This is a genomic window from Gordoniibacillus kamchatkensis (genome assembly GCF_000829455.1).
Lineage (GTDB): Bacteria > Bacillota > Bacilli > Paenibacillales > NBRC-103111 > Gordoniibacillus > Gordoniibacillus kamchatkensis.
In genome coordinates, this window is record NZ_JXAK01000034.1 from 1 (window position 1) to 57,671 (window position 57,671).

Sequence of the window (57,671 nt, forward strand, 5' to 3'; positions counted from 1 at the left end):
TCGCCGTATACGGTGTGCCATCTATTGTAACCGTTACAGTTCCACTTGATAGAGAAGATTTCCCCGTCATAGTAGTAGCAGAAGTAGCCGAACCATACTGCTTGCTGGCCCCACCATTAATCACAACTGTTGGTGCTACAGCATTTAGTTGTGTTGCCGCACCTGAAACACCAGGAGCTAGATCCATTCCATCCTTATTGATGACAGATAAATTTGCAGCTTTTGAAGTTCCAAAATACAATTGGACAGGTGTACTTGCAGTTATGGCAGGAGCCATTTGAGTTATACGACTAATTGGCACCTGAAAATCCAAAAAGTATTGTCCATTTTCAGCGGGTGTAATTCTCGTACCCGGAACAGTATTTCCGCCGGGAGTTGTTGTCATATAAATTGGTTGTGCATTTGTTCCGTTTGCATTAGCAATATAAACATAGTCGACAGAAGGTGATTTTCCGTCAACACCTATCGTGGCTTGTTTAACACCATTGACCGCTAACTGAACTTCCCAAACAGAAGAAAGAAATCCGCCCTTAGAGTCATACGGATTCCCTTTCAATCTTAATCTCACAAAAAAGTTAGTAGAATCGGAAGCTACATACATAGAAGGCAAATTACCCGTTCCTTCATCTACTCCGCTTGCAACATCAACTTCGATTGGACTGATACCCGGTTCACCGGCAGGGTCGAAAATATAATTCCCATTACTGTCTGTGTAAGGTGTAAATACAGCTGGCCAAGCTGCAGGGTTGTCACCAAGTGTCGTAATACTTGCCCAAGCAGTTTGAACAGGAATAACTAATGTTAAAAATAATAAGGCGGTCATCACGGACCCAAACATTTTTTTGTAATTATATTTTAAATATTCCAACTCTTTTCCTCATTTCTAATGAATGTAAAAATCCGTTGATAGATGCAATTGTTCGTCATCGTTATCTCACATGAACTTCCCCCATACAGTACTGTTTACTCAAGACACACATAGGACTATATTAGGTCTCTTTGTATTAAATACATTAAATTGGCACCTAATATGGAGCTATCATTTTAATCCCTCTAAAAAGGTAAACGAAAGGCGATGTTCTCGTTTGTAAAACAGCGACACCACCATCATTTGGTAAAATTAACCCATGTTCCGATTTGAGCACCTAAATACTATGATCAAGAGCTAGCCTGCTCCCACCCCCCCCCCCCGGGCAATGCGATCTATCGTTTTCTTGATGCGCTTCACCGTTAGTGGCTTCACGATATAGTCCAGTACCCCCATATCAAACGCCTCGATGACATAGTCGGCGTTTGATGCTAAGAAAGCAATGGAGACGTCAGGTCTGGAAGTTTGGATGACGCTTGCCAGTTGTAGCCCGTGAATGCCGGTAATATTCATGTCTATTTCCAGCAGCACAAGATCGACGGATGCTATAAGTAACTGCTCCAGAAACTCCTGGGGATTCGTAAAAAGGCTGCAAATCCACACGGTTTCCAACGCTCGCAGCACATTTTCCGCGTGTCGCAGGGCGAGGGGATCTCCCCCTACGACCATTACATGAACCACGGCTTCCCGCCCCCTATAACGCCTTGTTGATCGCCTCGACAACCCCGTTAGATGCCTCGCCTGCGATCTAGTGCCCCATCCCGAGGATAATGTCTTTGAGCATCACCCTCATAAACACAGCATCGTCAACGAGCATGGTTATCGTTTCTTGCAGTTGACGAGACAGTTTGCTTATGAATCAGTTACTTGCCTCATGCTGATTCTGCATCTGAACCTTTGGCGTTCGTTTTCTTACCACCGCATGGGTAATAAGAAGTGGAAGAAAACAATGGACTACCCCCCATCTTCATGTGGTTAGGTAGGATAGCCCATTGATGATTCGTTGATCTATTACTTCGTCCCTATTCGTTTCTCTGTATGATCTTGAATGATTTAGTCATGATCGATTGACGCTTCTTCAATATCTCCATACGCCCAATAACTCAAACCAACATCTGACCATGTCGGAGTCACCCGGGTCAATGGGCTACGGTTCGTCAGACGATTCATCATCGTGATGACTTCGGCACGGGTTGTGTTTGCTTTTGGCCGGAACGTTCCATCCGCATAACCTTTCAAGATCCCGGCCTCCGTTGCCGAATTGATGGCATCGCGCGCCCAGCTGTCGAAAATATCGGAGAAAGCGTCTTTTCCTCTGCCTTGCAAGTGCTTCAGTCTGGCCACGATACCCGCCATTTCTTCTCTGGTAATCGGCTGATTCGGCCGGAATGTTCCGTCTGGGTAGCCGTTCATGATTCCAGCTTTCGTCACAGCTGCGATTTCTTCCGCGCCCCAGTCCTCATTCGATACATCCGAATAGGTCATCACGTCCAGCCCGGATTTCGAAAGGTGATAGAGCCGGAACAACATGGCAGCCACTTCCTCGCGGGTTACCTCTCTTTCCGGTCTGAACGTGCGATCCGAATAGCCTTCAATGTACTTCTCATGATGACCTGTTTGCGGAACAGAGGACATGTTAGCCACAGCTGTCGTAATCGACTGACTAACGGACTGCTTGGTTTCTTTTCCGCCCACGACAGCAGATATTGTAAAGGTATGGCTGCTTCCCGGCGTAAGCCCCGTTACTTGGTAACTTGTACCCGTCACATTGGAAGCGATGAACTGTCCGTTATCGTAAATGTTGTACGATGCGGCTCCGGACATCGCATCCCAACTCAGCGTGACGCTTGTAGACGTAATGTCGCTTGTTTTAAGTCCCGTAGGCATATTGCCACTTGAGACCACGTTGCTAGATCCGGAAGATGATTGCTGGTTCTGCTGTTGCAAGGTAAAGCTGAACGATACCATAGTTTGCCCTACATGAATGATTCCATTTTGAATATAGCTGTCCGAACCGTTCGTTGCAGAGACATTGGTTTGAGTAGCAAGCGTACTGAAAGAGTCATACCCCGATTTCGTTGCTACAATATAGTAGTCTGCATTCGGGAATACCATCCACGCGTATTCCCCTGCCGAATTCGTGACTTGCGGGTTACGGTTTTGATTCGGCGCAAAGCTGGACAACTCCGGCAGGCTTACGAGCGTATTCGGCGTATGGCCATTTTGCTTGTTCAGTTCCGTATCCGCCCAGTACAGGCTCATCGTTACTCCGTTAATGGGCTGGCCTGTTGCGGCATCGGTGACGACCCCGTAAGGGTCGATCAGCGAATAGACAACGCCCATCTCCCCGTTTTGATCCACATTCACCGTTACCGACGGTCCAGCTAATGTCGTACCGTCCGGTGCTTTAATCTGATACGTTATTTGATACTGTCCTTGCGGCACGTTATTCACATCAAAGTTGCCGTTCGCATCAATCGTGATTTGTGAATTATAGTTATTCCCGTTCGTTCCTTGTACAATTGCGCTGACGTTTCCGGTTCCAAACATGCTGCCTATCGTTGGTTGCGAGTTCGAATTGTTGAAAGCAGGGCTCGAAATCAGCAATTGTCCGCTGATTTTATTTGCAGAAGCAAAAGTTTGGCCAGTTCCATTTAAAGTTCCTACTTGTGCGGTTTGCGTTCGATTCAGCATTACCGTTTGATTGCCGATCAGCACAGGAGTTTGGATATTCACGGTATAGTCCCAATTGCCGCGCGGTACGAAAATCTGATACGTACCATCCGCCCCTGTCGTTACCTGTTGAGAAAAATCCACGATTCCATCCCCGTTAAAGTCGGCCGACACCGCCACGATCGCTCCTGCAATCGGTTTGCCTGTCACTTTGTCGATCGTGACACCCTGAACCGAGGCTGGCATATAATGAACCGATATGCTTTTCTGTGCCATTAGTCCTTTCGAATCGACGGCTGAGGCTGTGATCGTATTATGGACGGGGGTAACCCCTGAAATCAAAGGTACAATAAACGTCATTGTAGCGGTACCGGTCTCATCCGTAACGGCTGTTTGAGTAGAAATGCCGAATCCTTGGAATGTAATCGTTTTGCCCTTCACTGGACTTCCATTATTTATACTGACGACACTGGCTTTTAACGTAATTTGTGACTTCCCGTCTCCTACAACGGAATCTGGAGATGCTTCGAGGCTCAGAGAAATATCAGGAGTGCCGCTTTGCACCAAGAAGGTTGCCGACGCCGATTTTCCGCCGTAGGAAGCCGTGATCATGGCGGTTCCATTAGCTTTGCCCGTAACGACACCATAAACTACCGTTGCCACTGTTGGGTTCGATGTATTGAAACTAGTTTTATAAGTCACGTCTACAACACTCTGATCCGAATAGACCGCTTTTATAACCACAGTTTGCGTGGTACCAACTTGAAGCACTCCGTTGCTCGGGTCAGCTAACAAATCGACGATTGATTCTGCCGTGGTCGTGATGTCGCTGCCAGTCAGCGTGATCAGCTTGAACGACACGACCTTGTTGTTACTGTCCACTTCGTACACGCCGATGTACTTGTTAGTGGTTGCGTCCACTCCGACGATGTCCGAGCCCGACGAATACGGGTCCGTTACCCCTGCCCCTGTCGGCACCGGGTCTCCCGCGTTCGGCGTCGGAATGATGCCGGAGGATACCTTCGTTACGAGGCGGTTGCCCGGCCCCGCCGTTGCCGTCACCTTCGTCGTCGACGGGCCTGTTCCCGGCGACGGCGTCACCGTCAGCGTCGGCGCGGCTGTCGTGATGTCGCTGCCAGTCAGCGTGATCAGCTTGAACGACACGACCTTATTGTTGCTGTCCACTTCGTACACGCCGATGTACTTGTTGGTGATTGCGTCCACTCCGGTGATGTCCGAGCCCGACGTATACGGGTCCGTTACCCCTGCCCCTGTCGGCACCGGGTCTCCCGCGTTCGGCGTCGGAATGATGCCGGAGGACACCTTCGTTACGAGGCGGTTGCCCGGCCCCGCCGTTGCCGTCACCTTCGTCGTCGACGGGCCTGTTCCTAGCGACGTCGTCACCGTCAGCGTCGGTACCGGAGTTGATACATTGACGGATGCTGAAGGTGCCGATTGCAAATTATTGTTAACCGCCGTGACCGTATAAGTGTGGGTTGTGCCTTCAGCCAAGCCCGTCACATTATAAGTCGTACCGGTCACAGTCGTAAGCGGCGTTCCGTTGTCATACACCTTATACGACGATATGCCCGCCACCGGATTCCATGTTAACGTAGCCCCTGTACTTGTCGCATTGCTTGTCCCCAAATTGGTGGGAGTTGGCGGAATTGCCAAGGCACTATAGGCTCCTCCCACAGCAATAGCAGTCACGTTTCCGGGAGACGCATTGGGTGTCAAGCCCATATCTAACAAGACCTGTGCTTGACCGTTGGAGTCCGAATTAATGACTGCCGGGACAGGAGTGATCGGGTTTCCGTTCAGATCTTCAATCGTTCCGCTGTCCGTTTTAAACGTAAGCGGCGCGCCGGCAACCGGGTTGCCGTTCGCATCCTTTGCCGTCGCTGTCAATTGTGTTTTTCCCGGCTGCCCATAAGCGGCCGTAGTCACCGTAACAGAAGCAGGTGCTTGCTGGTACGTGTAATTGTTATTAGCCGTATCGATCGGGTCCAGATTATTGTTAAAGTACCATTGCAAAATATCGTGATTTTCCCAAGCCTTTCCCGTAGCCGACGTAAATCCGGCATAAATCCCGACGCTTCCATTGAAAATCGAATCCAAATCGACATTGGGGGTTACCAATGCCGCTGTCGCAGGACGGGTCGTTGTATTACTGATATAGACGGACATCGTTTTTGCGCTGCCGTCATAATCAATCCAAGCATAGTGGACAGTTCCGTCCTTCATGTCATAAGAGGTTTTAGAGATTGCAGTATACCGTGACGGGTTTGTATTATCTACATCGCCGTTTAGTGCCAATCCGATGTAGTTATCGCTGGGATCATGCAAATTCCCAAGCGTGGGGCCGTTTTGAAAAGTATCGAATTTAACCGCTATGCTCGGTTGAACTCCCCCAATCCCGATCCCACTTCCGGAACCTCCTGCTTGACTCGAAGCCGTTTGAATCGCAAAGGTAATTCCATCTGCTCCTGGTGCAAACACGCTAGAGTTGCTGGTGCCTTTACCGGTAAATTGAAATCCAAAAAACGTACTGAAGGAATAGTGATTTCCATTGTTATATATCATGTTTTTGTTAAAAACACTTCCGGCCTGACTTCCAATAGCGGGCGTAAGCCGAAGAACCGACCCGTTAACAAAGCTGTTTCCGTTGATTTGAAGCAAGCTGTTTAGGCTGGAATTGCTAAAATTATCATACTTGAACGTCACCCACTTAGTCATCGTCGCCGCTTGCGCGGTTCCGGCAAAGAAACCAGGGAAAATTAAACTGAAAATCAAAAGTAACGGCATTACATACGAGATCAGTTTTTTGGCTCTTCTCTCCATTTAATCCTTCTACCTCTCTTCCATCATCGAATAACTTCATAATTGCTTTCAGCATCGGTCTTATCCTTGGAAGGATGAAGTCTAGTTCGTACTAATTTGGGTTCGGCAATTTTGTCGAAACCCATCGTATTTCCCCGACTTAATCAGGACTTTATAACCATATCACATCGCTCTGAGCAAATTCTGAGCAACAAAAAAGCGGCTCACGCCTTCGACTCATCGTCGGCGCTGCCGCTGCATAACCTGGAAAATAATCTTACCGTAGAATCTAACGGAGCAATCCCCAGTTCGTCTTGCAATAGCTTCGAAAATTGTTCGTAATGCCGAACCATGGGCAGCCGGTCGCCCAGTTTCGCGTACACCTTCAGCATCGTTTCGTTAATCTCGTCGAGGAATGGGTTTTTCTGAAGGGCATTGCGCAAGCAGTGTGCCGCCGCATGGAACTCTTTGTTGGATAAATAGTAGTCCGCCATCCGTCTCATTAACTCGATATAAGAACACTTGAACTTTTCTTGCGCTTCGTGCGCCCAAACAAATCCGTCTTCCTCCATATAATCGCCTGTATAAAGGTTTGCTATCTTCTCGAATTCACTGATGAAGCCTGCGGTAACCAGCATCCCCTCACTTGTGATTCGCTCGAATTCAGCGGCATCGCACTGTCCACTCCGAATCTCCAAACGATAACAGTTGTTTTTGAACTCCAGCGTGTGCTTGCCACCGGTACTCGCCAACTTTTTCCTAATGCTATAGACACAGGTGTGCAAAAATGCGGTAACTTGATCCACATTTGCATTCGGCCAAATATCCTTTAGAATCTTCTCTTTCGCTACGAACGTATTCCTACTTTTTTAGGAAAGCAACCTCCGCCCGAAGCCGCTCATTCTCATACTCCAACTTCTTCACGGCGAGTTTGTGTTGCTCGGATTCGTTCAACTCTTCTGCCGCTTTCTCGCGTCCCCGACCGTCCTGCAATGCATCCTGCCCGCTATCCTCATACTTTTTGACCCACTGGTACACTTTGTTATAGGACACCTTAAACTGCTTTGCTGTCTTTCCGTAGTTGCGCTCAGCTAACTTCTCTATAGTCACTAATTTTTTCTATAGCTGTATATGTGTCCGGTTTTGACAAAGAAATACTCCCCTCCAAGTAGCCGGTTTATTTTTTAAACCTGTCTACTTAAAGGGGAGCATATCAATAATACTGCTCGGGAGCAGCCCTTTCAACTGGATTACTTGGAATTTCCGCTATCGATCAGCTTGGCCTTCTCCAGCATCCGCTGCACGATGGCCGCCGTCTCCGCTCTCGTGATTTCGCTCGTCGGGTTCAGTCCCGTATCGGAGCCTTGCACCAATCCGTTCTTCACAGTCGCAGCGACCGCTTGCTTCGCCCACACGTTTACCGTTGCGCCATCTGTAAACGTGGAGAGTACGGAGTCCACTTCTGCGCTGCTGACGTTTGCATTCAGTCCTGCCAGCTTCATCGCCCGCGCGATCATCACCATTGCTTCTTCGCGGGTGATCGTCTTGTTCGGGCCGAACGTTCCGTCTTCGTAGCCTTCGATGATACCGTACTCCTTTGCTTTTGCCACCGCGCCGACGTACCAGTCGTCGGACTTAACATCGCCGAACGAAGAGGCTTTCCAGTTGTCAGCCAGTCCCAGCGCCCGAACGATGATCGCCGCGAACTCGGCGCGGGTGATCGCTGCATCGGGATTGTAATGCGTCGCATCTTCGCCGTTAACTACCATCCGCGACGCCATGTCGTTCACAGCGTCCTTAGACCAATGCCCATCCACGTCCTTAAACGTCATCGGATGCCAGATCAAGGTGTACGTGCTGTTCGTCAGACTGCTTACGACAGCGTAATACTTCCCGTCGCGAGCAGTGATATAGGTTGGCACATGACGGGTCGATCCGTCTGCGTCCAGCACAATGGCAGTCGTGATCTTGCTCGGGTCTACGCCGTCCGGCAGCGGAATTTCGCGCTCCACGAACGAGCTGAACTTGTCTACGTCCACCGTCTTGCCGCTGTAGGTAGCGGTCACCGTGAAATCGATCGGGGGTACAACGACGCTGAATTTGCCTTTTTCAGCCGTACTCTCCGCAAGTTTAGCCGTTTCGGCATTGCTTTTCGCAATGTCCACATGAACGACGATATCCGCAAGGTTCACTTGCCCGCCAAGCTGCGCCCCCACGCGATCGATGAAAAGCTGTGCCGCAGGCAGCTTGTAGTTCCCGTTAGGCGCTTGTACTTCCAATACGGCCTGTTTGTTCTCCATCACTTTAACCGCATCCCCTGTCAGTACCGCCGATACTTTATCCGCGCTCACTGTCGATGCTGGAATGATGATAGCCGGCTTGTCCCCCGCCGTCGCAAGCTGCGCCTGCAGTTTTGCCGCGTCTACTGTCGCCGTCAGCACGGTCTGTCCGTTCTCCTGTGTTGTGGCTCCTGTCGCTATCTGATTTTGCGGCTTGCCATCCACAATCACCTGAAAGCCGGTTTGCGACCCTTGGTAGCCGCTGGACGGGGTACTAGGCGAACCGGGAGAAGGATTGGATGAGCCAGCTGAAGAATCTGTCGACGTTGTCGACGCTCTTTCCACCGTAATCGTATACGTCTTCGTCGTGCCGTCTTGTGCTGTCACAACTACCGTAATCGTGTTGTTGCCCACGCTCAGGTTGGTCGGGGCGCTTGCTTGACCACTCGTTATTGCCGTTCCGTTCGCCGTCACCGTCGCAGCCGGATCGTATACCACCGCCGTCACCGTCACGCTGCTCACACTATTCGCGACAATCGCGGTGTAGCTCGTGGTTGCGCTGGCGAAGGCTGGCGACAACGTTCCTTGACTTAGTGCCAGGTCACTCAGGTTCGCGTTACTGCTCAATGACGCCCACTGCGCGTACAGCGTCACGTTCGCCGTTCCCATCGTGATGTTCGCGCTTGCCGCGTAGCTTGTTCCGCCTCCGTTCGCCGCCGTGTTCCAGCCCGCGAACGTGTAGCCGGTTTTCACTAGGTTTCCCGTATTGCCAAATACGGCGACTGTTACTCCTTGCGCATACGCGTTGCCGTCGGTCGGTGCACTGCCGGACGTAGCGCCGTTGCCGTTATACGTTACGGTGTACGTCGGGTTCGCCGTCCACTGCGCGTATAGCGTCACGTTGGCTGTTCCCATCGCGAACGTGGCATTCGCCGCGTAGCTTGTCCCGCCTCCGTTCGCCGCCGTGTTCCAGCCAGCGAACGTGTACCCCGTCTTCACCAGATTCCCCGTATTGCCTAGCAACCGTCACCGTCGAGCCCTGCGCATACGCGTTGCTGTCCGTCGGCACGCTGCCGGACGTAGCGCCGTTGCCGTTATACGTTACAGTCAGGTTAGCGTTTTGCAATATCGTTCCACCTCCCCCCACCGCCACATACGTTCCGTTGCCGTAGGTGACGCCACGAAGATACCACGTGGTGCCCGACGTACGGCTCGTCCAGCTCGCTCCGTCACTGGAGGTCAATATCGTTCCACTCAACCCCACCGCCACATACATGCCGTTGACGTAGTTGACGCCATAAAGAGTATTACCCGTGGGCAACGGACTACGGATACTCCAATTGTCAAGAGAAGCCGAACTAGCCACCGTGCCTACCGTAACAGTGGTCGTCTTCGTATCCGTTGTAGTCGTATCCGTCCAAGCGCTGCCATTCCAAGTCTGCTTCTTGAAAGTAGCCGTTACCGTGTAGCCGCTCGCATTCGCGGTCGCAGGCGTATAAGTAGACATATAGCTGCCTCCGCTTACGCTGAACGTGCCTGATTGGCCGCTCTCCGTCGATGTCCAATTTGTCGGGATGTACCTTTCATCTCCATACACTATTCCCGTTACCGACTGCCGGTCTCCCATTGCCGTCAGCGTGACGGAACCGCCTGTTGTGACGTTGCTTGGACTGGCGGTGACACTGTTGTTCGCCGCATTGGCTGTCGTTGCCGATAACCCAGCCAAAGCCATGTTATTCCCCAACATAAGCTCCATCATGAAAACAAATACGAGCAAGAAACTTAATACCGTTCGGCTGATTACTCTCTTGTCCGATGAGCGTTGATGTTTCATATGTATCTCCCCTACTTTGTGTTGTACTGCATGCATGAATCTTAAAACTCTTGTGATCGTCTCTGTCCAGATGCTCCAACTGCCCAAACATACTGTTGCCGTAGTTACACCAGTTAGTGTTATGGAGATGCCGGAGATTGGGCTGCTCCACGTCGTTACAGAAGAAACTGCGAAGCGTTATCCTCATCGTCTAAGCAACAAAAACCCGCAGCGAAATCAACATACTTAAGAATTGCCTTTGTTACACAACATTCCGTTTCCTCCTTCACTTTCCATTTGGCATGTGAACAATTCGACATAATCCTCCACCATCTTACAACAAGGCACCTTAAAGACATTAAGTCTTTCTACCTCTCTTCCATCATCAAACAACTCCATAATTCCTTTCAGCAACGGTCTTATCTTAGGAATGATAAAGCCTAGTTCGTACGAATTTGGGTTCGCGAAAACAATGTCCATTTCTGACTTTCCACTCCCTTAATGTCGAAACCCATCAAATTCCCTCGACTTAATCAGGACTTTATAACCATATCACATCGCTCTGAGCAAATTCTGAGCAACAAAAAAGCGGCTCACGCCTTTGACTTATCGTCGGCGCTGCCGCTGCATAACCTGGAAAATAATCTTACCGTAGAATCTAAAGGGGCAATCCCCAGCTCGTCTTGCAATAGCTTCGAAAATTGTTCGTAATGCCGTACCATGGACAGCCGGTCGCCCAGTTTCGCATACACGTTCAGCATCGTTTCGTTAATGTCGTCGAGGAATGGGTTTTTCTTAAGAACGTTTCGCAAGCAGTGTGCCGCCGCATGGAACTCTTTGATCGATAAATAGTAGTCCGCCATCAGTCTCATTAACTCGATATAAGAACCCTTGAACTTTTCTTGCGCTTCGTGCGCCCAAACAAATCCGTCTTCCTCCATATAATCGCCTGTATAAAGGTTTGCTATCTTCTCCAATTCACTGATGAAGCCTGCGGTAACCAGCATCCCCTCACTTGTGATTCGCTCGAATTCAGCGGCATCGCACTGTCCACTCCGAATCTCCAAACGATAACAGTTGTTTTTAAACTCCAGCGTGTGCTTGCCACTGGTACTTACCAACTTTTTCCTAATGCTATAGACACAGGTGTGCAAAAATGCGGTAACTTGATCCACATTCGCATTCGGCCAAATATCCTCTAGAATCTTCTCTTTCGCTACGAACGTATTCCTATGATGGACGAGATAAGCCATCAGTTCGCGTTCCTTAGACGTCCTCCACTTCACCGGGGACAATGATTCCGCATCGTGTCTCCATTCAAAACGGCCAAAACAGAGAAACTCGGCCTTGCCTGCTTGCGCCGCATTTATGAATTCACCCTGCTTAACAGATCTACGTTTCGATACGATTCGTTCAACCGTCTTGCTCAGACGTCCTATCGTAGTCGGTTTCAGCACATAATCGACGGCACTCAGTTCAAAGGCTTCGATTGCGTACTGATTGTAAGCCGTCACAAAACCACATCGATTCCCGGGTCAATCGCCATAATATGTTCGGCCGCTTCGATACCGTTCAAGCCAGGCATTTCAATATCCAAAAACACAACATCCATGCGCTCCTGCATTAACATATTTACCGCTTCATACGGTTTCGTAAACGTCCCGACAATCTCGATGTGCCCGATCGTTATCAACAACTTTTCAAGCAGATCCAGCGCCGGTTGCTCATCGTCGATTAATATTGCACGCAGCATAGGCTCACCTCATTGAACTGAATTTGGAATGCGAATCATAACTTTCGTACCTTGTCCGGACGCGCTATCGATCTTAAGACCCGTTCCGTAGAGTGTCCTTAAGCGCCCTTCGATATTGGCGAGTCCGACTCCTCTCGTACCGGTTCTTCCTTTCGACAAAGACGCTTTCGTTTCATCGGAAATTCCCGGTCCATTATCCGATACGACAACAACAAGACAGTCTTGGTCCGCTTTCACGGAAATTCGCACGACTCCTCCTCCTGGCCGCTTCATCACTCCGTGCCGGATTGCATTTTCCACGATCGGCTGAATAATGAGTGGAGGAATACGGCAGCGAATGTCCTCATCGACGTCATAGGTCACTTGCAGTTGCTGACCAAAGCGGGCTTTTTCGATGAACAGATAAGACTCTACGAGCTCCATCTCTTTGTGGATCGAAACGAGTTGTTCCCGGTTTTGGAAATCGAAGCTGCTTCTCAAGTACCGGCTCAATTCGACAAGCAAATCCTGAGCTTTGCTTACGTCCGTATGGCTTACCGAAATCACCGTATTGAGCGTGTTAAACAGGAAGTGGGGCTTGATTTGGGCCTGCAAAAAAGCCATCTCGATATGGATCAAATCGCTTACCGATTTTTTCAATTTGAGCAGCGTCCGGACGCGAACCTTTAATTCGTCCGCCTCGATCGGTTTGCCGAGAAAGTCGTTCACTCCCGAGTCAAACGCTGTCACAATGTCCTCCGGACGATTTCTAGCAGTTAACAGCAATACCGGGAGTTCCGACAACGAGTATCGTCTGCGAATATTCCGGCACACTTCGTAGCCGGACATTCCGGGCATCATCAGATCGATAATCGCCAAATCGATACGCCGGTTCAGCTCAATCTCGCGCATCGCATCCATCCCGCTGGAAACGGCAATGACCGTATACTTCTCCACCGACAAAAGATTGAGCAGCACCTGCCGGTTGGCAGCATCGTCATCTGCAATCAGGATCGTAAAGATGCCTTCCCCTTCCAATCGCACCTTATTCGAAGAAGTCATTTGGGTGGCAGCCATCTCCTGCAAAGCGTTCGTCAATTTCATTCCCGAGTCGGTCAGTTGCTCTTCTTCTCGATTTGCGGACGGCACTGTAAACGTAAACACCGCCCCTTTTCCCTGTTCCGATTCCACCCAAATGCTCCCTCCGTGCAATTCCACCAATCGCTTGGTGACGCTGAGTCCGAGCCCCATTCCGCCGTACTCCATGGCAACCGCCTTCCCAGCCTGCTCGAACGACTCGAAGATGACTTCCAGCTTGTCTTGCGGAATGCCGATGCCGGTATCCGAAACGGAAATCGCCAGCCAGCCATTCTCCTCCCTCGCCGATACGGCAATCTGGCCTGAAGCCGTAAACTTAAGCGCATTGCCGACCAGGTTGTTCATAATTTGCGCGAGCCTGTCTTCATCAACATAAACAAAGAGACGATCGTTCAGGAGATCAACGAATTGCACCGGTTTGTCCCCTGCCATATGGCGGAACATCTCGAATATAAGGCGAACGATCGGTTGTAAAGCTACTGTTTTCCGCTTCAAAACAAGCTCTCCGTTCTTCAATTTGGAGAAATCAAGCAGATCGCCGAGCAAATTGGCCATCCTCTTGCCGGTATCTTTGATCATGGCTACATTCATCTTCTGATTCGGCGACATTGGACCTGCGGCGCCTTCAAGCAGCGACCCAGCAATATTGATGATGGCGTGAAGCGGCGTTTTCATTTCGTGGGATGTATTGGCAAGAAACTCATCCTTCAATCGGTCCATAAATCGCAGCTGATCTGAAAGAGTCTCCACTTTCTTGAACGTATTCACAAACCGTTTGGACAAAAACAACCCTTGAGCAACGGCAAAACATATCCACGCGGCAGTCTGAATGGACAAGACAGACAAAATCCCCAAGATGTCCAACGCGGAAGCGACTTCAAGAATGAGCAGCGAAAATGCGCCGATCAGCATCAACGACGAACCTTCCCTCCGGCGCATCATGCCGGCAGACATCACATATGCGACGTACAGGATCTCGAAAAATGCCAGTACCAATCCCACGCTGTTGAGTGTACTTAAGACCGGTGCGGGTGTAAGCAAAATAAGCAGCAATCTCGCTGCGAGAGTCGAACCGAACCCTTTCATGACGACTTTCTTAAATAAACCCGGAAAAGATTGCATTGCGTATAGCAGGAGAAATAATTCGGAAGCTCCACCGGAGATGGTTTGTATTTTCAAAAACAGTTCAAAAGGAATTTCCGGCGCAAGCATCGCCGCAACTTTCTCGCCGTGCGTCGCCAAATATACGCAGACCGCTAAACAACACAGACCGAAATAGAGCCAGGAACGTTCTCGTCCTCTCATCAAGAAAAGTACAATGAAATAAGCGCCGATTAACAAAAAGCAGGACGCGGCTAATAAATCTTGCACCACCGCAAACTCCCGCATGGACAGTATGTCTTCCTGATACCCTAAATAAATAGGATGGGTGATGCCTCCCTGAAAGTATTGAAAATTAGCAACTTGAACGATGATGTCAGCACTGTTGCCGTCTATCTGCAAAAAACGAACGTAAGGTGTATTGACGGAAAGCGTCTCCTGCATGTTCGTCCCTGGAATGCCGCTGGAACCGATCTCCCTGCCGTTTACAAATAGTTTGTGGGCTGTTTTAATGTTTATCTGCCTGATTCCGTAGATCTGCCCAGAGGTACCCTGCAATTTAACATGCATCCGGAATGTCGCATATCCATACGGAGACCCGCTCAAGCCCCCGACCGCATACTTCTCCCATCTGTCTGGCACGTGAACGAACCCCGTCATCTCCGGCAGTTTACCTTTATGTATTTGCGGGTCGAAATCGTCCGGAGTGAGCAACTGATTTCGATAATATTCCCATTCCCCGTCCAGGCGGATGGGCCCGTTATTGGCAAAGTTCCATCGGGTTAAATCCAATACCCCGTTTACCGCTTCAGGACTTCCCTCAACTGTTCGGCTTGCCAAAAATCTGCACATCGCAACAACAATAAGTATGAAACAAAGAATGGTCAATGCCGCCAATAATTTTTTGCGCATTTGTCTTCCCCTTATATCAGCAGCTGATTCAAAACTAATATTTTGACAATAATCCTTAAAATCCTACAGTATAAATATAAATCATATAAGGCCATCATGCAGCAAAATCATAGACTACTATGCGGAAGGGTCTTGGCTTCCCATGAGGCGGATAGGGTCATTGTGCTTTTGATTTCCAAGATAATTCCGTTTTACTTAGAAGGTTATGGGCACATTTTTTCATCAGACGAATCAACAATCAGAGGTTAGAAATATTTATGGATTGTAAGCAGAAAATTAGCCCTCTGCATATTTTTTGATTGATGAAATTACTGGCTTCTCATTAATAGCTACAAGTGTTGTCGCTTTATCAGCAAAATCCTTGATCGATGCCCCCAAGAGAAAACACTCATCATCAGCAATAATGTATCTATCGTGAAAGTCCTTTGCGTTGCTCATGGCAAAGTTAGGTCGTTGCGCTTTCAGTTTTTCTGCTAATATAGGAGCATCGCCTTTCAATTTTCCGAAGGAGGTCAATAACTTTATTTTTACGTTTGGATCAACAAGCTCATTCAACATAATGAAGACTGAGCAACTTTGAAACCATAAATCGGTCTCAAAGTTCCTAGATGTTTTTCTTGTTTCGAAACTTTTCTCCAAACAGATAATGCCCCTTTTACTAATACGGGCTTTATGAGCCCCCCAAACGATGTTCTTTCCCATAAATGGACGTACCCCCACCCTCCCCTTCTGTGGCAACTTTCCTTTCCGCGCCCCGTTCGCGGCTAATACCAAAAATTTCGCCTCACTTGTGGTACGGTTCAGCTTAACGGGTCTATCGGCGAAAAATGCGAAAAGGAGCATGCCGCGGCAGCTCCTTTGTTGCTTGGCTTAAGGCGCTTGCGCCGGTTTCGTTGAAATACTCTCCTAAAGTCAGGCCTTTGTTAATTCAGCAAGGCGAGTATTGACATCACCCTTATAGATACCTCCGTGTAGTGAATTATGGCGACTGTCTGAACCTGATAAACGTATCCAGGGGTTTAGTCTGAGTACATTGAAAGCTTACGCCCTTCAGTTCAAGATGCTGGTAAGAGAGCTAGGAACCTGTCTATTTCTGAGGTTACTTTGAACTTGTTGAAGGAATACTTGGCAAAGCAGTCCGATCGCTTGAAACCCAGCAGCCTGGCACATCGCTTACGTTTTGTTCGTCCCCTGTTCCGCTTTGCCTTTGAAGAAACATACTTATCGTGACCCCCAGTCGAACTGGGGGTTTCTTATACAATAAGGTCTGATTAGCCTTTTCAGGTTAACCGGACCTTTGCTATATCATTTCAATTTCATTCTAACAGCTACAGTCTGATTAAAAAGTTCTCCGCTAATCGGATACAAAAATTTAGCCGTCATTTATGATACGGTTCTCCGCGCTGTCTATAACGGCAAGTTATAGGGCCACCCTATGTCGGATGGCCCTTCTTTGATCTTGCTTTGCCCAACTATCCTGCCCAAATCTCGTCCAGACTAGCCTTTTGGCCCACATGATGTCAGGTATGCATGCCAGCCACCTTAAACCATTCACGTAGCATATCAAGGAGTCGACTTGCTCTTGCTTGTGGTAGGATTTACCGAATGCATCCATTCCCCCAAATAGGTAGATCCCAGAATCATCAAACCACCAATCAGCTGCGTCATAGCTAAGGTCTCTCCCAGCAAGAGGACACTGAACACGATACCAAACACCGGCTCCAAATAGCCGTAAGAGGCAATCTCGATGGATGACACACGGTGATAAGTTGAGAAATACAGGTTATAGGCCAGGCCTGTATGGACCACTCCAAGAATGCATGTCAACAGGATCCCCGTTCCATCCGCAGCCAGAACCTGTCTCCATTCCCCTTCAGCCAGCACGAACGGCAATAGCACCATACTAGCCGCACCCATTTGGAGGAATGTAGCGAGAGCATGATCCACTTGATTGGCCGCTTTGCGATTGATGATCACGATGGCCGCGTACAACATGCCGGACACACCACTGAGAATCATGCCCCACATTCCCTGAGACGAAAACCCGGCAGGGCCGAACCCCCCCGTACCTACAACCAGGCATAATCCGATAAACGAGATTCCAACGATGCCCACCCGCAGTCGGGTCAGTCGTTCTTTAAGGACGAGGGGGGCCACCAGCATGACATACACCGGGCACATGTTATAGATGATGACCGCTGTAGAGATATTCGTATTTTGAAACCCGTAGAAGAGGGCGGCCCAAGCTAATCCGATCAGTGCGCCAGAAACCAGATAGGGCTTTGTTTGGGGGAACGAGATCCGTTGGCCTGCCGGCCTCCTTCCTATAAATACCAACAATACCGGCAGGGCGATCACCGCCCTTAAGAAAGCCAGCACAAAAGGGGATAGCTCAATATGCCGCGTAAAAACCCCAATGCTTCCCCATACGACCATGACAAGCGTCAGTTTCAACCGATCCATTCAAAAACCCCTTATTTCCAGAATACTCCCATCGTATCCGAACCATAAGAGGCCGTATTGTATGAAATTGACGAAACATGCCCTTTCTATAGGCTTTGCAGATAACCCTTGGGTGTGACGCCGTTCATCTTCTTGAATTCCCTTATAAAATGGGCCTGGTCATAAAATCCGACCCGCTCCATGATCTCGAATGGTTCAACTCCTTCAGCAAGCAGCTTTTTGGAGGTAGCGACTTTTAACTGCAGTTGGAACGCCCTTGGTGTGGTATGAAATCTCCGTTTAAACTGGCGGATGATGGTAAACCGGCTGAGACCGAAGGTATCCTCCAGCGTCTCCAGCGTCCAATTCTCTTGAAACCGATTAACCAGCCAATTCCGTATTTCCATGATCCGCTCCGCTTGATGGCCTTCATCGCTTGGATGGGTGTCCCCCGTTAAGGGCTCCCCAAGCTCCACCAACAGTTCAATCAATCGACTTTCCAGAATTTCTTTATCCTCTTCCGTTTCCAGCAGCCGAATGAAGTCTGTTACTTGCCGAAGGGGATCGCCGTATAGCTTCATGACTTGATCAAATCTCACGCTGCTCTCGTAATAGCGGGGTTCAATATAGAGCATCACAAACTGCCACTGCCGAATGTCTGTCGGGGAGCAGCAATGACTCGTAAGCGGCGGAATGACAATCCCGTCGCCTTTCCTAAAAGGAATGGTTTCTCTCTCAAAATCCACATGCGTGGAGCCTTCCTCAATATAGCCGATGGACAATTCGTTGTGCACGTGCAGCTTGTAGCTTTGATAGGTTTGCCGGCACCGTTTGATTTCCACACCATCCAAGATACTTTTATGGTAAGTCAGTGTGGAAGAGCTGACGTTCGGATTCATGAACTCTATCCCCCTTCAAAAGCACGTCATTCAGGAACAAGGCAAAATCCTCCATATCGAATTAAGCGGCGTTACGGTACAAAACTTGCCGTTACTTATGATAAGGTTCTCCGCGCTGTCTGTAACGGCAAGTTTTAAATGTCCCTCACTTTATCTGTTCACCTTTTTGTAATGAAATTACATGCTCCCCCACTATTATCATTTGTTCAAGAACCGGTTTCAAACTTTTACCAAACTCCGTCAACGAATATTCAACCTTCGGTGGTATTGTATGAAATACCGTCCGTTGTACAACGCCGCATTTTTCCAGCTCCCGCAGTTGCATTGTAAGTACATGCCTGGATACACCAGAAATTCGCCGTTGGAGTTCACCAAAACGCATGGTTTGCTGAAGGAGTTCATAAATGATCTTGGGCTTCCACCTTTCGCTTATTATTTGAAGGCCCACTTCTACTGGACATCCAAAAGTTCCGTCTTGAAAAGGCATATTTACCTCCACATGGTCAGGTTATTATGACTATGTCATCATTATGTGCGTACTTACAATGTCGTGTAGATTCGAATAAACTTACAAGTGACTTAAATAAAGGGGCGATTCCTGACAACTCCAATTCGAAGCAATTCAGTTAGAAATCCCGAAGATATGAATACCGCTTTTGCCGATGCCTTCAACTCCGGCGATATTAACAACCTGCTTTCGCTTTACGAACCTGACGGCATTCTTATTAATCTAAACGGCAGCAAAGATAAAGGAATCGCAAGTATTCAAAAAAACTCTTGAGGAACTACTACAATTACGTGGCAACATGGTATCCAAAAACATTTACTGCATCCCTTTTGAAAATATCGCTTTGCTGCGTGCTCATTTCATCCTTCAAGCGGTAGGTTCGGATGGTAAGCCGATTCATCTGGAGGGTCATACTTCGGAAATTATCAGAAAACAATCCGACGGAAGATGGCTGTACATCGTGGATCACCCATTTGGTGCGGATTTGCTAGATAGAGTAAGTCTCGTTTGAAACTTGCCGTTACTTATGATACGGTTCAGCGTATCATCTTCAAGGTGAAATTTTCAGGGTACCCGATAAGGCGTCCTTAGCTTCTATGTGAACGAAATGCCTTAATCCGTTACAGGGTGAGATGCCCATGGTTCCTCCAAAAATTACAAAAGGACGATCGTACACCCAAGCTAAAGTTACTCAGAACGGGACTGCTTAACTTTTTCAAAATCCACAGTCGTTAACCCTATTATTTCATTAGGGTCAAACCAGTGCTCTGTATAAACACGAAATATAGACCCATTGATAAGTACTTGTTCGTTTGTTGCTTCTTCTGGCGACACTTCCGCAATGACCGAGGTAGACGCATCGCGTCTTCTGGAGGCATAATACTTCGCATTGCGAACAGTGTCTTGAACAACTAATGCGTAAAAGAAGTTATGACGGCGATCAACTATCAGACGAGATTGGTCAATTCTAATGCCCAATTCCACTTGAATCTGGGGTATCTCTATAATTGCTGAACCACATTCTACTTTTACTGTAGGTTGTACGTTTATCACTACGGGTAGCGCTAAGTATCTTGTACAATCTTCGCCATTATTTAAGGTAAAGCTATTTTGAGCAAAGAACTCCTCCATTGCTTGTTGTGTACCCTTATCGATTAAGTCCTCAATTGTATCCCCTTGAGTACCATCATCTTTTATTGTTATTGTTGAACTTCGAGCTGTTCTTGGTCCCATCTCAATATTGAGATTTAGTGATGAAGAAGGATCAGTCCCCTCCAAAAAGTAGACTGTTGCATCAGGGAATGTGCATCTAGAAGCAGTCCTCGAAAGAACTTGCAAAAAAAAGTCAACGACTGGTCCAGGCCTCCCCCACTCACTTTCATCGGGTTCCCGGACAATAAATATATCAATTCCGAACTGGGAAGCTACCGTCTCAGCCCCAGACTGATAACCTTTGAGAGTAAAAAACACCGCCTTCGATGCGTTTAGGTCTTGCATCTGTGTAATCATCGCATCAATGTGAGTACGCTTAATCTTTGACTTCCAATATTTACACTCGACTATGATTTGTTGAGTGTATAGTCCTTCTGTGTGGGTAATTAAAACATCTATTTGTCTAGGTGCACCTGAGCGGCCGATCAAGGTAACATTGTGTTGAACTAGAACGTTTCCGGTATTATGCAAATCAGCAACTAATCTCTCAAAGCCACCCCAATCCTGAACCAAGTCTGTAAGTTTCAAATTACCGAGCCTCCTAGTATAATAAATCTAACATTAATGAAGCATCTTAGGTGAATCCAAAACAAATTCCCCTTGTTTATGAAATACTGCCTCTCCCCTATGGGGCACATTAGTTATTCTGACTCAGCTTTTGGTATGCGATATCAAAGTAGCTTCGATTTTTCCACAGCCTTATATCTCCTACAATAATGAATCGATACATCGCCCGCGTAGCAGCGACGTTCAAGATATTCGGCTTGCCCGAGGCCCATTTGGCCGCTCCCTCTGCTGAAGAGTCCAAGCCTAAGCAAAAAATAACTGTTTCTGCCTGCTTCCCTTGAAATGTATGCACCGTCCCGATCGCAGAGTTGACCCACCTCGCATATTCCCGCTGGCTGACATGGCCGCGTAGCCTTCCAGCGGACTTCATCAGCTCCCTCCGTAGCTCCTTAACAACTTCGGTGAACGGGGAAATGATATAGAGACTCGGTACTCCATTTGCAAGTTCCATCGCTTCGAAGGCCTTGTTCACAAGTTCCTTGATCACCTCGCCTTGCTCAGGAATCCAATGCTTCAGAGGTGTACGCCCCCTCACATCGATCCACCGACTATCACCGAGAGAGAACTCGTCATGCTTCGGCTGATCCGTGGCATACACCATCTTGCCGGAGTAAGCGATCTCGTTGGCGATGGTAAACATCGGATCGAGACACCTTCTATGCACATAAAGCGGACAGCCTATCCAGGTCGGTCCCTCGTTCGTATCGATCTCTGTCCCAATCGGATTCGCAAGATCCGCCATAAACTGGACAGAACACGTTTGACTTGCGATGCGATCCGGAATGTCGTAATGCTTCCGAAAATGCTGGAGCATCGTCTCGGGTATAGTAAGCACCGGTTCAATCTGCAGTGGGTCACCAACAATAATCGCTCTTTTTGCTCGCCATAATCCTCCCACAACCGCTTGTCCCGCTTCATCCACGATGAGCCAACCGATGTCTTCTTGCTTTACTCCCTTCATCATTGTCGCAAAGGAGGCAAAGGTAGTCGATATCACAGGAACGACTAAAAATAACGTGTTCCACAGGGCAGGCAGATACGGCTCCACCTTCGAGTAGGACAATTGCCCCTTCAAATAATCCATAAATAAGGTGAGATTATTACGGATTTGCTTTTGTGCACTCAAAACAAACGCCCGCTGCACCGTTAGCGCGTGAAGGAACAACTGGGTTCGTGCATCTGCCAACTCCTCGAAGATCCATGGCGATCCTTTTTGAAGTGAACTCCAGTCGTAAGTTCCTTCCATGCCCCAATACTCATCGGTGGGCATGTTCTGACGGAACTTCTCAGGAATTTCCGGTATCTTCTTTTCGAGATCGGTAAGCTTCTTTTCTGTATCCTGTTGCAGCAGGCGTTGTCGACCAAGAGATTGTGATAATTCCTTCCCCTCTCGTTTTGTCGCCAAGAGCAGTTCTTCCGCTGCAACCTTTTCCTTTAAAAAGTCCTGCAGCTGTTGTTGATATTGCAGCAGATCATTCTTATGCAACTTGATCTTCTTTCTCCACCACATCCATTTTTGCCACCAGCCATACTTTTGTTTTTCAAGAGTATATACTTCACGTAAGGAAACAATATACGACTCCAGCCGTTCTACTTCAGATTGACTTGCGGCTGCCTCCGTTTGGTTCTGATCAATCCGCGCTTCCAGCGACTTGATCGAAGTTTGAAGGGATTCCAGCTTTCGTTGTTTATCCAAATATGTATTAAGATCCCAGTGCCACTTCTCCATTTGTGCGATTAACTCGTTGACTCTGGCTTTCGCTTGATGATATTTCTCTACCGCTTGACTCCACTGCTCTTTAGGTGGGGCATTCTGAAGCAATTGCTTCATCCCAACTGCTTGAAGCCCTGGATAACTGGTTCTCCATCGCCAAACCAGAATCGCTCTACGAATCGAGCTCTGTTCGAGCGATTACCCATAATGGCGGAGATCATTCCCCATATTTCAGGATCATCCATGACAAATTGAGCGATTTCTTGAAAATATCGCGCATTTTCGTCATCTACATAGCCCTTAATGGCCCCCATCCCTGGGAGCTCCCCAGTAACGTTTTGTACAGCCCCATTATTGGAGGAGGCAATGACAATCCCATCACGCCCAAGAGCTTCGTCAAGCTCGTAAAAGTGATATCGATAGTACGTACCGTCCTCTTTCTTCCTTTGTTCGTCGTCTATAGGTGTGTATTTCCGAAAAGCATGTGCTGGCTCCAGATACGAAACGAGCTTATCGGCACGTTCCGTGATAATTTCAGCGATCACATCCCTTAGCAACGTCGTCTTCCCTGTTCCCGGAGGTCCATTTACTGAGAAGATATCCTCCTGATCAGCCAACCGTTCATGAATCAGATGGACTGACGTCTGTTGCATCAAATTCAAGGACAAACTCTTTTCCATGGGCCACCGACCGGATTCCAGGCGTCTGATCTCGTGAAAATTTTTCAGCTGAACAGGGTTTTTACCCACATCCACACGGTTGCGCGACTTATTATAGCTCAGATACTCCTCAAGTGCCTTTCCGACCTTGCCCTCACTGACAGCTTCGATCACCTTCTCCAAATCTCGGAGATAGAAGCTGTTCAAGATTTCTTCGGCATCAGTCACCTGTACTTGCTCCTGAACTTGTTCGACCGTTTCGTTATCAATCTTTGCCGTGGAAATTCTGGCTTCTTCAACAGAATCAGGTGATGCTGCTTCTTGAGCATCATCTCTGACCTTCTTTTTTTCGTAAAAGTAAACTGAAGCAATGGCGAACATGCCTGTTCTGCGACCTCGCTGCCCTTCTTCATGGAAGAAGGTAGCCATCGGGACCGTTCCACGAGCACCTGCAATACTTGCTGCAGTTGATCAAAGTTGCACGTTTCCTGAAAAATCTGCTCGATTCGTTTCGTTACGTCACGGCAATAGTGTTCGAATTCGTTAATTCATTCGGTGGAGAACACTTCCCCTGTCATCAGCTTTCCCATGGCCCAAGGCATCGTAGAAAGCTTGAACGAACCGGGCTTGTATAAACCGCTGGGAGTAAAGATGCATTCAGCAAAACAGCTTAGCACCGCGCTAAGGTTTGGCGACTCCTCTTTCCCTGGCCCCAAATATTCATCAATCGCTCGATTCGCCTCGGAAACATAAAAAACGCCTATACAAAGCTTGTGAAAGTTAACCTCCTCATCCAGAGCCAGCTTCAAACCTCCAGATACCCACGGAAGCGTCTCTTCGCTCGTAACCGGTTTTCCAGTACTATCTTTGTCAATCTCATGGGGAGTAAAACTCTCTACCTTATGCCAGTAGCTCACTAAGTTGATTCGATCTTTCAAACAGCTCATAGAGTAATATCCCTCACGGAAGTGTAATTTTTGGGGCAACCTCTTTTTAAAATTATACACGAGTGGATAGAAAGATAGAAAGCCATACTAAGCTACACTAGGTTAGGGGGGCCATCATTTTTCGAATGTCAAAGTTAACGATCATATATTATGGCTTTGAAAATACGGGACGGCATCACTCCCACCCTTCCCCGCCGAGGCAACTTTCCGCGCCCCGAACGCAGTTAAGGCCAAAAATTTCGCCTCATTTGTGATACAGTTTCAATGTATTGCGTCTCGGTAATACGTTTTGGAGAAGGTTGAAGTGCGGTTTGTTTTTTTTAATTCAGGCACCCATATATTTGTGAGTTTTTTTATGCACTGACTAGTTCTTCATGACCAGTCTGCTTTCATGGTATAATCTGGGTAAATAGTAATGGTTCGAAAGGAGAATAAGTCTTGAACAACATAATTTTTATTGGTGGTGTACATGGAGTAGGGAAAACCACTATTTGTAACGAATTAGTAAGTACTCATCAAATTCCCGCTTACTCCGCAAGCAGAATTATCTCTGAATTAAAAAATCAAAACTTCCCACAAGATAAGTTAATTCCAGACATCGATATTAATCAAGCACTTCTTATAGAAGGTCTTAAAGATGTTAAAGCAAGAGAAAAAGCCTTCATATTGGATGGCCATTTCTGTTTAATAAATGAGAAACGTACCGTTTCAAAAATTCCCGAAACAGTATTTCAGCAAATAAAGCCAATTGCCTGCATTGTTGTTTCAGATGCTGTAAATAACATTGTAGAACGTCTAAAGATGCGAGATAGTATCCATTATGAACCAGCGTTCATCGAGAACTTCCAAGATGAAGAAATAAATCATGCTGTATTCCTAGCCAATAATCTAAACATTCCTTATTATATCTACAACCAAAGCTTGAACTCAGCAGCTCATCTGCATAAATTTATCACCGGGCTAGGAGTGTTAAAATGAAAGTCTTACTCGATACTAATATCGTTATTCATCGTGAAACGAGCAATGTAATGAAAAATGATATTGGAGTTCTTTTCAGATGGCTCGACAAGCTAGGATATACGAAATGTGTCCATCCTATAACCATTGAAGAAATTAAAAGATATAAAGACAAACAAACCGTTAGCTCCATGATAATCAAACTTGATAGCTATCACGTCCTTAAGACTGAAGCTCCTATGACTTCAATAGTAAGTAGCATTTCTAAACAATATGATAAAAATCCGAACGACATCAATGATACCAAGTTATTAAATGAACTAGCAGCTGAACGAGTTGATATTTTAATAACCGAGGATCGAAAAATAGCTTTAAAAGCAGCACGGCTAAACCTCTCTGACAAAGTATTTACGATCGATTCTTTCTTGGAAAAAGTAATAAGTGAACACCCAGATCTGGTCAATTATAAGGTTCTTTCAGTTACAAAAGAGTACATGGGAAATATTAATCTTAATGATACATTCTTCAACAGTTTGAAAGAAGACTACCCTGGCTTTGAAAAATGGTTTAACAAAAAAGCCGATGAAATAGCTTATATTTGTAAAATGGATGATAGTCTGGCTGCCTTTTTATATTTGAAAATTGAAGGTGAAAATGAAAACTATTCAAATATTTCACCTCCGTTCTCTAAAAAGAAACGCCTAAAGATTGGAACATTCAAAGTCACCTTGAACGGTTACAAACTTGGGGAACGCTTCCTTAAAATAATTTTCGACAACGCGATAAGATTCCGTGTCGATGAAATCTACGTCACCATATTTGATAAAAGCATTGAACAAATAAGACTCATTAATCTACTTACAGATTTTGGATTTGTTAATCATGGCACTAAGGATGGTACAGAATTAGTATACACTCGGGATTTCCAGCCAGTCTTTGATGACTTGAATCCAAAATATACATTCCCATATGTCGATGCGAATAAAGAAATATTTATCACACCAATATATCCGGAGTACCATACTAATCTATTTCCTGATTCCATTTTACGTACGGAATCACCGGAAGATTATATCGAAAATGAACCATTCAGGAATGCGATAAGTAAGGTTTTCATTTCAAGATCGATCGAAAGGAATCTCAATAAGGGTGATATTATTGTCTTTTATCGAACTGGTGGGTACTATGAGAGTGTTGTTACAACCTTAGGCATCGTTGAAAGCGTCGTTACTGACATTAAAGACCCCCAACATTTTATAGACCTGTGCAAAAAAAGAAGTGTATTTAATGATACAGAACTCCTCGAGTTTTGGCACTATAAAAAGAGCAGACCTTTTATTATCAATTTCCTTTATTCATACTCTTTTCCTAAGCGAGTAAATATGAAAAGACTGATTGAATTAGGAGTAATTCAAAGCGTTCATACCGCGCCAAGGGGATTTGTGAGAATCACATATCAAAACTTTAAAGACATCTTAAGGGAGGCACATATTGATGAACGTATTATTATCAATTAAACCGGAATTTGTGAATAAAATTTTTTCAGGTCAAAAAAAGTATGAATATCGTAAGACCATTTTTAAACGGAAGGACATTAATATAGTCGTAGTCTATGCAACTGCTCCTATTAGTCGAGTTGTTGGTGAGTTTGAAATTGAATCCATTCTTTTTGATGACGTAAATTCATTATGGGAAGAAACCAAGACTCATTCGGGAATTGATGAACAGTTTTTCTTTGAATATTTTACCGAGAAAGAAAAAGGGTATGCCATTAAGATTAAAAATTATGAGAGGTATTCAAAGTCAAGAAAACTAGGCGATGTTTATCACTCAGTGCCGCCTCAATCTTTTGCATACATCGAATAATTTAATAAATTTACAATCAGATATACAAAGGGGTCTAGGCTCCTTTCCATGTTCTTCGTTCTTCTCCTCCGTCTCTCTTTTGGTTAGGGTCGCTCTTTCTATCTCTGCCATAGCTATGATAAAAGGCGTCGAAACGATCCAAAATCTTTAAGGTGAAAGTTCATCCATGCTTGAACAGGAGCCGTAAGCTTTGAAATTGTCCGCGATAGTCCGCAAAAGCCCGCCTGCACTGCGATACTCCCCCTAGGGTGGCCTCACCCCCACCCTCCCCTTCTGTGGCAACTTTCCGCGCCCCGTTCGCGGCTAATACCAAAAATTTCGCCTCACTTGTGGTACGGTTCCCCCCGGTTAATCTTGAACGCCCGGTACACCTGCTCCACCAGCACGAGCCGCGCGAGCTGGTGCGGCAGCGTGAGCCGCCCGAGCGAGAGACGCTGGTCGGCGCGGCGCAGCACCGGTTCGCTCAGGCCGAGCGAACCGCCAATGACAAAGGCCACCTGGCTCCGCCCGTAGGTGGCCAGCTGATCGAGCGAGCGCGCGAGCTGCTCGCTCGTCCATAGCTCGCCGTCGATGGCCAGGGCCACGACGTACGCGTCCGGGCGCAGCGCGGCGAGCAGGCGCTCGCCTTCGCGCTGCTTGACCTGCTCCGCTTCGGCAGCACTCATTGTCTCCGGTGCCTTTTCGTCGGGCACCTCCGTAATCGTCAGACGCGCGTAAGGCGCCAGCCGTTTGGCGTATTCCTCAATTCCCTGAACAAGGTACTTCTCTTTCAATTTCCCGACAGCCGCAATCTGAATTTGCATGTCCCACATGGGCCCCCTAACCGACGCTATCTTCAACACACTCAAAAAAGACCGCCCAAGCCCGCTCCCCAACCGGTAGCGGCACCCGAACGGTCTCTCCCCTGCAACCATCAACGCCTCACAAGATCAGAAAACGCGGCGGCGCCGAGCAAAACTGGCAGCACGCCGGCGGTTCCCACTCCCGGAACCGAACCTCGAGCAAGTCGACCAGATCCGGCGCGTCCTCATACTCGTCAACGAACTCGTCGATGGCAATCTCCACATGTTCCTTACAAACAACAAACATCAGCCGCAAAATCCCCTATTCCGTCTAAGCTGTATTCCTTACCGTCGCAATATACAAAATACTATACCATACAACCAAAACTGCCATCCTATGCCGCATAATCAAAACAATACAGGCAAGCCCCGGCTAGCTTCGGCGAACTGGTTAATGGACACACAACCACCCGCCGCGCCACCCAGCCGGAACCCGTCACTTGTCCGGATCAGGCGTCTCGACCAGCGTTGCGGTCGCGGTAGCCTTTTTGCCGACGCGGAAGTAGGTTATGCCTATCTTATCCCCGATCGCCTTGTGATCGTATAAATATTTCCGCAGATCCATCACGCTGCCGATCGGCTTGCCGTCAAGCTCCACGATCACGTCCTGGCTCTTCAGCCCGGCATCCTTCGCCGGCCCCGACGCGTCAAGCACGATAACTCCATTCTTGACGTCTGCGGGCAGCTTTAATACATCGGTGCCTTTGAATGAAGCCAAATCGACGAGGCGAACGCCAAGCTGAGGTCTTTTCACCTTGTGATACTTGATCAAGCTGTCGATGACCGGCTCTGCCGAGTTGATCGGAATCGCGAAACCGAGTCCCTCGACGCCGATGTCGGCGATTTTCATCGTATTAATGCCGATGACTTTGCCGTCCATATTGACGAGCGCGCCGCCGCTGTTGCCCTGGTTGATGGCCGCGTCCGTCTGAATGACGTCCATCTGCCAGTCGTAGTCGCCGTCGCCGCTTAGCGATACCGGGATCGTCCGCTTCGGCGAGCTGACGATGCCGCGCGTCACCGTCGGCGAAGAACCGAGCCCCAGCGGGTTGCCCAGGGCGATGACCGTCTCGCCCGCTTGCAGCGCGTCCGAGTTGCCGAACTCTGCCGTCATTTTCACGCCGGCACCGTCCATCTCAAGCACCGCGAGGTCCGTGATGTAGTCTTTGCCGATAAGTGTCCCGGTCCGCTTCTCGCCCGTCGACAGGACGATCTCGAACGACGTCGCCCATCCACCACGTGATTATTCGTGAGAATACGCGCCTTGTCCCCGTTCTTCTGAAAAATGACGCCCGAGCCGATGCCGATGCCGCTCCGGTCGGACTTGTCATCTTTGCGCGAGCTGACGACGCTGACGATCGTCGGCCGCACTTTCTCCGCCGCCTTGATGACCGAGTCGCCTGCCGTCTGCAGCACGTCTCCGGCTTTGGCCGCGGAGCCGCTGCCCATGGCGGCTACGGCTTTTTTCGATCCGCCGCCGTGTCCGAACGCCCAGAACAAGAGCAGTACCACGAGCGCCCCGACGACCGCCGACGACACCGCCAGCGCCATCGGCCGCGATTCGAGCCTCCGCCACCCGTCCGTGAAGCCCATGCCAGTCCTCCGGCCGAATCCGTCGCCCAGCCGGCCGACGCTTCCGCGGCGGAACTTCCGGGAACCTTGCTCGCCGTACGCCTTACGGCTCACCTTTGTCGAATAAAAATCGTCCTCAAACAAGCTCATACGCCGGTTCCCTCCCCGCCCCGTCTCGCCAGGCAGCAAAAAAATCCTATGTCACAGGAATGTTTTCACGTCCTGCAGCCTACAATAATAGCAAAGCTATAAAACTATTATCGCACAAAAAAGGAGATTCTCCAATGAATAACCGTATCCAATCCAGCTTCGAGGACGTGAAGCTGATCGCAAGGCTCGCCGACCTGAAGGACGATCACTACCAGACGTCCCTGCTCCTCAGTGCGATCACCGAACTACTCATCGAAAAAGGCATTCTCAGCAAAGACGAGATTCGCGAGAAGGCTTCCCGGCTGGACTCGTTATTTCTGCATCAGGAAATATAGGCGATGGAGGCCAGATCTGCATCGGACGATGAACCCCGGCCCGGCATCGCCGCTACTCGCAACGGCATCCGGTCAATCCGAATCGAGATCGTCCCAATCCGTGGCGCGGTCGAAGTATGTATCGTGCAGAGCGATTTTGCGCTCCTGCAGCGAAATTCCCCGTTCCTCTAGTACATTATTCAGCGTGAGCCTGGCCAAATCCATCAAGTTGTGATCGCGGCTCAAATGCGCCATGTAGACGCGCTTCAGCTTGCCGTCGATCAGATCGGCCAGCGCTTCCGCCGCGGACTCGTTGGACAAGTGGCCGAGATCGCCCAAAATGCGGCGCTTGATGCTCCACGGGTAATGCCCCATGCGCAGCATTTCAACGTCATGGTTCGTCTCCAGCACGATCGCATCGCAATCCATAAGCTGATCCTTCACTTTGCTGCTCATGTAGCCGAGATCCGTAGCCAGCCCGAGCTTGCGCTTCTCGTGGTAGAAGCAATACCCGACCGGCTCCGCCGCGTCGTGCGAAATGCCGTACGACTCGACCCGCAGCGAGGCAAACTCGACCGTCCCGCCGGTTTCCATCACCTTGCGGTTATGGCCTGCGATATCGCCGATCTGCTTGTCGAGCGCTTCCCACGTCTTCTCGTTGGCGTACACCGGCAAATCGAACTTCCGCGCGATCGCGCCAAGCCCCTTAATGTGATCGGCGTGCTCGTGCGTCACGAACACCGCCTCCAGCTCAGAGCCGGCGATGCCCCGCTCGCTTAGGAGCTGCTCGATTTTTTTGGCGCTGAGGCCGGCATCCACGAGCACCTTCGTCTCGCCGCAATCGACGACCATCGAGTTGCCCGTAGAGCCGCTTGCCAATACGCTGAACCTTAGTCCCATGTTTCCCTGCTCCCATTCCTTCTACTTATTGCCTGTCTGATCTTTCTTCGCCGCGTTCGCTGCGTCTGTCGCGCCCTGCTCCCCTTGAGGGCCTTCTACCGCGCCGTTGAAGCCGTGAATATAATACACGCCGCCTCCCGCGATCGTCACCCGCCACGTCGGCACCATATATTGCGGCTGCGAGTTAAACAGCTGGCCGTGATAGCCGAGCTGAATGTTCGTAATCGTCGCTCCGTCCAACGGATGATTTTCGACAAGCGAGCGGAGCGCCGTATAGGCCGGAAGCACGCGCTGCTCTTTCTGGTCCCCGCCCGAGCCGTTGTCCATCTCGGCGTACGCCTGGCGGTACGCGACGATTTCCCCGCCTTCCTCGTACAGCTCGAGGCGCACGTCGAACATCGGATACGTCGCGTTGTACAGCTGATTGAACACGTACACGCCGTCCGAGCTGGCGACCTGGTCGTACTGATACTCGCCCATGCGCCGGATTTCCGAGCGCGCCGAAATGTCCCGGTACTGGCTGCGGCTAAGCAGCGGGTTCAGCTTAAAATGGGTTTGCAGCCGCACCTTGCTATCCGTCGTCAGCGCTTCGTCGAATTTGACTGTAATGCCTTTCAGCTTCGGCGTTTCGGTCGGAATCGAATCCGGAAACTGGATGTTATGCTGCCGCAGCAGCCGCTTCGTATCTTCCACCATCCCCGTCGTATCAGCCGCCAGCTGGAGCTGGCTCGACTTGCTGGTCCACAGCTGGTAGCCGAGAACGACGTTCAGCAGCAGGAATGCGGCTATGAGAATCGTTTTGGCGCGGCTCCAATCCATCGTCTCTCTACCTCCTGTTCCATTGTCCGGCGGCCGTCTACCTTTATATCCATCTTGTGGAAACGGCTTTCGCCGTCTTTATGGACAAGATTCATTTTCCGTAGCTGAGTCAGCCGAGTATAGTCGAAGCTTATATATTCTGACTCATGAACATGAACGCCCCTGCAGCGCCTTCTCGGCGTTACGGCAAAATTTCCATACTTCCGTCTCGCAGCTCCACTACCCACACCGGGCGCAGCACGAGCGTCTTCTCTTTGACGACGGGATCGTACGCCGGGAACATCGTCGCGATGCTGGACCGTTTCGGATACTCCTTCAGCCGGTTGTCCAGCGCTTCTCCGCCCTCCAGACTGGTTGCCTTCGTATCGGTCGGTCGCGACCCCATAATGATGGTCGAACGCTCATAATGCGATACTGTACCTTTTTGAATCGCCAGCTTGATGCTGCCGAAGCTCTCCGCACGCCTTCCGACGATAGGATAGCGGTCGTAATATTGCCGAAAGTCGAACGTCTGCCCGGCGGTTCCGGTTCCCCGCGTCTCGGTCTGATTAAAGATAAACTTCCCGTTCCATCCCCCATGCTGGTTAATGAACTGAATCGCTGCCAGCAAGTTGTCGCGAATATCGTTCTTCGTGTCGGTCGCCGCCACCGGATCGGAATAGTTCATCCAGCGCAGGTCGCTGCTCAGCTGAAGTCCCCGCTTGCCATCCGTATAAATGACGGAGCCGTCCGTTTCCTTCAAGTTGCGGGTTACGCCCGGATCCACGAACAAGCTCTGCTTCAGCTGCTCTGCCGTAAACTCCGTATAGTTGAACGTATACGCCGTCATCGAGAGCGGCTGATTCGGCAAATAAAAGTCTCCGTTCGCCGAATGGTAGGCCGGATAATCGGCGCTGCTCAAATACTCTTCCAAGTCTTTGGCCGTGAAGTCAGCCTTGATCGCTTCGTACACGGTGTTTACGTTATCCGTGAAAAAGTACGTCTTCACTTCCTGCTTGTCCGGCTTGACCATGATCCAGATGCGCGTGATCACATCCGTGTCGCTGGGCACGTCTCCCTTGAACTGCAGCAGCTTCTGCAGTACGACGAACGGTATGCCGTGTCCGAATCGAAGCTCGATGCCTTGCTGCTTGCTGCGGGCATCGTCCCAATTGACGCCGGCGGTGTACAGATTCGTTTTGCGGAACCCTTCGAAATAGCGCTGCTTCACCTTCTCGAGAATCGTCGGGTAGAACAGATCGCCGGGATACAAAACGCTATGCTGCTGGTTGCCGAAATGCAGCACAAGCGTTTCCGGAAACAGCAAATCCTCGAGCTCGAGCTGCGTCCCTGTCAGCTTCTCGGTCGGCACATAGCCGTTCTGATTAATCGGATCGAGCTTCGGATTGCTGTAAGACAGAAGATACGTCTGGAGCAAGCTGGTGACGACGAGCACGGAAAGCAGCAGCGTTTTCAGCTTGTCCATCATACTGCGTCATGCTCCTCTCCCTGCATCGGCAGTGTGAACGTGACGATCGTCCCTTTGCCGAGCTCTGAGTCCAAAGTAATCGTGCCGCCGTGCGCCTTGATTATTTCCCGGGCAATCGACAGCCCGAGCCCCGTGCCGCCCATATTGCGCGATCTGGCTTTGTCGACCCGGTAAAAACGCTCGAATATGCGCGCCAAGTCTTTCTTCGGAATGCCGATGCCCGTATCGCTGACGGTCACTTCCAGCGAAGGCCCGTCGGTTTTGCTCACGTCGATCCGGATCGCGCCGTTGTCCGGCGTATATTTGATCGCGTTGGAGACGAGGTTGTCGAGCACTTGGTCGATTTTGTCGCGGTCGAGCATGACGTATTCGATGCCGGGACTTATCTCGATCGCGATCTCGATCTGTTTTTGCTGCAGCTGGAACGAGAACCGGTCGGCCACTTCCTCCAGCATATCGGGTACGCTCGTCCATTCCTTGGCAATCATCGCTTGCTTGGAATCGAGCCGTGACAAATGCAGCAAATCCGTCACGAGCCGAATCATCCGCTCCGTCTCGCTGCGCGTTACGCCGATGAACCGGTGCGCGAGCTGCGGATCGTCGACGGCGCCGTCTTCCAGCGCCTCGAGGTAGCTGCGGATCGTCGTCAGCGGCGTTCTTAGCTCGTGCGATACGTTCGCGACGAACTCGCGCCGGGACCTCTCGAGCTTCTCTTGCTCGGTGACGTCCTGCAGCACCGCAATCGTGCCGGACAAGCCGTCCCCGCGATAGTGAGGCGAGGTGAACGTCACCCGGACGTGCAGCGGCTCTTCCTCGCCCCGCTCCAGCTCCAGCATAGCCAGGCCCGAGCCGCGCTCCTGATAGCGCTCCGTCTCATCCTCAGGGATGCCGAGCAAGGCGAACAAGCTTTGCCCGACCGCACTCTGCTCCGCGATCCCCAAAATTTGCTCCGCCGGCCGGTTCATCAAAATAATTTGGCCCTTCTCGTTCGCTGCGATGACCCCGTCGTTCATGTTGGCGAGAATCGAAGCGAGCTTCTCCTTCTCTTCCTCATGCAGCGACAGCGCCTCGCGCAGCCGCTTCATCATCATATTGAACGTATGGCTCAGTTGGCCGATTTCGTCGTGCGACCGTACGGCGAGCTGCCGCGAAAAGTTCCCTTCGGCGATTGCGGTCGCCTGCTTCGTAATCTCTTTGATCGGACTCGTGATCGTGCCGGACAGCACGACGCCGAGCATCGCCGTCAGCCCAAGCGCAATGAGCGTTCCGGAGATCAGAATGCCGTTGATGCGGTTCATCGTGTCGTACATATTTTGCATCGAGGCGATGACGTAGACGGCACCGACGACTTTGCCGCCGCTGCTGACCGGCTTGGCCAGCACCATTTTGCGTTGGTTGTCCGTATCGGTAAACATGCGCTGGTTGTCCCTGATGCCCTGCAGCGCATGAATGACTTCCATCTGCGTGTTTTTCTGGCCGACGAGCGACTGATGGTTCGGCTGCGACGTCGTCAGCACGATGCCGTTGGCGTCGATAATTTGCACCTCGGAATTGCTGAGCGCGAACAGGTTGAGCACCTCGTTCAAGTCGCTGTTCGCCTTTTTGCCGTCGCCCGAGGCGGTTTTCGAATCCGGCGTCGCCGTCAAATTGCCCGCCACGAAGCCGGCGAGAAGACTCGCTTGCTTGTCGGCCGAGTCGATAAAATCGGTCTTGAAGTAGTTCTCCAGCGTCTTCACGAAGTAAACGCCAATAAGCTGCATCGCAATAAGGATCAATAGGACGTAAATGATAATGAGCTTCGCCTGAATCGATTGGAACAAGCGAATGCGCTTCATGTCACCATCCCCCGGCTTTGGCACCCGGACTGCGCATCATGTAGCCGAGACCCCTTCGCGTCGTGATGTACTCGGGCTTGCTCGGATCGTCCTCCAGCTTCTCCCGCAGCCGCCGGATCGTCACGTCCACCGTCCGCACGTCGCCGAAATACTCGAAGCCCCATACCGCCTGCAGCAAATGCTCGCGGGTCATCACCTTGCCGGCGTTTTTGGCGAGGTAGTGGATGAGCTCGAATTCGCGATGCGTCAGATCGAGCTGCTGCCCGTCTTTATACACCATGTACATGTCCGTGTCGATGAACAGGCCGCCGAGCCGCATGCCTTGCGGCTGCCCTTCCGGCTCCTGCTTGTCCGCCGCCGCATGCGACTGCCGCCTTAGCTGCGCCTTTACCCGGGCCAGCAGCTCACGCGCGCCGAACGGTTTCGTGACGTAATCGTCTGCCCCCATTTCGAGGCCAAGCACCTTGTCGATTTCGGAATCTTTGGCCGTCAGCATAATGATCGGAATGTTCGACTTCGCCCGGACTTCCCGGCATACGTCCATCCCGTCCTTCACCGGCAGCATCCAATCGAGCAGAATGAGATCGGGCTGTTCGGAGAAAGCGAGCTCTACCGCGCTGCCGCCGTCATAAGCGCAGACGACCTGGTAGCCCTCCTTCTCCAGGTTGAATTTCAATATATCCGCAATCGGTTGCTCGTCGTCCACAACGAGAATTTTACCGTGCATCGTCTTCATCCTCCTGACCGCGCGAACGCCGCGCTTCGGCCTTGCACACGCTTCCTTCCCTCCATTGTACCGCATCCTGGCCCCTTCCTCAAAGGAAAAGCTTCTCTCCGCTGCAGTGGAAAAAGGGGCTTTCCGGCATGCCGCCGGAAAGCCCCCTTTTGCATCGATCGTTTACATGTATAAATATTTCAGCGGATTCTCGAGACCGCCGTTCTTATGGATTTCGAAATGCAGATGGACGCCGGTCGCATCGCCGGTAGCTCCCATCGTGCCGATCTTCTCGCCTTTCTCGACGATCTTGCCCGCGCTTGTGGAGATGACGCTCAAATGTCCGTACAGCGTTTCGAAGCCGTTCTGATGATTGATAATAATATAATTGCCGTAATCGTCCTTGTAGCCTGTCTCCACGACTTTGCCGTTGTCGGCGGCGAGAATGCTCTTGTTGCCGGTAATGTCGATGCCTTTGTGCAGCTTGCCCCAACGCATCCCGAACGTGCTCGAAACGGATGGGCTCAGCACCGGCCATGCAAACTTGCCGGAGCCTTCGCCGAGAATGACCTTGGTGCCCTTCTTCGCTTTGGCGGTGACGGGCGGTTCGATCATTTCCTGGCTCTGCACTTCCTCGGATACCATCTGGCCGTCGACCTTCGTGACATGAAGCGTGATCTTCTTCAGTCCGTTTTTGCCTGCCGAGATCGGCTGGATGACGCCCGCCCGGAGCGTATCGTCCTTGACGTACTCGGTATCGAACGGCACTTCCTGGTTCTCGACGACCGTCTCTTCCGTCCTGACGGACAGCGGCGGCTTCAGTACCGTGAGGTCGAGCTTGTCGCCGACTTTGATCATATCGTCGTTAATCCACGGGTTCTTCTGGTAAATGAACTGCTTCGAAATCCCGAACTTCTTGGCAATGCATGATACGCAGTCGCCCTTCTGTACGACGTAGGTCGTCGGCTGCGTGTCGCCCGTCTGCAGCTTCTTCAGCACGTCATCCGGGCTCATGACATCGGTCGGGTTGATTTTCACTTCGTTCAAGTCTACGTTTTGCACGAACTCGATTTTATCCAGCTTGCCGCTCGGCTGCTGCGCCGCATCGGCCGACATCACCGCCACCGGCGCTTCGTCCTTCCCTTTCGGTATGAACGGAGCCTTGATTTTGTCGAGAATGGCGTTCGCCGTCTCCTCGTCCTTCACGAGACCGAATACTTTCCCGTCGATCCGCAGCTCGACGCCGAAAGCTTGAGACTGAAGCTCGCGGTCGAGGCCGGCCAGCACGGCGGCGTTGTCCGCCGGCTTCTTGAAAGCCCTTTCAACCTGGAAGGCGACCCCGTCTGCCGCTAGTTCCATATGTACGTTTGGAAACTTCTGCTTCAGTTCGGCTTTCTTCTGATTGATGTAATCATTCACTATGTTCTTGTTGTCGACTATTCCTATATCCGCTCCGTCTACCAGCACGTGATAGACTTCGACCATATTCGCTTCTACATAACGGTGCCCGACCACGACCATTACGGCAGTGAGTCCGAGCACGCTTACCGTCTGAACGATAGGCCATTTGTGCTCACGAAGCAGTCCCCATGGGCTCTTCGCTTGCTTCTGGCTCGTCTGTGAGCCGGTCAAGCTTGCTGTCTGAACCGCGTCGTCCGTCTCCTGCGCTTTGCCGCGCCGCGAGAGAACGCTGCGAATCCAGCGAATTCCCCTGAAATCTGTCATGTTCTTCTCCTAATCGTTGTTTCCGGCGATTTGCGCGCTCTGCAGCATAAAAACGCCTGATTTAGTGACAATAACCAGCGTACACGCCTCACTAATTACTGTACCACAACGAAACTCCTCGTTTCAACAAAATCCTACATCTCTGCTAAGAGATTGTGAGGTTCTTGTGAACTGGCGGCGAACGGCGAAGAAGCATGAAGCGGGGCGTTTCCGAGCGCCCCGCTTAATATTTTTGAATAATATCCAGGATCTGCTTGTAATCATCCTTCGGCAAATTTTTTTGCAAAATATCGTCGATCTGCTTCATCTCGTCGGCCGTAATGCCGTCCTCGACCAGCGCCGATATGCGCTGCAGCTGCTCGGGCGGGAGCTTGCTGGCGAGCAGCGAGAACAACTTCATTTTGTCCTCGCTCGACATGGCGGCCTTCTTCTTCGCCAAATCGTCCGCGGATACGACGAGGCCGGCGAGCCCTTTGCCCGTTTGACCCGAGTCGGAACCTGCCGTCGTGCCGGAAGCTGCTGCCCCCGTTCCGCTGCGCGTATCTCCGCCTTGGCTCAGCCGCCCCGACACGGCCACGGCGTCCTCCGGCACTTTTTCCTCCGTCTGCGGAGCTTGCCGCCCTGCGTCCCGCCGCTGCCGCCAGAGCGCGTATCGGCTCCGTTCGTGCTCGTCGCGCTGTCCGGCGAAGCGGGCTGCGCCAGGGCGGGCGCCGTTTTGCCCGATGCGGCTTCCTTGCCGGGTCTTGGTTTGATCATATGCCAATCCTCGCCCAGTCTTGCAAGAACATCGGAAAATTGAATCTTTTTCCCTACATTCGACAGCTGAAACTGCTGCAGCATGCTCTCCACATACATATTAACGACAAACCAGGCACTGAACAGCGACAAGCCTGCCGTGACGGCAACACGGAGGCCCCAGCGCGCGAGCCATAAGAGCAATTTCATGAGCGCTACTCCTCTTCTCTCGGTTAAGAAGAAACGGTCCAGGCCGGCCGCTCCAGACGGCCTTCCGTTTCTCGCACGGAAGAAGCCAAGTATAGAGCGCAAGCGATATACTTCCTGATGGATCAAGACAGATGTCGACCAGTTTCTTCCATCCAGTATTGACATAAATCGAGAGATTTAACGCGTGCCGCGCAAAAAAAGGTCCCTTGCCCCACAACGGGCAAAGGACCTTCAGCAAAACAAGATTACGAGTAAATCGGCCTTACGAGATTCGTCTGCTCGCGGTTGCGGCCGACGGAGAAAATCGAAATCGGGATGCCGGTAAGCTGCGACACCCGCTCCACGTAATGGCGGGCATTTTCCGGCAAATCGCTCAGCGAGCGGGCACCGGAAATGTCTTCGTGCCAGCCGGGAAGCTCCTCGTAGACGGCTTCGCATTCCGACAGCATGTTGAGGCTGGCCGGATAATGCTCGATCGTCTCGCCGCGGTACATATATTTGGTGCAAATTTTGACCGTATCGAGGCCGGTCAGGACGTCGAGCGAGTTGAGCGACAGCCCCGTGATACCGCTGACGCGGCGTGCGTGGCGCACGACGACGCTGTCGAACCAGCCGACGCGGCGCGGACGTCCGGTAACGGTGCCGTACTCGTGGCCGGTCTCGCGGATTGCGGTCGCCGATTTCGTTATGCAGCTCGGTCGGGAACGGGCCGTCGCCGACGCGCGTCGTATACGCCTTCGCTACGCCGATAACGTGGTGAATTTTCGTCGGACCGACGCCCGAGCCGATGCAGACTCCGCCCGCTGTCGGATTCGACGATGTGACGAAAGGATACGTACCTTGGTCGATGTCGAGCATGACGCCTTGCGCCCCTTCGAACAGGACGCGGCGGCCTTCGTCGATCGCGTCGTTCAGCACGACCGATGTGTCGGTCACATACGGGCGCAGCTTCTCGGCATAGCGAGGTATTCGCTCAAAATCGGCTCCACATCGAGTCCTCTGCCGCCGTATACTTGCTCGATCAGCTGGTTTTTGTCGGCAACGAGGCGGCGCAGCTTGCGCTCGAATTCCCCCGCGTCCATCAGGTCGGCGATCCGGATGCCGCTGCGCGCCGCTTTATCCATATAGCACGGGCCGATGCCTTTGCGGGTCGTGCCGATTTTGCCGTCGCCCTTGCGGTCTTCCTCCAGCCCGTCGAGCACGAGGTGGTACGGCATGATGACGTGCGCGCGGTCGCTGATTTTCAAATTGTCGGTAGTAAAGCCGTTATCGTGAATGTACTGGATCTCTTCGAGCAGCGCTGCCGGGTTGATGACCATCCCGTTGCCGATGACGCAAGTCTTATCGTTATAAAAAATACCCGACGGAATCATCGTCAGCTTATACTTCTTGCCTTGGATCAAGATCGTGTGTCCGGCGTTATTGCCGCCTTGATAGCGGGCGATCACCTCGGCGTTCTCCGCCAAATAATCGGTAATTTTGCCCTTGCCTTCGTCGCCCCATTGGGTCCCTACAACGACCACGGTTGACATGATGGCGCACTTCCTCTCACCCGGGCGTTCTGCCCGCAAAATTGGCGAAATCCGGATTTGCCGGTTTCGCCGCTTTTAGTGTAGCAATTTAGCGCGCCAAAGTCAAATAAAAACGAACGATCACACCTGACCAGGTATAATCGTTCGGGATTTTGTTGATACTAGTAGGTTGTGCTGCGGTCTATTGAACATGATGCCGGCTCAGTCCGTTTTTGCGGCGCTTATTTCTCGATCGTAGCCCACTTCAGCTCGAAGTCGCCGCCCATCGACGGCAAGATGAGCCCTTTGACGTAAGGCTTCACCAAATACGCTTGCGTACGGAAGTAGTTCGGTGCGATCGGCATTTCTTGCATGAGAATCTTCTCTGCATCGACGAGCATTTTCGTGCGTTTCGCCGTATCGAGCTCGGCCTTGGCGCCGTTCACCAGCTTGTCGTATTCGGCATTGGAATAGTCGACCTCGTTAAATTCGCCGCCGGTGATCCACATATCGAGGAACGTCATCGGGTCGTTATAGTCGCCGTTCCAGAGCGATACGACAACTTCGAAGTTGTGCTGCGACTGGCGCTCGATGCGGAGCGCGTGCGGAACCGGTTCGGCGACCGCGTCGAAGCCCAAATTTTGCTTCCACTGGTTGAGAATGAACTCCAGCGCTTTTTTGCCGCCTTCGTTATCGTCGGCAATCACTTTCAGCTGCGGCATTGCCGTCAGGCCGGCTTCTTTCAACCCGTCTGCGAGAAGCTGCTTCGCCTTCGCCGGATCGTATTTCGGCATCGTGACTCCGGCCGTCTGCCGGAACTCTTTGCCGTTGCCGTCCATCATCCCTTTCGGAATAAGCCCTTCGGCGGCGACGGAGCCGTTGCCGAGCACCGTATCGACGTAGCCTTGATTGTCGATAGCTAGAGCCAGGGCCATGCGGATTTTGGCATTTTTGAACGCCGGAACGTTCTTTTCGCCGAACATCAGGTACGACGTCGTCAGCTCGCGCTTCGGCTGGAAGTCCGGCTTGTTTTTCCATATGCCTACGAAGTCGCGGCTAATGTCGGCCACGTCCGCTTCGTTCGTTTCGTACAAATTCATCCCCGTGTTCTGGTCTTTGACGATGTTGAACACGGCGCGGTCCAGCTTCACATTGTCTTTGTCCCAATACTTGTCGTTTTTGACGAGAACGAGCTGTTTGCCGTGGTCCCAGGACTCCAGCTTGAACGGTCCGTTGGGCAAAATCTTGTCGGCGTCCATGCCGAATTTGTCGCCAAGCTTCTCGACGAAAGATTTTTGCAGCGGATAGTACGTCTGGAACGCCATCAAGTCCGTAAAGAAGGGCACAGGCTGGTCCAGCGTAATTTCCAACGTTTTCTCGTCGATGATCTTGACGCCGAGCTCTTTTTTCTTCGCTTCCACTTCTTCCGGCGTCTTCGCCGCCAAAATCGCATTCGCGCCTTTGATGTAGGAGAGCATGAACGAATATTGCGCTTTCGTCGCCGGATCGAGCGCGCGCTTGAACGCGTAATCGAAATCGGCGGTCGTCAGCTTCGAGCCGTCGGCAAACGTCAAATTGTCGCGCAGCGTAACGGTGTACGTTTTGCCGTCGGCGGACACCTTCGGCATATCTTTCGCGAGCGCAGGCTGGGGCTTGCCGTCTTTGTCGATGCGATAGAGGCCTTCGTTGACAGCGCCGATAATCGTGAACGCGGCCGCGGCCGTCGATTTCGAGCTGTCCAGTACCGGCGGTTCCGCGCGAAAATTCAGCTTCAGCTCCTTCGGCCCCGAGGCCGCCTTCCCGCCTTTCTCGGCGGCTGTGTTCGTGCCGCTGCCGCTTGCCGCACCGCCGGAGCCGCTGCTTTTGCCGTCGCCCCCTGTGCCGGTCGCGCAGCCGCTCAGCAGCGTCCCCGCGAGCACAATCGCGGACACGAGACTTGCCCATGTTTTCCTAGCCAATGGATGATTCCCCCTCATGGATTTGGTTTGAGCCCATGGTAGCATCTTCCATGTCCCTGCGTCATGGGATTGTTGTCCCGAGCAGGCGGGATATTGTGTCCCGGTCGCACAGGAAATCATCCGTCGGTTAATATTTTCCCGAAGGAGCCGTCTACGGCGACAAACTGCTGCTATCGCAGGCTGCAGCCGCGGTTATAGCCAGGTTACCCTACCGCCCCTTTCTGCTCATCGGCAGCCCGGAGGTCCGCCGCCGCGCTTCCGCCGTGCACAATGCCGCCGCTGCCTTCGAGGCCGCCGAAACGGCGGACCGGCAGCCGGACGTACACGGTTGTGCCCTCCCTGGCTGCGGCGCTGTCGCCCGAATCTTGCACCGGCGCCGCAAGCGCGGCCGCAGCAGGCGATGCCGCGTCGGGACTGCGTCCCGGGCCATGGTCGTACCCGGCAAACACTTCGATGACGCCGCCGACTTCTTCGGCGCGCTCCCGCATCGAATGCAGGCCGACGCCGGGCGTGAACTCTTCGTCCGGCAGTCCCTTGCCGTCGTCGCTCACGACAAGGTGCAGCCAGTCATCCAGCCACAACCGCACGTCGCAGCGCGACGCCTCGGCATGGCGCACGACGTTGTTCATCGCCTCCTGGCCGATGCGGAAAGCGGCCACCTCCACCGCTGCCGGCAGCGGCGGCAGCGGCTCGGGCCCGGCAACGGCAATTTGCACGCGCTCGCCGGGATACTGCGCAGCCTGCTGCCGCAGCGCAGCGACGAGCCCCAGCTCGTCGAGCGCGGGCGGACGCAGCGCGTAGACGACGCGCCGGATGTCGGAAATGGCCAGCTGCAACTGCACCCGCATGTTGGCCAGCAGCTCTTCTGCGCGCTCCGGGTTGCCCCGCACGAGACTGCGCGCCACGTCGAACTGCAGCGTCAAGCCGGCCAGCGTCGGGCCGAGCCCGTCGTGCAAATCGCGCCGCAGCCGGCGACGCTCCTCTTCGCGCGCCAGCACCAGCCGCTCGCGCGAGCGAACCAGATCGAGCGTCACTCGCGCCGAGTTCACCGTCCCGCCGATTTGTCGCGCGAGGTCGGCGATCAGCCGCATCTCTTTTGCCGTGAATGGTTCGTCCGGGCCTCTGGTGCTGACCCGCAGCGCGCCGACAATGTCCGATTGATAAATGAGCGGGAACGCATGCAGTTCAAACGTCTGCTCGCCGTGCGCCGCCACCACCCGATGCCGCCCGGCCTCCTGTAGCGAAATGGCGACATACGGCAGCTTGAGCACCTGGGCTACCGTCTCGACGACGGTCGTCAGCACCTCTTCCTGCGGTCCGATCGCTTCCAGCCTTTGACCCAGACCGGATAAAATCTCATAAGGATCGCCGCTGTTGCCGTAGAGCACCTGGTTGACGATAGCTTGCAGCTTCACTCGCAGCGGCTGGAACAGCACCGCAATGAGCCCCGTCGCCAGAAACGATGCGAGCCAGTTGAAATTGCCGCGGTTTTGCAGGAGCATGCCGAAAAAGCCGACGACGAGCACGTAAATGCCGACTACGCATGCGCTGAGCAGCATATACACGGTAGCTCTGCCGGCAAAGCTGCGGATGCTCCAGAGCTGGTATTTGACGATGGCGATGCCGATCGAGACGGGAACGAGCATGTGCGCGATCGAGAAAGCGATCGTCGAGCCGACGATGGGCCCGATGCCGCGGTTCGTCACCCAAAATTGATCCCATACTCCCGTGACGACAACAAACACGATAGCGCATACAAACCAGCGGATTTGCAGCTGCTCATGCGCCTTCGCCTCGCGATACCTTCGAATCTGGGCATACAAGGCTACAGCATAGATCACAAGCTGCGTCGCGATTGCCCCTGCAGGCCAGTCGGGCCTCGGTACGGTAAGCCCGGCTGCGGCCAAGGCGGCATAGCCGAGGGCGAGCGCCACCGACCAGCGGGGGACGAACCGCCCGTTCGGAAACGTAAATACGAGCGCCCAGTAGCCGACATGGATAACCTGAAACCACGGAACCGCCCAGCCCCACATCGGAGGATAAGCGCGCAGCGAATCGACAAGCACGATCGCTCCCGACGCCAGCAGCACGTACGCGACGAAAAGCCCATATACTTCTTTCATGTTGCGCAGAAACACCAAGGCGGCCACGAGGAAGTAGACCGCCCCTACGAGGCCGTCGCAGGCAATTTGAAACCATTTGTAGGCCCCCAGAACTCCCCAGCCGTACAGGACTTTGGCGTCCGCCCCATTCAGCTGGTAATAATCGGAGCAACCGATGTAATATTGGTCGCACACAATGTCGTACAACCACCAACGAAGCCGCAGGCTGTCCAAATAGATATAAAGGAACACCGCAGCAGCCGCCAGCCATACGAAACGAAGCCCTTGCAGAAACGGGCCCTCCACGCGACGCCACCATTCCCGCATGCGCCCTTACCCCAATCCCGCTTCCCGCGCCCGAATGATCGCCTGCGCCCGATCCGCCACCTGCAGCTTGTTAAAAATATTCGACACATGATTGCGCACCGTCTTCGGACTGAGCCCCGTTCTGGCGGCAATGTCGCCGTTATTGAAGCCTTGGGCGATATATTTCAAAATTTCCCGCTCCCGCTCCGTCAGTTCGGGGAACAGCGGCGCCGCAGCGCCGGGGGCGAGCGTGGAAAAGTAGTGGATCAGCTTCTTCGCAATGCCCGGGCTGAAAATCGCTTCCCCGCTCCCGACCGCACGGATCGCCCGCAGCGTCTCCTCCTGGCTCGCGCCTTTGAGCAAATAGCCCCGCGCCCCTGCCTGCATCGCGGCGAAGACGGAATCGTCGTCGTCGAACATGGTGATGACCAGAACGCCGATGTGCGGACTCGTACGCAATATCGATCGCGTCGCATCAATGCCGTTCATGCCCGGCATGTTCAAATCCATGAGCACGATATCCGGCTGCAGCGAAGCGGCCAGCGCGATCGCCTCCGCCCCGCTCGCCGCTTCGCCGGACAGCTCCAGATCGGGCACGCCTTCGAGCAGCAGCCGCAGTCCGTCGCGGAACAGCGGGTGATCGTCGGCAATAATAATTTTGACTGGCTCCATGAAACCGGTCCCCCTCTCGAACATCCACCTGTCAACCGCCCAAAATTTCCCTTTGTCCCCTAGCTTAGCATCTTCGCGCTATATTGTCATGGGAATAACTTCAGACTGCCCGAGAAAGAATGGCTGCGCTGCGGATTGGAAATACGGATCTCCGGCTTCGCCCACAATCGTGTTCCAACTTCTTCGACCCACATTCCCATCCTCCGCACCGCTTTTCTCGGGCAGCCCGGTATACCCAGCAAAAAAAGCTCCCAAGCGGCTTGACCACTCCGCTCGAGAGCTTTTTCCATAGCTATGCAATTCAGCCGCAGCACCGCTGTTCCGTCAATGGCCGCTTGCAGCCGCCACTTCCTGATGCGAACGGTCGAGATTGACGAATTTGTTGAAGTTTTTCAGAAACGCCAGCTCGACCGTGCCGACCGGGCCGTTCCGCTGCTTGGCGATGATGATTTCGATGATGTTCTTTTTCTCGGATTCCTTGTCGTAGTAGTCGTCGCGGTACAGGAACGCCACAATGTCGGCGTCCTGCTCGATCGAGCCCGATTCCCTGAGGTCCGACATCATCGGCCGCTTATCCTGCCGCTGCTCGACGCCCCGGCTCAGCTGCGACAGGGCGATGACCGGCACGTTCAGCTCGCGCGCGATCTGCTTCAGCGTCCGCGATATTTCGGACACTTCCTGCTGCCGGTTGTCGCCTTTGCCGCGGCCGTGAATGAGCTGCAAGTAGTCGATCAGAATCATGCCGAGCCCTTTCTCCTGCTGCAGTCTGCGGCACTTGGCGCGGATGTCGGCGACCGTGACGGACGGCGAATCGTCGATGTAAATGTTCGCCTCGGAGAGAGCCCCCATCGCCATCGTCAGCTTCTCCCAGTCGTCTCCTTCCAGATAACCGGTCCGCAGCCGCCCGGCGTCGACGTTCGCTTCCGCGCACACCATACGGTTGACCAGCTGCGCGGCGCCCATCTCCAGCGAGAAAATGGCCACCGTCTCCTTCGCCCGCACGCCGACGTTCTGCGCGATATTGAGCGCGAACGCCGTCTTCCCCACGGAAGGGCGCGCCGCGACGATGATGAGGTCCGAGCGCTGGAAGCCGGACGTCATTTTGTCCAGGTCGGTGAAGCCTGTCGGGATGCCCGTTGAGCCGCCCTTATGGTTGTACAGGAACTCCACCCGCTCGAACACTTCCATCAGCACTTCTCGGATCGAGACGAAGCCCGTGGACGAGCGGCGCTGCGAAATTTCGAGAATGCGCTGCTCCGCTTCGCTCAGCAGTCCGCCGACGTCTTCCCCTGCCGCATAGCCGTTCGAGGCGATCTGCGTCGCCGTGCGAATGAGCCGGCGCAGCATCGACTTCTCTTCTACGATCTGCGCGTAGTAATCGATGTTGGCCGCCGTCGGCACCGCCTTGGCCAGCTCCGCCAAATAGCTGACGCCGCCGACTTCCTCGAGCTGCCCTTTATCCTGAAGCCGGGCCGTCAGCGTGATGAGGTCGACCGGCTCGTTCTGCTCGGCCAGCTCCACTATCGCTTCAAAAATGCGCTGGTGCGAGCCGCGGTAAAAGTCGTCGCCCGTCACCCGCTCCATCGCGGTAACCAAAGCTTCACTATCGAGCAAAATCGCCCCGAGCACCGCTTGCTCGGCTTCTATATTTTGCGGCGGTATGCGATTGTCCAGCAATTGGTCTGCGTTCATACCCGGGTACTCCTCGCTTATAACGTACTTATGCAGCAAAAGGAACCGGCTTTCGCCGCCCCTAGCGGCGGGTGGAGTTGCGCCTTCCCGCCATGCTGCCCTTTAGTCCAAATGAGCCGAGCAATCCGCCCTAAGGCGAAGCCCGGCCCAGTTCCGTCACTTCTCTTCGGTTACGTGCACGCTCAGCGTCGTCGACACTTCCGGGTGCAGCTTTACATGGACTTTGGTCACGCCGAGCGTGCGGATCGGTTCGTCCATGACGATTTTCCGCTTATCCAGCTTGATTTTCATTTTCTCCAGCTCGTCCGCCACTTGCTTATTCGTAATCGCTCCGAACAGGCGGCCGCCTTCGCCGGCCTTGGCCCGCAGCTGCACGGTCAGCTCCGACAACTTCGCGGCCAGCGCCTGGGCATCTTGCTTCTCCTGCTCCTTGCGCCGCTCTTCCGCTTTCTTCTGGTTGTCGAGCGTCTTGACCGCGCCTTCCGTCGCCGGTTGCGCCAGCCCCTGCGGAATCAGGAAATTATGCGCATAGCCTTCGGACACGTTCTTGATTTCGCCTTTCTTGCCTTGGCCTTTCACGTCTTTCAGGAAAATGACCTTCATTGGAATAACCCCTCCTCTTGCTCCATTTGCTCCAGCACCGCTTTCAGCTTCTGCTTCGCTTCGGCAATCGTGCCTTCGAGTTGCGCAGCCGCGATCGTCAGTTGGCCGCCGCCGCCGAGCCGCTCCATCACAACCTGCATATTGAGCTGTCCGAGCGAGCGGGCGCTGATGCCGATCCGTCCGTCCGGCCGTTCGGCAATCACAAAAGAGGCTGTAATATCCGTCATATTGAGCAGTGTATCAGCAACCTGGGCAATCATCAACTGTGAATATTTGCGTCCCGGCTCGGCCGCCGCGAGCGCGATATGCTCATACAAAATCTCGGTGCTGCGAATGATCTCGGCTTTCTGGATATATCCTTCCAGGTCTTCCTTGAGCAGCCTCTGGATGAGCGCCGAATCCGCGCCGCTTCGTCTCAGGTAGGATGCCGCCTCGAACGTCCTCGCTCCCGTGCGCAGCGAGAAGCTCTTCGTATCGATGACGATGCCGGCCAGCAGCGCCGTCGCCTCCAACACTTCCATCTGAATCCGCTCGTGGATGTATTGCAGCAGCTCCGTAACGAGCTCGCATGTCGAAGACGCGTACGGCTCCATATAAACGAGCATCGCTTCCTGGATAAACTCCTCACTGCGGCGGTGGTGGTCGACGACGACGATGCGGTGCGTTTGCTGCAGCAGCTTCGGCTCGGCCACCATCGATGCCTTGTGCGTATCGAGCACGACGGCCAGCGTCCGCTGATTCGTAATTTGCAGCGCCTGCTCCGGCGTCACGAACCAACGGTTCAAGTTCTCGTCGTCCGAGATCGCTTCCATGAGACGGGCGATCGACGGATTGACGCCCTCGAGCACGATGTAGCCTTCCTTGCCGACCGTCTGCACCGCCTTCAGAATGCCGACAGACGCCCCGATCGCGTCCATGTCCGGGTACTTGTGCCCCATAATGATTACTTTGTCGCTTTCCTTCATCAAATCGCGCAGCGCGTGCGAGATGACGCGGGCCCGCACCCGGGTCCGCTTCTCCACCGCGTTCGTGCGTCCGCCGTAGAACGACAGGCGCTGGCCGACCTTGACCGTAACTTGATCGCCGCCCCTTCCGAGCGACATGTCGAGCGACGTCTGCGCCATCTGCCCGAGCTCCGTGAGCGTGTCGAAGCCGGAGGCGATGCCGATGCTGAGCGTCAGCGGCAGCTTGTTTTCGATCGTCAGGTCGCGCACGTCGTCCAAAATTTCGAAGCGGGACTGCTCCAGCTTCCTCAGCGCGTTCTGATCGAGCAGGATGAGGAAGCGGTCCGAAGCGGTGCGGCGAATATAAATGCCGTTGCGATTCGCCCATTCCGTAATTTCGCCCGTTACCTTCGCCAGCAGGATGCTTCGCGCCTGATCGTCGAGCCCTTGCGTGCCCTCTTCGAGATTGTCCATCATCACGATGCCGATCGCCAGCTTCTCTTCCTCGTACTTTTTGTGCAGCGTGAAATACGCCGTGTTATCGCGAAAATAGAGCAGCCGCTCCTCCGGGCGCACCCATACCTGGTACACGTTCTTGCCCACGGTCAGATCAAGCCGCTCCTCGCGCTCCTTCTTGATCTTCAGGTCAGGGAACAGCTCGGCGAGCGTTTCGCCGATGACCGAATCCCGGCCGAGCATTTTGCCGAGGTACGGATTGTGCCACTCCACGATTTTGTCGTCGTTGTATAGCAGCATGCCGAGCGGCAGCTCGTTCATGACCTCAGCCCCGGCCTTTTTGACGCGGTGCGAGATCGTGCCGATATATTCGTTCAGCTCCCGCCGGAACGCCGTCTCCGCCCGCAGCGTATAGAGGGCCAGCACGCAGCTGGCGATGAGACCAAGCGTCCCCAGTATCCATTGGAACGCGAGCAGAATAATCGATAACGCGACAAGCAGCACGAACGTCCACACCATATGAAGTCCGTGCCATCTTTTCAGAAGAAACTTCGGCATCGCCTCTTGCCCTTCTCTCTACCCATTTTTCCGAAAACGCTCCCGAATCGGCATAGCCGCATCGAGCACGCCTAGCAAGCTGTAGATAAATATAAGCAGCGGAAACATCAGCACGAGAATGACGATCGCCACGATCGGCAGCGCTTTGGTGCGATGCTGCTCGTGCGCGATAAAAAATAAAAAAGACAACGCCTGCAGCGTGAAAGCAAGCAGCAGCAGCGGAAGCAAGTTCATCAGCAGCGTCGACATCATCGAGCGGTCGCTCGCGGGCAGCACCAGATCGAACAGAAACGCCGCGATGTAGAGCCAGACGAACGTCTTCGGAAGCCGCCACTCGCGAAGCGGTTTCACCCCCGGCAGCGCTTCCCCCATCCGGTTCAAAATGCGGCGCGCTACCGCGTGGTTGACAACCGCATAGTAATAGGCGAATAAAATGAGCTCCAGCGGAATGATCTGAATCAGCATGCTGACGTACTGTTCGGGAGTGACCTGCATCATGCCCATGACGGCCGTCGGCAGCGCGTTGACGTATTCCAGCATGAACGAGTGAAACTTCGAAATCGGATCGAAACCGAGCGCATAGCCGATCAGTAGCGTCAGCAGCGTTTCGGCGAGCAGGGTGACGGTCCCGGCCGTGAGCGCCGTTTTGCCGGGTGCCTTCTTCTTGTACAGATTCCCCATCACGATGACGGGAGGCAGGAAAAATAGCGAAATCGAGACGAGCATCGGCCCGGTCCACGCCGTCAAAGCGTACACCGCGGCAAGGCTCAGCACATAAAACAAAGCGAATCTTTTCGTATCCAGCTTCACGTACAACACAAGCACCGGCACCATCAAGAAGCTCATGGTCAGGAGCAGCGCGGGAGTGAGCAGCGATAACAATAGCAGGACGTACACAATACTCCAAACGATATAAGGCCAGCTGCGCCGATTACCCAACCGTTTCACCTCTTACGCAAATGTTCTTCCAGGGCCGATATGTCGCCGTACCAATCTTCCAGCTGATGCCCGTCTATGCGATGCTTCTTCATTTTCTCCAGGATCGCGTCGTCTAAACTGCGGTACGTAATGCCGAGCCGGCGGCCGAGAATGTAGCCCGACGACACGAGGCTGGCGAGCGCATCCACCATTTTCGCGTGGCTGCCTTCCCAGATGCCTTTCAGCAAATGCGCGACGTGATCGACGACCTCGGTCTTGAGCCATTCGATCACTTTCGCCCGTCGTGCGAGATCGACGTCCCTCTCCATATGCGACACTGGCGACCTCTCCTCATTACTCTTTCCCCCGATTATAACATAAAAATCCTGCCTGCATTAAGAGGATGAGAAATGGGCCGATTAGCGAACTTCGATGCGATCTCCCTTAGTCGTGGGCGTCGAGATCACCAAAAACTCCGTCGGCTCCGCCGACTCGTTCGTCATGCGATGCGGTACGCCAGGCTCGATCGCGATCCCTTCATGCGCATTAAGCAGGGTGCGCTCCCCTTTTATGTACATAGCCGCCTGGCCGGACAGCATGAAGAACAGCTGCTTCGCCCTCACATGGTAATGCTCCGTCTCGCTCGTCCCGGGCGGCATGCGTTCGTGAATGACGCTGCGGTCCGGCTCATCCGCAAGCCTCCAGCCGTCGCAGTTTTCCCCCCAGACGTAGTGCGGCTCGTTCATTTTGCTCACTTTCATTGCGATTCCTCCTTCATTGAATGGAATATGAAAAACAGCCGACCTATCGGTCGGCTGTCGCTCTTCGTTGCCTTATTCCGTTGTGTACGGAAGCAGCGCGATTTGGCGGGAACGCTTGATCGCTACCGTCAGCGCACGCTGGTACTTGGCGGAAGTGCCGGTTACGCGACGCGGAAGAATTTTGCCGCGCTCGCTGATGAACTTCTTCAGCGTATCGATGTCTTTATAATCAATGTGAGTGATTTTGTTCACAGTGAAATAGCAGACTTTCCGGCGCTTGCCTTTGCCTTTGCGGGGCGAGAATTTACGCTCGGCGCGCTCTTCGCCGCCTTCGTTTCTTTTGAAGCTCATTCGTTTCAGTCCTTTCTACTTTAAAATGGCAAATCATCATCCGAGATGTCGATCGGTTTCCCGTCATCCTGGAAAGGATCCTGCATGTCGCGCTGTCCTCCGCCGCTGCGGCTGCCGCCAGCGGAACCGCCGCCGGCCGAGTAGCCTCCGCCTGCGCCTTCCTCGCGATTCGCGCTGTTAGCCGACTCCAGGAACCGTACGTTGTCCGCCACCACTTCGGTTACATACACTTTCCGGCCTTCGTTGTTGTCGTAGCTGCGCACCTGCATGCGGCCTTCCACCGCGGCGAGAGTCCTTTGCGCAAATAGTTCGCGCACGTCTCGGCCAGCTGTCGCCACGTCACGATCGGGATGAAATCGGCTTCCCGCTCGCGCGTTTGCGAGTTGGTGAACGGCCGATCCACCGCCAGCGTGAATTGGGTTACGGCGACGCCTGCAGGGGTATATCGCAATTCGGGGTCTCGGGTCAGTCTCCCGATCAGAATGACACGGTTGAGCATGGGCGAATCCTCCCTGGACGGTTGCTTACGGGCAGTTGCCTGCTGCGGCTTTACGCTACGTCGTTCGTAATGAGGTAACGAATGACTTCGTCCGAAATCTTCATTACCCGATCGAGTTCCTTCACGACTTCCGGAGTCGCCGTGAAATTAACGAGCACGTAGTACCCGTCACGGAACTTGTTGATCTCATACGCGAGACGGCGCTTGCCCATGAGGTCCTGCTTCGTAATTTCCCCGCCGCCGGCTGTGATAATGCCTTGAAGCTTGTCTACAGTAGCTTGGACTTGTTCTTGTTCGATGTCCGTACGAATGATGTACATCACTTCGTATTTGCGCATGATTTAGGTCACCTCCTTATGGACTATGCGGCCCTCTTAAGAGAGCAAGGAGCGAGATACTGAATAAACTCGCACCCAAATACTATACCAAATACGCTGTCAAAACACAACCCGTACATGGCCGCCGCATCGCCTCGGGCATCTGGACAAAGATGGCATTGCCGCCCTCTCATGGATTCCGCCTCGAACGGAAATTCTAACGGTATCGTTACAGGAGGTGACATCGATGGGAGAACAAACGCAGTTCAATCCGGGGCAAAAAGCGCCGAACGACGGCATTTACGTGGAAGTCGGCGAGAACGCTTTTCACACGGGCGTCAACAATCCGAAGTCCGTCGAACTGAAGAAGGGCGACGAATTTCCGGAGACGAGCAATCATAACCGGAAGTGGGTCCGCGTCCTCAATTGATGCTATAGCCGCTAAGGCCGGCATACCCGATAGGAGAGCTTACGATGAGAAAACCATATACGTTGGCGCTGACGATCTTTAGTGCCTTGCTCTGCCTCGTCCACTATATTGGACACGAGTACGATCCAATCTATATTTTGTTCTATGCGCTAAGCGTTCCAGCCTGGTTCGCCCCCGCATTCAGCGACATTACGCGCGTCAATATTATGGTCGTGTACATTTTGACGATCCTGTCTTATGCGTTCATCGGCTACGTCATCGATTACTTCATCGCGCGTTCCCGCGAACGCCGCGGAGCTGCGTAATTGACGGCAGCAGCCAAGGATCAGCGGCTTACGCCGTCTCTAATAGGACGAGCGCGTTTACCGTAACAGCATCTGCCCAAGTATAGGCGCAGCTTATATTTTCCGAAGCAGGCGTGAAAAAACGACCCCTGTCCAGGAGTCGTCTTGTGTCCATATGTATGGCGGAAAGGGTGGGATTCGAACCCACGCACGGGAGTTACCCGCCTAGCTGATTTCGAGTCAGCCCCCTTGGGCCACTTGGGTACCTTTCCAACCTGAGAAGTGAGAACGAATGTTATTGTACCACATGGTTAATAGGTTCGCAAGTACTAGCCATCACTTTCCTTTTTGTCTTCCGAACCTTCTGTTTGCGGTGCTGATCTCAGCACCTTTTTCAGCTTGCTCTCGAACTTGGGCCGCGGGACGAGCACGCTGTGCTTGCAGCCGACGCACTTGATGCGAATATCCATTCCCATCCTAATAATTTCCATTTCGTTCGTCCCGCACGGATGGGGCTTTTTCATCTGCACGATGTCACCGAGTTGATATTGTTTACGTTCCATGCTCGGCAGCCCTCCTTTTGCGTTTTCAAGAACGTCACCCGTTTTCGGATATGGGATTTCGATTTCGTTGGCATCCAGCGCTTTTTTGATATCGGCTTGCAGCTCCCGGGCCACATCCCCCTGCAGCGTAGGCCGGCATTCGGCCGTTATGCGCAGCTTTACCTCGGAAGCCCCAAGCGACTGGACGCCGAGCAGCTCTGGCTTTTTGGTCAGCTTAACGCTTTTCTCGTAGTATCTTTGCAGGGTTTCGTTCAATATTTGCGTGGCCCTATCGATATCAGCTTCATAGGCGATGCTGACGTCAATGACTGCAAGCGAATTGTGTATGGAAAAGTTCGTCACCTGCTTGATGTTGCCGTTCGGAATGATGTACACTTCGCCGGTCCAGCTCTTGATTCGCGTAATGCGTATGCCGATCTCCTCTACCGTCCCTTTATACTGATCGATCTGTACGACATCTCCTACTGCGAATTGATCCTCGAAAATGATGAAGAAGCCGGTGATCACGTCCTTCACCAAGCTTTGCGCCCCGAAGCCGATGGCCAGACCGAGCACGCCGGCGCCTGCCAGCAGCGGCCCCGTTTTGACTCCGAACTGATCGAGAATGAGCAGTATCGTAATAAAATTGACGGTATAAGTGACCAGGTTGTGAATGAGCTTGTCGAGCGTTTTGGTCCGCCTCGCATCGAATTTAAGAGGAGAACGGTCACGTGCGGTCATAATGTGCTGAATCATTTTATCGGCTATCTTTATAACAATCCGAGAAGCGGCATATATCAGAATAATTTGAATGATAACCCACAAATAGTGAGTCAGCTTTTCCACGTCCAGCAAATATTTTTTCATATCCGCAATCTTATCCGCCAGCATGGCCCATTCCTCCCTATTCGTCTATCGTAGCATATCCGTCCTCGGTTTTGAAATAAATGCCCTTGATTTCGACGCGTTCGCTGGCAATGATTTGTTTCACGTCCTTCAGCCGCTCCCGGTCGAATTGTATCGATAGCGCGCAGCCGGCTGTAATCGATTTGGGCGTCGGGCAAGTATCGATCTCAATATCCGCATATTCGAGCAGCATTTCCGCACGCAACGCCTGCTGCGTCGAATCGAAAGCGATAAGCAGCCAATCGTCGTTCATCTCTCTCCGGACACCCTCCCTCTTTTCTATCATCTTATTATGTATAAAAGGCTTCTCATTTCCATATACTAGATAACAATTCATTTCAACAGTTCGGATTCGCTGTCAGGAGGCAGGAGGCTGTCCATGAAATTACCATTCGGCTTCGATTTTCGCCATGAGAAAGATCCCGTAGGTCCGCTCAAAATCCCCCACACCGAGCCAGGTGCCGTTGAAACGTTAGCGCGCCATTTATCGGGAATCTACGCTACGCTTGAACCGGAAAGGCCTCTTGTAATCGTCTGCATCGGGACCGACCGTTCCACCGGCGACGCGCTCGGCCCGCTGGTCGGAACTCATTTAAGACGATATCATTTGTCCGGTTATCACTTGTATGGGACGTTGGACAATCCCGTTCACGCCATGAATTTAACGGAGACGGTGAACGAAATCGAGACTCAGTTCCAGCATCCGTTCATTATCGCCATTGACGCATGCTTGGGGCAGCTGTCCAGCATCGGCTGCATTCAGGTTGCCAGCGGGCCCTTGAAGCCGGGGGCCGGCGTAAACAAAGACTTGCCTTCTATCGGCGACATGCACGTTACCGGAATCGTCAACGTCGGAGGTTTCATGGAATATTTCGTCCTGCAAAACACCCGGTTGAGTCTGGTCATGAACATGGCCGAAATGATCTCCCGCTCGCTGTTCATCAGCCTGCTGCAATCGCAGCGGTTTGCCGCGACGACTATCGCAAAGTCTGAGTAAGCGTTTCTTTTTCTTCCGGCGACAAGTTATAGGAAGACTGGCCTTTTGCCACCGGTTTTGCATAGACGTACGTCTGGTCCCGGCTATGAATGCCGGTTAGCAGTACACCGTTTGCCTCTTCGTCGACCATTGCGATGGTGAAGCTCAAATCGTTGCCGTCCGCGGCAAATGCGTTATAGCGATGAATTCCTATTTTGGACTTCATCGTTTTGAGCTTGGCCTGTATAGATTTCAAGAGATCTGCTTGCTGTCCTTGCTCCCCTTTTATCGAATCGTACCTGTCTCTAATGTCGATCAGCAGTTGTTCGACGTTCGCTTCATTGTTGCCGTTCGTCAAACGACGCTGCCTCTTCACCGCTCTCACTAACGATATGCACAAAATCAAATTGATGATCAGGCTAATCGCCGCGACCCCCAAAGCCAGCAACGCAACCAAACCCGAGTATGTCGTAGTCAACTCGTCCATTCCCTATCCCCCATGTTACAAGTCAATTTATTTGTCTGTTTACTGAATCGGAAAATTACCAGGCTTCCCGAGAAAGTACGGCTGCGCTGTAGATTGGATATGCGGGTCTCCGGCTTCGCCTACATTCGTGTTGACGTTACGTTCTCCCACCTACAACTTCATCCTCCGCTCCGCCTTTTTTGGGCAGCCTGAAAGTTATACGCTTCTACGAGTTCTTTCCTTATTCGGAGTATATCCTGCCTCTTAGGCAGGGTCATTCATCGTTGACTCGGTCCAGCTCAGGGAGCCTTTCTTATAAAACGGACTGCTTCTAAAAGAGCATCGATCTCTTCTGGCGTTGATGAATAGCCGACGCTTGCCCTTACTGCACCGCTATTTAGCGTACCCGCAGACTGATGGGCCAGCGGCGCGCAATGGTGGCCTGCTCGTACGGCGATATGAAACTGCCTGTCAAGGATGTGTGCGACTTCGGCGCTTTCTCTTCCTTGCAGCAGAAAGGAAACTATCCCAGTTCTATTGTGCCCGATTTCCGGTCCGAGCACGGTCGCTCCTTCGATTCCCAACAATCCTTCCATCAGCCTCTGCGTCAACTCCCATTCGTGGCGATGGATAGCAGCTGATCCAACCTGCTTTACGTAACGGGCGCCCGCTCTCAGTCCGACTATGCCCGGTACGTTTTGCGTCCCGGCTTCATACCTGTCTGGTCTCACTGTCGGCTGCTCCACCGTCTCCGATTGGCTTCCCGTTCCGCCATGTATCAGCGGCTCCAGCTCAATTTCAGGATGCACATAGAGCCCGCCCGTGCCTTGGGGACCGAGCAATCCTTTATGACCTGGAAAAGCTAGCATATCGATCCCCAATTTTTCTGCATCAAGAGGATATGTACCGGCGGTTTGCGCTGCATCGACGAGCAGTTTCACGCCTCTTTGTTTGCATAGTTCCGCCAATGCATCCAGCGGGTTGATCGAACCGAGCAAATTCGAGCTATGCGTACATACGAGCAGCTTCGTATTCGGCTGAAATGCGTTCTGAACCGCAGCCAGATTCAATCGACCTGCCACGTCCGTCTCCACATACGTGATCGATACGTTTTTTGTTCTCTTCACATATTCCAGAGGTCTTCGCACCGAATTATGTTCGACTGACGTACAGATGACGTGATCGTTTTGCTTAAGGAAGCCCTTGATCGCCAAATTTAACGCTTCCGAAGTATTCATGCTAAAGCTGATGTTCATCGGGTTCCCGATACCAAGCAAAGCCGCCAATTCCACCCTCGCTTCAAAAACAATCCGGCTCGCTTCGATCGCCATCCGATGAGAGCCTCGCCCCGGGTTCGCTCCGTGATGTTCGATCGCATCGACAACCGCGCTGACTACTTCCGGCGGTTTCGGCCAGGACGATGCAGCATGATCCAAATATATCATCCTGTCGCTCATGCTCTTCTCCCCTCTCCGACTGGAGTCACGTACACAGAAAGAATGCATCCCTTAGTTTGCGTCCTTTGAATAGGGCTCAAACTTCGGCATGCATTCCAATCATTAGCTTTCCGTTGTAGCTTGAGGCTCGCCATCAAATAATGATCGTTCACACGAAATTTCTATCGCGGCGTGGGTAAGCTCTTATTCCTTCCGCAGCTTTGTATACGCTGTGCCTACTATGCTAGGCTGATTCCGCTATCATTGCAAGCCCCGGTCCTGGTGAGCGATGAACATGCAAGCCGTTTCCCCTTGGCTAAGAAGATAGTTTTCCTTGCAGCATTTCGAGCAATCGATTCAAATCATCCTGTGAGTAATAGGCGAACTCGATTTTCCCTTTATTGTTTTGATGCTTGATTTTTACTGTTGTGCGGAACAGGTCGCGAAGCTGATCTTCTGCCTGATGAATGAACGGATCGCGTTTGGGTGCCGTCGCCGGTTTTTCCTTTTGCTTCTCCGCTCCTTCCTCCAAACGCTTCACTGCGTCCTCAAGCTGCCTTACACTCCATTGCTGTTGGATGCATTGCTCGGCAAGCTCTTTCTTCGTCTTATCGTTTTTCACACCGGCAAT

General features: G+C 52.2%; 51 protein-coding genes, 1 tRNA gene and 3 pseudogenes (1 of these 55 running past the window's edge). 8 read left to right on the plus strand and 47 right to left on the minus strand.

From position 1 onward, the window contains the following. From SD70_RS36185 to SD70_RS18835, 13 genes are all read right to left on the minus strand, one after another. On the minus strand, positions 1 to 868 hold an 868-nt coding region (locus SD70_RS36185), incomplete at its 3' end, for a hypothetical protein (protein WP_156158096.1). A 297-nt stretch (positions 869 to 1,165) separates the two neighbouring features. After that, the gene (locus SD70_RS18775; RefSeq protein ID WP_041049062.1) at positions 1,166 to 1,549 is read right to left on the minus strand and encodes a LytR/AlgR family response regulator transcription factor; all 384 of its coding nucleotides are present in this window, start codon (positions 1,547 to 1,549) and stop codon (positions 1,166 to 1,168) included. Positions 1,550 to 1,921: 372 nt separating this feature from the next. After that, positions 1,922 to 6,382 (minus strand): S-layer homology domain-containing protein, encoded by a 4,461-nt coding sequence (locus tag SD70_RS18780; RefSeq protein ID WP_041049115.1) that lies wholly within the window; start codon positions 6,380 to 6,382, stop codon positions 1,922 to 1,924. A 203-nt stretch (positions 6,383 to 6,585) separates the two neighbouring features. Further along, positions 6,586 to 7,167, minus strand: a complete 582-nt coding sequence (locus tag SD70_RS18785) for a bacterial transcriptional activator domain-containing protein (RefSeq protein ID WP_041049063.1) — start codon at positions 7,165 to 7,167, stop codon at positions 6,586 to 6,588. Between the two features lie 55 nt (positions 7,168 to 7,222). Then, positions 7,223 to 7,471 carry a helix-turn-helix domain-containing protein gene (locus SD70_RS39865; protein ID WP_052487624.1) on the minus strand — a complete coding sequence of 83 codons (249 nt, stop codon included), beginning with the start codon at positions 7,469 to 7,471 and terminating at the stop codon, positions 7,223 to 7,225. A gap of 140 nt (positions 7,472 to 7,611) precedes the next feature. Further along, positions 7,612 to 9,639 carry an S-layer homology domain-containing protein gene (locus tag SD70_RS18795; RefSeq protein WP_197081078.1) on the minus strand — a complete coding sequence of 676 codons (2,028 nt, stop codon included), beginning with the start codon at positions 9,637 to 9,639 and terminating at the stop codon, positions 7,612 to 7,614. Positions 9,640 to 11,046: 1,407 nt separating this feature from the next. Continuing rightward, positions 11,047 to 11,967 (minus strand): BTAD domain-containing putative transcriptional regulator, encoded by a 921-nt coding sequence (locus tag SD70_RS18810; protein WP_052487627.1) that lies wholly within the window; start codon positions 11,965 to 11,967, stop codon positions 11,047 to 11,049. Next, positions 11,964 to 12,206, minus strand: a complete 243-nt coding sequence (locus SD70_RS33610; protein WP_052487628.1) for a LytR/AlgR family response regulator transcription factor — start codon at positions 12,204 to 12,206, stop codon at positions 11,964 to 11,966. The genes SD70_RS18810 and SD70_RS33610 overlap by 4 nt, the downstream gene beginning before the upstream one ends. A 9-nt stretch (positions 12,207 to 12,215) precedes the next feature. Then, positions 12,216 to 15,296 (minus strand): hybrid sensor histidine kinase/response regulator, encoded by a 3,081-nt coding sequence (locus SD70_RS18815; RefSeq protein WP_041049065.1) that lies wholly within the window; start codon positions 15,294 to 15,296, stop codon positions 12,216 to 12,218. Positions 15,297 to 15,572: 276 nt separating this feature from the next. Then, positions 15,573 to 16,139, minus strand: a complete 567-nt coding sequence (locus tag SD70_RS18820; protein ID WP_041049066.1) for a hypothetical protein — start codon at positions 16,137 to 16,139, stop codon at positions 15,573 to 15,575. 720 nt (positions 16,140 to 16,859) lie between these two features. Further along, positions 16,860 to 17,759: a DMT family transporter gene (locus SD70_RS18825; RefSeq protein ID WP_052487629.1), complete on the minus strand. Its 900-nt coding sequence runs from the start codon at positions 17,757 to 17,759 to the stop codon at positions 16,860 to 16,862. 86 nt (positions 17,760 to 17,845) lie between these two features. Continuing rightward, positions 17,846 to 18,637 carry an AraC family transcriptional regulator gene (locus SD70_RS18830; protein ID WP_041049067.1) on the minus strand — a complete coding sequence of 264 codons (792 nt, stop codon included), beginning with the start codon at positions 18,635 to 18,637 and terminating at the stop codon, positions 17,846 to 17,848. Positions 18,638 to 18,782: 145 nt separating this feature from the next. Next, positions 18,783 to 19,124 carry a winged helix-turn-helix transcriptional regulator gene (locus SD70_RS18835; RefSeq protein ID WP_041049068.1) on the minus strand — a complete coding sequence of 114 codons (342 nt, stop codon included), beginning with the start codon at positions 19,122 to 19,124 and terminating at the stop codon, positions 18,783 to 18,785. A 156-nt stretch (positions 19,125 to 19,280) separates the two neighbouring features. Here SD70_RS18835 and SD70_RS38295 point away from each other — a divergent pair, with 156 nt between their 5' ends. Continuing rightward, complete coding sequence (locus SD70_RS38295; RefSeq protein ID WP_231571303.1) at positions 19,281 to 19,418, plus strand: hypothetical protein; 138 nt, start codon at positions 19,281 to 19,283, stop codon at positions 19,416 to 19,418. A gap of 414 nt (positions 19,419 to 19,832) precedes the next feature. Here the strand turns inward: SD70_RS38295 and SD70_RS33615 are convergent, their stop codons facing one another. From SD70_RS33615 to SD70_RS18860, 4 genes are all read right to left on the minus strand, one after another. After that, on the minus strand, positions 19,833 to 20,885 hold the full coding sequence (locus SD70_RS33615) for a restriction endonuclease (RefSeq protein ID WP_052487630.1): 1,053 nt from the start codon (positions 20,883 to 20,885) through the stop codon (positions 19,833 to 19,835). Positions 20,886 to 20,994: 109 nt separating this feature from the next. Continuing rightward, a complete protein-coding gene (locus tag SD70_RS18850) occupies positions 20,995 to 22,755 on the minus strand; it encodes a DEAD/DEAH box helicase (protein ID WP_052487631.1) in 1,761 nt (586 codons plus the stop codon). Further along, a complete protein-coding gene (locus SD70_RS18855; protein WP_041049069.1) occupies positions 22,752 to 23,726 on the minus strand; it encodes a hypothetical protein in 975 nt (324 codons plus the stop codon). The genes SD70_RS18850 and SD70_RS18855 overlap by 4 nt, the downstream gene beginning before the upstream one ends. A gap of 119 nt (positions 23,727 to 23,845) precedes the next feature. Then, positions 23,846 to 24,244, minus strand: coding sequence for a hypothetical protein (locus SD70_RS18860; RefSeq protein WP_041049070.1), 399 nt, complete (start codon positions 24,242 to 24,244; stop codon positions 23,846 to 23,848). 438 nt (positions 24,245 to 24,682) lie between these two features. Between SD70_RS18860 and SD70_RS18865 the strand changes: the two genes are divergently transcribed. From SD70_RS18865 to SD70_RS18875, 3 genes are read left to right on the plus strand one after another with little or no spacing between them, the layout of a single operon-like run. Beyond that, positions 24,683 to 25,222 carry an ATP-binding protein gene (locus SD70_RS18865; protein ID WP_041049072.1) on the plus strand — a complete coding sequence of 180 codons (540 nt, stop codon included), beginning with the start codon at positions 24,683 to 24,685 and terminating at the stop codon, positions 25,220 to 25,222. After that, entirely contained in the window at positions 25,219 to 26,718 is a 1,500-nt protein-coding gene (locus SD70_RS18870) for a PIN domain-containing protein (protein WP_041049073.1), read from the plus strand. Before SD70_RS18865 ends, SD70_RS18870 begins: the two co-directional genes overlap by 4 nt. Further along, complete coding sequence (locus tag SD70_RS18875) at positions 26,696 to 27,067, plus strand: ASCH domain-containing protein (RefSeq protein WP_041049074.1); 372 nt, start codon at positions 26,696 to 26,698, stop codon at positions 27,065 to 27,067. Before SD70_RS18870 ends, SD70_RS18875 begins: the two co-directional genes overlap by 23 nt. Positions 27,068 to 27,390: 323 nt before the next feature. Here the strand turns inward: SD70_RS18875 and rlmH are convergent, their stop codons facing one another. The 3 genes and pseudogenes from rlmH to SD70_RS18885 all read right to left on the minus strand — a co-directional run bounded on the left by rlmH (position 27,391) and on the right by SD70_RS18885 (position 29,631). Beyond that, on the minus strand, positions 27,391 to 27,870 hold the full coding sequence (gene rlmH, locus SD70_RS18880) for a 23S rRNA (pseudouridine(1915)-N(3))-methyltransferase RlmH (RefSeq protein ID WP_041049075.1): 480 nt from the start codon (positions 27,868 to 27,870) through the stop codon (positions 27,391 to 27,393). Positions 27,871 to 27,988: 118 nt separating this feature from the next. Then, positions 27,989 to 28,156: a CxxH/CxxC protein gene (locus tag SD70_RS35025; RefSeq protein WP_082053487.1), complete on the minus strand. Its 168-nt coding sequence runs from the start codon at positions 28,154 to 28,156 to the stop codon at positions 27,989 to 27,991. Positions 28,157 to 28,345: 189 nt separating this feature from the next. After that, positions 28,346 to 29,631 (minus strand): annotated as a pseudogene (locus SD70_RS18885) (S1C family serine protease). 134 nt (positions 29,632 to 29,765) lie between these two features. Here SD70_RS18885 and SD70_RS18890 point away from each other — a divergent pair. After that, the gene (locus tag SD70_RS18890; protein WP_041049077.1) at positions 29,766 to 29,966 is read left to right on the plus strand and encodes a hypothetical protein; all 201 of its coding nucleotides are present in this window, start codon (positions 29,766 to 29,768) and stop codon (positions 29,964 to 29,966) included. 72 nt (positions 29,967 to 30,038) lie between these two features. On the opposite strand, the gene SD70_RS18895 is transcribed toward SD70_RS18890, so the two are convergent. The 21 genes and pseudogenes from SD70_RS18895 to rpsF form a co-directional block, all read right to left on the minus strand. Next, positions 30,039 to 30,845: an MBL fold metallo-hydrolase gene (locus tag SD70_RS18895; RefSeq protein ID WP_041049078.1), complete on the minus strand. Its 807-nt coding sequence runs from the start codon at positions 30,843 to 30,845 to the stop codon at positions 30,039 to 30,041. A 21-nt stretch (positions 30,846 to 30,866) separates the two neighbouring features. Continuing rightward, complete coding sequence (gene yycI / locus SD70_RS18900; protein ID WP_082053488.1) at positions 30,867 to 31,664, minus strand: two-component system regulatory protein YycI; 798 nt, start codon at positions 31,662 to 31,664, stop codon at positions 30,867 to 30,869. Positions 31,665 to 31,845: 181 nt separating this feature from the next. Continuing rightward, positions 31,846 to 33,132, minus strand: coding sequence for a YycH family regulatory protein (locus SD70_RS18905; RefSeq protein WP_041049079.1), 1,287 nt, complete (start codon positions 33,130 to 33,132; stop codon positions 31,846 to 31,848). Beyond that, a complete protein-coding gene (walK, locus tag SD70_RS18910) occupies positions 33,129 to 34,967 on the minus strand; it encodes a cell wall metabolism sensor histidine kinase WalK (RefSeq protein ID WP_041049080.1) in 1,839 nt (612 codons plus the stop codon). The genes SD70_RS18905 and walK overlap by 4 nt, the downstream gene beginning before the upstream one ends. 1 nt (position 34,968) lies before the next feature. Further along, complete coding sequence (gene yycF / locus SD70_RS18915) at positions 34,969 to 35,694, minus strand: response regulator YycF (RefSeq protein WP_041049081.1); 726 nt, start codon at positions 35,692 to 35,694, stop codon at positions 34,969 to 34,971. Positions 35,695 to 35,865: 171 nt separating this feature from the next. Then, positions 35,866 to 37,407: a M23 family metallopeptidase gene (locus SD70_RS18920; RefSeq protein ID WP_041049082.1), complete on the minus strand. Its 1,542-nt coding sequence runs from the start codon at positions 37,405 to 37,407 to the stop codon at positions 35,866 to 35,868. Between the two features lie 223 nt (positions 37,408 to 37,630). Continuing rightward, positions 37,631 to 37,999 carry a hypothetical protein gene (locus tag SD70_RS18925; RefSeq protein WP_052487632.1) on the minus strand — a complete coding sequence of 123 codons (369 nt, stop codon included), beginning with the start codon at positions 37,997 to 37,999 and terminating at the stop codon, positions 37,631 to 37,633. Then, the gene (locus SD70_RS33620) at positions 37,963 to 38,352 is read right to left on the minus strand and encodes a hypothetical protein (RefSeq protein ID WP_052487633.1); all 390 of its coding nucleotides are present in this window, start codon (positions 38,350 to 38,352) and stop codon (positions 37,963 to 37,965) included. Before SD70_RS33620 ends, SD70_RS18925 begins: the two co-directional genes overlap by 37 nt. 245 nt (positions 38,353 to 38,597) lie before the next feature. Further along, a pseudogene (locus tag SD70_RS18930) lies at positions 38,598 to 39,884 on the minus strand (adenylosuccinate synthase). Positions 39,885 to 40,105: 221 nt separating this feature from the next. Next, a complete protein-coding gene (locus tag SD70_RS18935) occupies positions 40,106 to 41,821 on the minus strand; it encodes a peptide ABC transporter substrate-binding protein (protein WP_041049083.1) in 1,716 nt (571 codons plus the stop codon). A 203-nt stretch (positions 41,822 to 42,024) separates the two neighbouring features. Beyond that, complete coding sequence (locus SD70_RS33625) at positions 42,025 to 44,229, minus strand: sensor histidine kinase (RefSeq protein ID WP_197081080.1); 2,205 nt, start codon at positions 44,227 to 44,229, stop codon at positions 42,025 to 42,027. A 27-nt stretch (positions 44,230 to 44,256) separates the two neighbouring features. Continuing rightward, entirely contained in the window at positions 44,257 to 44,901 is a 645-nt protein-coding gene (locus SD70_RS18945) for a response regulator (RefSeq protein ID WP_041049084.1), read from the minus strand. 324 nt (positions 44,902 to 45,225) lie between these two features. Next, positions 45,226 to 46,593 (minus strand): replicative DNA helicase, encoded by a 1,368-nt coding sequence (dnaB, locus tag SD70_RS18950; RefSeq protein WP_041049085.1) that lies wholly within the window; start codon positions 46,591 to 46,593, stop codon positions 45,226 to 45,228. 156 nt (positions 46,594 to 46,749) lie between these two features. Next, a complete protein-coding gene (gene rplI / locus SD70_RS18955; protein WP_041049086.1) occupies positions 46,750 to 47,196 on the minus strand; it encodes a 50S ribosomal protein L9 in 447 nt (148 codons plus the stop codon). Further along, positions 47,193 to 49,154, minus strand: coding sequence for a DHH family phosphoesterase (locus SD70_RS18960; protein WP_041049087.1), 1,962 nt, complete (start codon positions 49,152 to 49,154; stop codon positions 47,193 to 47,195). Before SD70_RS18960 ends, rplI begins: the two co-directional genes overlap by 4 nt. A gap of 18 nt (positions 49,155 to 49,172) precedes the next feature. Then, positions 49,173 to 50,093: a DUF2232 domain-containing protein gene (locus SD70_RS18965; protein ID WP_041049088.1), complete on the minus strand. Its 921-nt coding sequence runs from the start codon at positions 50,091 to 50,093 to the stop codon at positions 49,173 to 49,175. Positions 50,094 to 50,098: 5 nt separating this feature from the next. Next, complete coding sequence (locus SD70_RS18970; RefSeq protein ID WP_197081081.1) at positions 50,099 to 50,401, minus strand: MazG-like family protein; 303 nt, start codon at positions 50,399 to 50,401, stop codon at positions 50,099 to 50,101. A 90-nt stretch (positions 50,402 to 50,491) separates the two neighbouring features. Beyond that, a complete protein-coding gene (locus SD70_RS18975; RefSeq protein WP_041049090.1) occupies positions 50,492 to 50,833 on the minus strand; it encodes a cupin domain-containing protein in 342 nt (113 codons plus the stop codon). 72 nt (positions 50,834 to 50,905) lie between these two features. Further along, on the minus strand, positions 50,906 to 51,184 hold the full coding sequence (rpsR, locus tag SD70_RS18980; protein WP_041049091.1) for a 30S ribosomal protein S18: 279 nt from the start codon (positions 51,182 to 51,184) through the stop codon (positions 50,906 to 50,908). A 20-nt stretch (positions 51,185 to 51,204) separates the two neighbouring features. Further along, positions 51,205 to 51,683 (minus strand): annotated as a pseudogene (ssb, locus tag SD70_RS18985) (single-stranded DNA-binding protein). A 50-nt stretch (positions 51,684 to 51,733) separates the two neighbouring features. Continuing rightward, a complete protein-coding gene (rpsF, locus tag SD70_RS18990; protein WP_041049092.1) occupies positions 51,734 to 52,021 on the minus strand; it encodes a 30S ribosomal protein S6 in 288 nt (95 codons plus the stop codon). A gap of 226 nt (positions 52,022 to 52,247) precedes the next feature. Here rpsF and SD70_RS18995 point away from each other — a divergent pair, with 226 nt between their 5' ends. Together SD70_RS18995 and SD70_RS19000 are read left to right on the plus strand one after the other, a co-directional pair. Then, positions 52,248 to 52,430: a YjzC family protein gene (locus tag SD70_RS18995; RefSeq protein ID WP_041049093.1), complete on the plus strand. Its 183-nt coding sequence runs from the start codon at positions 52,248 to 52,250 to the stop codon at positions 52,428 to 52,430. 44 nt (positions 52,431 to 52,474) lie between these two features. Then, positions 52,475 to 52,735 (plus strand): hypothetical protein, encoded by a 261-nt coding sequence (locus SD70_RS19000; protein ID WP_041049094.1) that lies wholly within the window; start codon positions 52,475 to 52,477, stop codon positions 52,733 to 52,735. 159 nt (positions 52,736 to 52,894) lie between these two features. Here the strand turns inward: SD70_RS19000 and SD70_RS19005 are convergent. The 3 genes from SD70_RS19005 to SD70_RS19015 form a co-directional block, all read right to left on the minus strand. Beyond that, positions 52,895 to 52,986, minus strand: a tRNA-Ser gene (locus SD70_RS19005). A gap of 57 nt (positions 52,987 to 53,043) precedes the next feature. Beyond that, complete coding sequence (locus SD70_RS19010) at positions 53,044 to 54,147, minus strand: DUF951 family protein (RefSeq protein ID WP_082053489.1); 1,104 nt, start codon at positions 54,145 to 54,147, stop codon at positions 53,044 to 53,046. Between the two features lie 13 nt (positions 54,148 to 54,160). Then, complete coding sequence (locus SD70_RS19015; RefSeq protein ID WP_041049095.1) at positions 54,161 to 54,415, minus strand: DUF3343 domain-containing protein; 255 nt, start codon at positions 54,413 to 54,415, stop codon at positions 54,161 to 54,163. Positions 54,416 to 54,541: 126 nt separating this feature from the next. Here SD70_RS19015 and yyaC point away from each other — a divergent pair, with 126 nt between their 5' ends. Continuing rightward, entirely contained in the window at positions 54,542 to 55,159 is a 618-nt protein-coding gene (yyaC, locus tag SD70_RS19020) for a spore protease YyaC (RefSeq protein ID WP_041049096.1), read from the plus strand. Here yyaC and SD70_RS19025 read toward each other — a convergent pair. From SD70_RS19025 to SD70_RS19035, 3 genes are all read right to left on the minus strand, one after another. Then, positions 55,140 to 55,625: a DUF4446 family protein gene (locus SD70_RS19025; RefSeq protein WP_041049097.1), complete on the minus strand. Its 486-nt coding sequence runs from the start codon at positions 55,623 to 55,625 to the stop codon at positions 55,140 to 55,142. The genes yyaC and SD70_RS19025 overlap by 20 nt on opposite strands. A gap of 278 nt (positions 55,626 to 55,903) precedes the next feature. Continuing rightward, entirely contained in the window at positions 55,904 to 57,061 is a 1,158-nt protein-coding gene (locus SD70_RS19030) for an aminotransferase class V-fold PLP-dependent enzyme (RefSeq protein ID WP_041049098.1), read from the minus strand. Between the two features lie 295 nt (positions 57,062 to 57,356). Then, a protein-coding gene (locus tag SD70_RS19035; RefSeq protein ID WP_041049099.1) for a ParB/RepB/Spo0J family partition protein crosses the window boundary here: on the minus strand, positions 57,357 to 57,671 show its 3' end. Its footprint extends 546 nt past the window's final position; the window shows 315 of its 861 coding nt (coding positions 547-861); the start codon falls outside the window, past its right edge; it ends in the stop codon at positions 57,357 to 57,359.

Coding starts and splice junctions, on each gene's coding strand:
- SD70_RS18780 (WP_041049115.1), bottom strand. CDS start 6,382: ATGGAGAGAAGAGCCAAAAAACTGATCTCGTATGTAATGCCGTTACTT.
- SD70_RS33610 (WP_052487628.1), bottom strand. CDS start 12,206: ATGCTGCGTGCAATATTAATCGACGATGAGCAACCGGCGCTGGATCTG.
- SD70_RS18815 (WP_041049065.1), bottom strand. CDS start 15,296: ATGCGCAAAAAATTATTGGCGGCATTGACCATTCTTTGTTTCATACTT.
- SD70_RS18820 (WP_041049066.1), bottom strand. CDS start 16,139: ATGCTCCTTTTCGCATTTTTCGCCGATAGACCCGTTAAGCTGAACCGT.
- SD70_RS18825 (WP_052487629.1), bottom strand. CDS start 17,759: ATGGATCGGTTGAAACTGACGCTTGTCATGGTCGTATGGGGAAGCATT.
- SD70_RS18830 (WP_041049067.1), bottom strand. CDS start 18,637: ATGAATCCGAACGTCAGCTCTTCCACACTGACTTACCATAAAAGTATC.
- SD70_RS18835 (WP_041049068.1), bottom strand. CDS start 19,124: ATGCCTTTTCAAGACGGAACTTTTGGATGTCCAGTAGAAGTGGGCCTT.
- SD70_RS38295 (WP_231571303.1), top strand. CDS start 19,281: ATGAATACCGCTTTTGCCGATGCCTTCAACTCCGGCGATATTAACAAC.
- SD70_RS18850 (WP_052487631.1), bottom strand. CDS start 22,755: ATGAAGCAATTGCTTCAGAATGCCCCACCTAAAGAGCAGTGGAGTCAA.
- SD70_RS18855 (WP_041049069.1), bottom strand. CDS start 23,726: ATGGCTACCTTCTTCCATGAAGAAGGGCAGCGAGGTCGCAGAACAGGC.
- SD70_RS18860 (WP_041049070.1), bottom strand. CDS start 24,244: ATGAGCTGTTTGAAAGATCGAATCAACTTAGTGAGCTACTGGCATAAG.
- SD70_RS18870 (WP_041049073.1), top strand. CDS start 25,219: ATGAAAGTCTTACTCGATACTAATATCGTTATTCATCGTGAAACGAGC.
- SD70_RS18875 (WP_041049074.1), top strand. CDS start 26,696: ATGAACGTATTATTATCAATTAAACCGGAATTTGTGAATAAAATTTTT.
- rlmH (WP_041049075.1), bottom strand. CDS start 27,870: ATGCAAATTCAGATTGCGGCTGTCGGGAAATTGAAAGAGAAGTACCTT.
- SD70_RS35025 (WP_082053487.1), bottom strand. CDS start 28,156: ATGTTTGTTGTTTGTAAGGAACATGTGGAGATTGCCATCGACGAGTTC.
- SD70_RS18890 (WP_041049077.1), top strand. CDS start 29,766: ATGAATAACCGTATCCAATCCAGCTTCGAGGACGTGAAGCTGATCGCA.
- SD70_RS18895 (WP_041049078.1), bottom strand. CDS start 30,845: ATGGGACTAAGGTTCAGCGTATTGGCAAGCGGCTCTACGGGCAACTCG.
- yycI (WP_082053488.1), bottom strand. CDS start 31,664: ATGGATTGGAGCCGCGCCAAAACGATTCTCATAGCCGCATTCCTGCTG.
- SD70_RS18905 (WP_041049079.1), bottom strand. CDS start 33,132: ATGATGGACAAGCTGAAAACGCTGCTGCTTTCCGTGCTCGTCGTCACC.
- walK (WP_041049080.1), bottom strand. CDS start 34,967: ATGAAGCGCATTCGCTTGTTCCAATCGATTCAGGCGAAGCTCATTATC.
- yycF (WP_041049081.1), bottom strand. CDS start 35,694: ATGCACGGTAAAATTCTCGTTGTGGACGACGAGCAACCGATTGCGGAT.
- SD70_RS18920 (WP_041049082.1), bottom strand. CDS start 37,407: ATGACAGATTTCAGGGGAATTCGCTGGATTCGCAGCGTTCTCTCGCGG.
- SD70_RS33620 (WP_052487633.1), bottom strand. CDS start 38,352: ATGAAATTGCTCTTATGGCTCGCGCGCTGGGGCCTCCGTGTTGCCGTC.
- SD70_RS18945 (WP_041049084.1), bottom strand. CDS start 44,901: ATGGAGCCAGTCAAAATTATTATTGCCGACGATCACCCGCTGTTCCGC.
- dnaB (WP_041049085.1), bottom strand. CDS start 46,593: ATGAACGCAGACCAATTGCTGGACAATCGCATACCGCCGCAAAATATA.
- rplI (WP_041049086.1), bottom strand. CDS start 47,196: ATGAAGGTCATTTTCCTGAAAGACGTGAAAGGCCAAGGCAAGAAAGGC.
- SD70_RS18960 (WP_041049087.1), bottom strand. CDS start 49,154: ATGCCGAAGTTTCTTCTGAAAAGATGGCACGGACTTCATATGGTGTGG.
- SD70_RS18970 (WP_197081081.1), bottom strand. CDS start 50,401: ATGGAGAGGGACGTCGATCTCGCACGACGGGCGAAAGTGATCGAATGG.
- SD70_RS18975 (WP_041049090.1), bottom strand. CDS start 50,833: ATGAAAGTGAGCAAAATGAACGAGCCGCACTACGTCTGGGGGGAAAAC.
- rpsR (WP_041049091.1), bottom strand. CDS start 51,184: ATGAGCTTCAAAAGAAACGAAGGCGGCGAAGAGCGCGCCGAGCGTAAA.
- rpsF (WP_041049092.1), bottom strand. CDS start 52,021: ATGCGCAAATACGAAGTGATGTACATCATTCGTACGGACATCGAACAA.
- SD70_RS18995 (WP_041049093.1), top strand. CDS start 52,248: ATGGGAGAACAAACGCAGTTCAATCCGGGGCAAAAAGCGCCGAACGAC.
- SD70_RS19000 (WP_041049094.1), top strand. CDS start 52,475: ATGAGAAAACCATATACGTTGGCGCTGACGATCTTTAGTGCCTTGCTC.
- SD70_RS19010 (WP_082053489.1), bottom strand. CDS start 54,147: ATGCTGGCGGATAAGATTGCGGATATGAAAAAATATTTGCTGGACGTG.
- SD70_RS19015 (WP_041049095.1), bottom strand. CDS start 54,415: ATGAACGACGATTGGCTGCTTATCGCTTTCGATTCGACGCAGCAGGCG.
- yyaC (WP_041049096.1), top strand. CDS start 54,542: ATGAAATTACCATTCGGCTTCGATTTTCGCCATGAGAAAGATCCCGTA.
- SD70_RS19025 (WP_041049097.1), bottom strand. CDS start 55,625: ATGGACGAGTTGACTACGACATACTCGGGTTTGGTTGCGTTGCTGGCT.
- SD70_RS19030 (WP_041049098.1), bottom strand. CDS start 57,061: ATGAGCGACAGGATGATATATTTGGATCATGCTGCATCGTCCTGGCCG.